The following is a 51,747-nucleotide window of genomic DNA, read 5'->3' on the forward strand; positions in this document are numbered from 1 at the left end:
GGTTCATCCGATGCCTTTCGTCGGGTGGTGCGGGTGGTGGTGCGGGGCCCTCAACGGGCGGCCCGCGGTCCGCGCTCCGCGGGTGCGGTCGCGGCGGCGGTGAGGCCGAGCGGCATCACCCAGGCGTCCGGGTCCGACCGGAATCGGTTCCAGCGGTCCGCGGCGAGGGCGAGTTCGGCCAGTGAGAGGACGCCCCGGGCCACCAGCGGCTCCAGCCGCTGCGGGCCGCCGGCCGCGCGCCGTGCACCACTTCGCCGGCCAGGAGGACGACCGCGACGCGCTCTGGCAGGGCTGGCTCGACGCCGGCTACACCGTGGAGGGCATGTACCACCTCTCCCCCAGCCACGGGCTGCGCGCCGAGCGCGAACTCTCCACCCCGGAGCGGGTCAACATGCCCGCCGCCTACCGGGCCGCCGTGGACCCGTCCTTCTCCGGCCTCGCCGAGAACTTCCGGCGCACCCACGGCCCGGGCGGCTCCTTCGTCGACCCGTCCACGCTGACCGGCGCGTTCGGCGTCATCAACCCGCTGCGGCGCGGCCGCTGACCGGCCCCGGAGCCGCCGCACCCCGCTCCGGTGGCGGGGCGCGGCGGCACCGGGAAGGGTGGGCGGGAGTGTGGCCCCGTGCGGCACGGGGCCGGACCCGCTCCCAGGGAGGCACGATGCCCGAGGTAACCACCCGCTACCGGCCCGGCACCCCCTGCTGGGTCGACCTGATGGCCAAGGACCAGCAGGCCGCCCTCGACTTCTACCGCGACCTGTTCGGCTGGCAGGGCGAGGTCGGCCCGGCCGAGTTCGGCGGCTACGCGATCTGCTCGCTGAACGGCCGCCCGGTGGCCGGGATCGCCCCGCAGATGGCCCCCGAGGGCGAGCCGCTGCCGCCCGTCGTCTGGACGACCTACCTGGCCTCCGACGACGCCGACGCCACCCTCGCCGCGGTCAACGCCGCCGGCGGCACCACCCTGATGCCGGCCGTGGACGTCGGCGACGTCGGCCGGATGCTGGTCGCCAGCGACCCGACCGGCGCCGTCTTCGGGGTCTGGCAGCCCGGCGAGTTCTTCGGCGCCCAGGTGGTCAACGAGCCCGGCGCGCTGACCTGGAACGACCTGCACACCAGCGACGTCGACGCCGCCTCCGCCTTCCTCCGCTCCGCGTTCGGGGTGGAGACCGCCGCGATGGAGGGCATGCCCGGGTACCACGGCATCCACGTCGACGGCCGGGCCGTCGGCGGCGTCGTCGGCCTGCAGGACGACCCGCCCGGCACCCCCTCGCACTGGCGGGTCTGGTTCGCCGTCGACGACACCGACAGCACCGTCGACGCCCTGGTGAAGGCCGGCGGTACGGTCCTCGCCCCGCCGTCCGACGGCCCGGCCGGCCGCTCCGCCCTGGTCGCCGACCCGCAGGGCGCCGCCTTCGCGGTGATCACCGTCCCCTGAGCCGCGCCGACCGCCGACCGCCGGTGTGCCGCCCGCCCGCGCCGTCCCAACACGCCGGGCGCGAATGGGCGGCATATCCGCGACCGCACCGGCAAGACTTGCAGCCATGCTGGGGCTTCCGGACGACATCCACGCCTTCCTGTTCGACCTCGACGGCGTGCTGACGCAGACCGCGACCGTGCACGCCGCCGCCTGGAAGGACATGTTCGACACCTTCCTGCGCGCCGAGGCGGACCGCACCGGCGCACCCTTCGTACCCTTCGACCCGGTCGCCGACTACGACGAGTACGTCGACGGCCGGCCCCGGCTCGACGGCACCCGGGCCTTCCTGGAGTCCCGCGGCGTCCACCTGTCCGAGGGCGACGAGCAGGACGCCCCCGGCACCCGCACCCTCCGGGGCCTCGGCCGGGCCAAGAACGACACCGTGCTGCGGATGATCCGCGAGCAGGGCGTCGAGCCCTACCCCGGCTCCGTCGCCTACCTGCACCGGCTGCGCGACCTCGGCCTGCCGCGCGCCGTGGTCTCCTCAAGCGCCAACTGCCGGGACGTGCTGCGGGCCGCCGGCATCGACGGCCTCTTCGACGTGGTGGTCGACGGCGTCACCGCCCACCGCGACCACCTGGCCGGCAAGCCCGCGCCCGACACCTACCTCGCCGCCGCCCGGGCCCTCGGCACCACACCCGAGCACGCCGCCGTCTTCGAGGACGCGCTGGCCGGCGTCGCCTCCGGCCGGGCCGGCGGTTTCGGCACCGTGGTCGGCGTCGACCGGGTCGGCCAGGCCGGGGAACTGCGCGCGCACGGCGCCGACATCGTCGTCCGCGACCTCGCGGACCTCCTCCCCGACGCGCCCGGGGAGGAGTGGTGACCAGCCAGGACACCTTCACCGTCGACCCGTGGGGCGTGGTCGAGCACGGCCTCGACCTGGCCGGCCTGGCCCGCGCCGAGTCCGTCTTCGCCCTCTCCAACGGCCACATCGGACTGCGCGCCAACCTCGACGAGGGCGAACCGCACGGCCTGCCCGGCACCTACCTCAACGGCGTCTTCGAGCTGCGCCCGCTGCCCTACGCGGAGAGCGGCTACGGCTACCCGGAGTCCGGGCAGAGCGTCATCAACGTCACGAACGGCAAGATCATCCGACTGCTGGTCGACGACGAGCCCTTCGACCTGCGCTACGGCGACCTGCACCAGCACCAGCGCAGCCTCGACTTCCGGGACGGGGTGCTGCACCGCACCGCCGAGTGGACCTCCCCCGCCGGACGGACCGTCAAGGTCTCCTCCGCCCGCCTGGTCTCGCTCACCCAGCGCGCCGTCGCCGCCTTCGACTACACCGTCGAGGCCGTCGACGGTCCCGTCCGGATCGTGCTCCAGTCCGAACTGGTCGCCAACGAGCAGCTGCCGGACGGCGAGCGCGACCCGCGGGCCGCCGCCGTGCTGGAGGCGCCGCTGGTCGCCGAGGCGCACGAGGCGATCGGCACCAAGGCCGTCCTGGTGCACCGCACCCGCTACAGCGGTCTGCGGGTCGCCGCCGGCATGGACCACATCATCGAGGGGCCCAAGCGCTTCGAGGCCACCGCCGAGGCCACCGAGCAGCAGGGCCGGATCAGCGTCACCACCGTCCTGCAGGCCGGCGAGAAGCTGCGGCTGGTCAAGTTCGTCGCGTACGGCTGGTCGGCGACCCGCTCGCTGCCCGCCGTCCGCGACCAGGTGGAGGCCGCGCTGACGGCCGCCCGCTACACCGGCTGGGACGGGCTCGTCGCCGAGCAGAAGGGCTTCCTCGCCGACTTCTGGGGCGGCAGCGACATCGAGGTCGAGGGCGACGTCGAACTGCAGCAGGCCGTCCGCTTCGCCCTGTTCCACGTGCTGCAGGCGGGCGCCCGCAGCGAGGAGCGGGCCATCCCGGCCAAGGGCCTCACCGGCCCCGGCTACGACGGCCACAGCTTCTGGGACACCGAGACCTTCGTCCTGCCGGTGCTCACCTACTGCCTGCCCTCCGCCGTCGACCAGGCGCTGCGCTGGCGGCACACCACCCTGCCGATGGCCCGTGAGCGCGCCGCCCAGCTCGGCCTGGCCGGCGCGGTCTTCCCGTGGCGGACGATCCGCGGCGAGGAGTGCTCCGGCTACTGGCCGGCCGGCACCGCCGCCTTCCACATCGGAGCGGACATCGCCGCCGCGGTGGTCCGCTACGTGCACGCCACCGCCGACGTCGAGTTCGAGCGCACCTGGGGCCTGGAACTGCTCGTCGAGACCGCCCGGATGTGGCGCTCGCTCGGCCACCACGACCCGGCCGGCCGGTTCCGCATCGAGGGCGTCACCGGCCCGGACGAGTACAGCGCCGTCGCCGACAACAACGTCTTCACCAACCTCATGGCGCAGACCAACCTGCGCGCCGCCGCCGAGGCCGCCACCCGGCACCCGCTGGAGGCCGCCGCGCTCGGCGTCGACACCGAGGAGGCGGCCGCATGGCGGGACGCCGCCTCCGCGATGTTCATCCCCTACGACGAGAACCTCGGCGTCCACCCGCAGGCCGACGGCTTCACCGACCACCAGCAGTGGGACTTCGAGAACACCCCGGCCGAGAACTACCCGCTGCTGCTGCACTACCCCTACTTCGACCTGTACCGGAAGCAGGTCGTCAAGCAGGCCGACCTGGTGCTCGCCATGCAGGTCCGCGGCGACGCCTTCACCGACGAGCAGAAGGCCCGCAACTTCGCCTACTACGAGCGCCTCACCGTCCGGGACTCCTCGCTGTCCGCCTGCACCCAGGCGGTCATCGCGGCCGAGGTCGGCCAGCTCGACCTCGCCTACGACTACACCGCCGAAGCCGCCCTGATGGACCTGCACGACCTCGGTGGCAACACCCGCGACGGGCTGCACATGGCCTCCCTCGCCGGGGCCTGCATCGCCCTGGTGGCCGGCTTCGGCGGTCTGCGCGACCGCGGCGGCCGGCTCTTCTTCCGGCCCCGGCTGCCCTCCGGGCTGCGCCGGCTCTCGTTCGCGCTGCGGGTCCGCGACAGCCTGCTGCGGGTCGAGATCACCCACGCCACCACCAGGTACACGCTGAAGCGCGGGCAGAGCATCCAGGTGCAGCACGACGGCGAGGTGCTGGAGGTGAAGTCGGGTTCGCCGGTGCACCGGCCGACCGTCGTCGCCGATCCACCGCCGGAGCGGTGCATCCAGCCGCCCGGCCGCGAACCGGCCCGGCGGCACCCGCAGGCCGGCGTGCACACCCAGCCGATCGAGCACCTGCCCGCGGAGTGACGCCGGGCGGTCACCCGTTCGCCGCCGACCGGGTGCCCGCCGCAGACCGCCGTCGCAGGGTGGTGGCGACCCGTGACCGGCGACGGAAGGGCGGAACCGTGGGCAGTGTGGCCGAACAGATGGTCGAGGTGCTCCGGCAGGCCGGCGTCGAGCGGGTCTACGGCGTGGTCGGCGACAGCCTCAACCCGGTGGTCGACGCGATCCGCCGCGCCGAGGGGATCTCCTGGGTGCACGTCCGCAACGAGGAGGCCGGTGCCTTCGCGGCCGCCGCCGAGGCCGAACTCACCGGCAGGCTCGCGGTCTGCGCCGGCTCCTGCGGCCCCGGCAACACCCACCTCATCCAGGGCCTCTACGACGCCCAGCGCAGCGGTGTGCCGGTGCTGGCCCTCGCCTCGCACATCCCGTCCGGGCAGATCGGCACCGGCTTCTTCCAGGAGACCCACCCCGAGCGGGTGTTCACCGACTGCAGCACCTTCTGCGAGATGGTCTCCACCCCCGGCCAGATGCCGCGGCTGCTGCGGGTCGCCGTCCAGCACGCGCTCGGTGCGCGCGGCGTCGCCGTGCTCGCCTTCCCCGGCGACGTCGCCGCCCTGCCCGCCGCAGGCCCCACCGGCAGCTCGCACTTCCTGACCGAACAGGCCGTCGCCGCACCGCCCTGGGGCCAGGTCCAGGCACTCGCCCTCGCCCTGGAGTCGGCCGCCACCGTCACGCTCTTCTGCGGCGCCGGCACCCGCGACGCGCACGAGGAGGTGATGAAGCTCGCCGACACCCTGCAGGCCCCGGTCGGACACTCGCTGCGCGGCAAGGAGTTCATCCAGTACGACAACCCGTACGACGTCGGCATGAGCGGGCTGCTCGGCTACGGAGCCTGCCACGAGGCGCTGCACGAGGCCGAGTTGGTGCTGCTGCTGGGCACCGACTTCCCGTACGACTCCTTCCTGCCGACCCGCCGGGTGATCCAGGTCGACCACGACGCCACCCGGCTCGGGCGGCGTGTCCCGCTCGAACTCGCCGTGCACGGCGACGTCTCCGCCACGCTGCGGGCCGTCCTGCCGCTGCTCGCCCGGCGCGGCGACCGCGGCTTCCTCGACACCATGCTGGAGCGGCACGCCAAGGCCCTGGAGACCGTCGTCGGCGCCTACACCCGGGACATCGAGAAGCACACCCCGATCCACCCCGAGTACGTGGCATCGGTGCTCGACGACGTCGCCGCCGACGACGCCGTCTTCACCGTCGACACCGGCATGTGCAACGTCTGGGCGGCCCGCTACCTCACCCCCAACGGCCGCCGCCGGGTGATCGGCTCCTTCCTGCACGGCTCCATGGCGAACGCCCTGCCGCACGCCATCGGCGCCCAACTGGCCTTCCCCGGGCGGCAGGTGATCTCGATGTCGGGCGACGGCGGGCTCGGCATGCTGCTCGGTGAACTGCTCACCGTCGCCAAGCACCGGCTGCCGGTCAAGACCGTCGTCTTCAACAACGGCGCGCTCGGCATGATCAAGCTGGAGATGCTGGTCAGCGGCTACCCCGAGTGGGAGATCGACAACGGGGACGTCGACTACGCGGCGATCGCCCGGGCCGCCGGCATCCCCGCCAAGCGGGTCACCGATCCGGCCAAGGTCCGCGAGGTGCTCGCCGAGAGCCTCGAACGCCCCGGCCCCGCACTCGTCGACGTGGTCACCGACCCCAACGCCCTCTCCATGCCGCCGAAGATCACCGCCGCCCAGCTCCGCGGCTTCGCCCTCGCCGCCGGCCGCACCGTGCTCTCCGGCGGCGTCGGCCGGATGATCGACCTCGCCCGGTCGAACCTGCGCAACATCCCGCGGCCGTAGCGCGGTCGGGCGGTCGGCCCGGAGGCACGGACGGGCACCTCGGTGTCAGCCGGCCGCGCGGGCGGCGCGGCCGGCCAGGGTGCGCAGGTGGTCGGCGAGCTCGGGGGGCTCGTGGACCTCGAACTCGCAGCCCAGGGTGATCAGTCGGACGGCCAGCCACTCCAGCGGGTCGGGTCGGCTGTGCAGGCGGCAGCGCTGCTCGTCGAGCGGCTCCAGGGTGCCCGCGGACGGGCCGAGCCGGCGGGCGGCCTCGTCGGCCGGCAGGTGCAGGGTGGCCACCGCGCGGTACGAGCGGGACGGTCCGGCGAGCCGGGCGGCGACGAAGGCGGCGGCGTCCTCGGCCGGCAGCTCGCGCGGGGCGCAGCGCAGCCCGGTCCGCTGCGGGTCGGCGATCCGGTCGACGCGGAACAGCCGCCAGTCGTCCCGGTCGGTGTCGTGGGCGACGAGGTACCAGCGGCGGCCGGCCGAGACCAGGCGGTGCGGTTCGACCCGGCGGCGGGTCCGGGCGCCGTCGCGGGCCCGGTAGTCGAAGCGGACCTGTTCCCGGGCGGCGACGGCGGAGGCGAGGAGGGCCAGGTCCTCGGGGTCGATCCGGGGCCCGTCCCCGGGCAGCATCGGGACGGTCGCGGTGTCGAGCGCGGAGACCCGGTGCCGCAGCCGGGACGGCAGCACCTGGACGAGCTTGGCCAGCGCCCGGACGGACGCCTCCTCGATCCCGTCGACGGCGTGCCCGGCGGCCGTCCGCAGGCCCACCGCGATGGCCACCGCCTCCTCGTCGTCTAGCAGCAGCGGGGGCATCGCGGTGCCGGCGACCAGCCGGTACCCGCCGACCGGCCCGCGGGTGGCCTGCACGGGGTAGCCGAGGTCGCGCAGCCGCTCGATGTCCCGGCGGACGGTGCGCGGGCTGACGTCCAGGCGGTCGGCGAGTTCGCCGCCGGGCCATTCGCGCGGGGTCTGCAGCAGGGAGAGCAGGGCCAGCAGCCGGGCCGGGGTGTCGGTCATGCCCCCGAGTCTGGCGCACATTGCGGACAGGATCCGGCCTAATCGGGCCCTAGCGTCGGAAGCGTTCCCGATGACTCCCGACGACCTCCCCGAGGAGCGGCCATGGCCCCCGAACGTTCCGACCGCAGGCGCTGGATCGCACTGGCCGTGGTGATGACGGCCAGTCTGATGGACCTGGTGGACGTCACCATCGTCAACATCGCCATGCCGAGCATCCGGGAGGAGACCGGCGCCTCGTTCAGCGCGCTGCAGTGGATCAGCGCGGGCTACGCGCTGGCCTTCGCGGTCGGTCTGATCACCGGCGGCCGGCTCGGCGACATCCACGGCCGCAAGCGGCTCTTCCTGCTGGGCATCGCCGGCTTCACCGCCGCCTCGGCCCTCTGCGGCTTCGCGACCGGGTCGGACATGCTGGTCGCCGCGCGGGTGCTGCAGGGCGCGGCGGGTGCGCTGATGGTGCCCCAGGTGCTGGCGATCATCCACGCGGGATTCCCCGCGGAGGAGCGCGGCAAGGTCTTCGGCCTGTTCGGCGCCATGGTGGGCCTCGGTGCGGTGACCGGCCCGCTGCTGGGCGCGCTGCTCACCGAGTGGGACGTCGCGGGCCTCGGCTGGCGGCCGATCTTCCTGGTCAACCTGCCCGTCGGCGTGGCCGGACTGCTGCTCGGCCGGATCTTCATCGACGAGTCGAAGGCGCCGCAGGCGCTCCGGCTGGACCTGGCCGGCGTGGCGCTGGCCAGCGCGGGTCTGCTGATGGTGCTGTACCCGCTGACCCAGGGCCGTGAGCTCGGCTGGCCGCTGTGGGGGTACGCCGTGATGGCGGCCGGGATCGCCGTGCTGGCGCTGTTCGTCCGTCACGAGCGGGCCAAGTCCCGCCGGGACGGCTCGCCGCTGGTCGAGCTCTCGCTCTTCCGGGTGCGCAGCTTCGCCGCCGGGATCGGCGTCCAGCTCGGCCACGGCACCGCCTGCGGCGTGTTCTTCCTGGCCTGGACGCTCTACATGCAGCTCGGCCTCGGCTGGAGCCCGCTGAAGGCCGGGCTCACCGGGCTGCCGTTCTCGCTGGCGGTCTCCACCGCCGCCGGGCTCTCCGTGCAGAAGCTGGTGCCGCGGTACGGCCGCGCGGTGCTGCGGGCGGGCGCGCTGGTCATGGCGGCGGGCACCGGGCTCTACCTCGGCCTCGCCGAGTGGCTCGGCACCGGCATCACCCCCTGGCAGATGGCGGCGCCGCTGGTGGTCATGGGCGCCGGCATGGGCCTGATCGTGGCTCCGCTGACGGACGCGGTGCTCTCCGAGGTGCCGCGCGAGCACGCCGGCTCGGCCTCCGGGCTGATCAACACGGTGAACCAGCTGGGCGTGGCGCTCGGCCTCGGCCTGACCTCGGTGGCGTTCTTCGGCGTGGTCGACGGGGCGGCGCCGGCCGAACTCACCGACGGCCGGGCGTTCACGGCCGCGTTCGCCGCCTCGCTCTGGTGGGTGGCGGGCGGCCTGCTGCTGGTGTTCCTGCTGATGGGGGCGCTGCCGAAGCGCCGCCCGCAGCCCGACGGGCAGGAGAACACCGGGCAGGAGGAGTCCGTGCGGCAGGAGGGCGAGCCGGCCCTGGCAGGCTGAGACCGCCGGCGGTTTGCCTCTGAGGCAAATTTCTTGCCCGGCAGGCACGGCGGGTGTGGACTGGTCGCATGACGGACGACCAGGAGGTCGCGGGCCTCGGCCCGCGACTGCGCGAGCACCGGCTGGCCGGGCGGCTGACCCTGGAGGGCGCGGCCGCCCGAGTCGGCCTCTCCCCAGCCTATCTGTCGCGGCTGGAGACCGGGCGGAGGCAGCCCTCGCTGCCCGTCCTGCTCGGTCTCGCCCGCGCCTACGGCACCTCCGTCTCCGGGCTGCTCGGCGAGCAGCCCGGAGAGCCCGACCCAGTAGTCCGCGGCGGCGCCATCGAGCCCGGCAGGGCCGGCGGCTGGGGCTACCGGCGGGCCGGCGCCCCCGGCCGCGCGATGCAGGCGCTGCGCGTCCAGGTGCCGCCGAGCGTGCAGGACGCCGTCGTCCGGGTGCACCCCGGCGAGGAGTGGCTCTACGTGCTGCGCGGGCGGCTGCGGCTCACGCTCGGCGAGGCGGTCCACCTCCTCGACGAGGGCGACTCGGCGCACTTCGACTCGCTCACCCCGCACTGCATCGCCGCCGACACCCCCGACGGGGTCGAACTGCTCTTCCTGCACACCCTGCTGCAGAGCCCCGGCGGCGAACTCTGCCTCGGCGACGCACCCCGGATCTGACCGACCACACCCACCAGGAGGACGGACATGAGCAAGCCCACCACCACCGACGCCGGCCGCCGCACCGACCGGCGGGTGCTGATCCGCGCCGCGATCTACATGGTCGCCACCCACGTCTTCGCCGGCTTCGTGATCCTGCTCTTCGAGATCGGTTCCCGGAAGAACGGCTGACGACCGGTCAGCCCCTCGGCTCAGAGCCGGATCAGCGTGCAGAGCGCGTCCAGGGCGGGCTCGAAGGCCCGGTCCGGCGGGGTGCCGTAGCCGATCACCAGGGACGGCGGGCGCTCCGGCTCCGGGCCCGCGGACGGGGTCCGACACCAGCCCAGGGTGTTCAGCGCCAGCCCCAGCCAGCCGGCCTGGCGGCGCAGCTCCTCCTCGTCCAGTGAGCCGGGCGGCAGCTCCAGCACCGCGTGGAGCCCGGCCGCGATGCCGGTGACCCGGACCTCCGGCGCCCGTTCCGCGAGCACCGCCACCAGCCGGTCGCGCCGCCGACGGTACTGCAGCCGGCTGCGCCGGACGTGCCGGTCGTAGGCGCCGGAGGTGATCAGTTCGGCGAGGGTCAGCTGGTCCATCACTCCGGACTGGCCGTCCGCCAGTTCCTTCCGGCGGGCCACCGGGCCGACCAGGGCGGCCGGCAGGGCCAGCCAGCCGATCCGCAGCCCCGGCGCCAGGCTCTTGCTCACGGTGCCCGCGTACACCACGCGCTCCGGGTCGAGCGCCTGCATCGCGCCGACCGGCTGCCGGTCGTAGCGGAACTCCCCGTCGTAGTCGTCCTCCACCACCAGCCCGCCGCTCTGCCGTGCCCAGGCGACCGCCGCGGCCCGACGGGCGGCCCGCAGCGGGACCCCGGTGGGGAACTGGTGCGCCGGGGTGAGCACCGCGGCCCCGGCGCCGGTGCCGGACAGCAGGTCGGTCCGGGCGCCGTCGGCGTCCAGCGGCAGGGCCGCGGTGGCCAGGCCCTTGGCGGTCAGCACCTCCAGCTGCGGCGGCAGCCCGTACTCCTCCACCGCGACCGTGCCCACGCCCTGTTCGCGCAGCACCTCGCAGAGCAGGCCGAGGCCCTGGGTGTAGCCGGCGCAGACCAGCAGCCGCTCCGGATCGGTCCGCACGCCGCGGACCCGGGCGAGGTAGCCGGCCAGGGCGCGGCGCAGTTCGATCCGGCCGCGCGGGTCGGTGTAGCCGAAGGCCTCGTGCGGGGCGGTGGCCAGGGCCCGGCGGGCGGCCGCCAGCCAGGCGGACCGCGGGAAGCGCGAGACGTCCGGGCGGCCCGGCATCAGGTCGTGGCGGACGGCGGGCGTGCGCGGCGCGAGGGCCGCGGGGGCGGGCACCGAGGGGGTGCCGCGGTCCGCCACCACCGTCCCCGAGCCCTGCCGGGAGGCCAGCCAGCCCTCGGCGGCGAGCTGGGCGTACGCCTCGGCGACGGTGTTCCGGGCGATGCCCAGGTCCCGGGCGAGCTCGCGGGAGGACGGCAGCCGGGTGCCCCGGGGCAGCCGCCCGGTGCGGACGGCCTCGCGCAGCGCGTCCTCCAGGGCGGCCCGCAGCCCGAGGCCGCGGGAGCGCCCCGCGGTCAGGTCGAGGTGCAGGTCGCCGCCGAAAGTGGCCCAGGATTCCATAACGCCAATGAACCACACTTGCGGGCCACTTCGCTCCTACGGTGGAGCACATGACGACGAACGACACCGCCTACGTCCCCGCCCCCGTCCAGCGGATCTCCCTGCCCGAGCAGGCCGCCGGCTTCTACCGCGCGATGATCGAGCTGGACCGCGCCGCCCGGGCCGGCATCGAGCCCGCGCTGGCCGAGCTGGTCAAGATCCACGCCTCGGCGATCAACGGCTGCGCGTTCTGCCTCGACATGCACACCACCGACGCCCGCAAGGGCGGCGAGCAGGAGCACCGGCTCGCCACCCTGCCGGCCTGGCGCGAGGCCCCCTGGTACACCGCCCGTGAGCGGGCCGCGCTCGCCCTGACGGAGGCGGTCACCCTGGTCAACCAGGGGCACGTGCCGGACGCCGTCTACGACGAGGCCGCCAAGCAGTTCGAGCAGCAGGAGCTCGCCCAGCTGATCGCCCTGATCATCGCGATCAACTCGTGGAACCGGATCGCCATCACCTCCCGGCTGAGCCCGGCCCCGAAGCAGGCCTGAGCCGCCCCCTGCCACCGCCCCTGCCACCGCCCCGGCCGGGCGCCCGGCCCGGCCGCGCGCCCGGCGTTCGTGTCCGAAATCCGCCGGACCGGTGCCCCGACGATCCGACAGGCTGGTTCCCATGACCGACACTCAGCAGCTCAGCAGGGCCGAACGCCTCCGCGACCTCCACCGCCCGGGCGACCCGCTCGTCCTGGCGAACGTCTGGGACGCCGTCGGCGCCCGGCTGGTGGCCGCCGCCGGCGCCCCGGCGATCGCCACCGCCAGTGCCAGCGCCTCCTGGACGCTGGGCGTGCCCGACGGCGAGGGCCTCGCCCGCGAGGACGCGGTGGCCCTGGTCGCCCGGGTGGCCCGGGCGGTCGACCTGCCGGTCACCGCCGACCTGGAGAGCGGCTACGGCGCGACCCCGGCGGAGGTCGGCGAGACCGTCGCGGCCGCTCTCGCGGTCGGCGCGGTCGGCGTGAACCTGGAGGACGGCACCCGTCCGGTGGCCGAGCACGCCGAGCGGGTGGCGGCGGCCCGAGCCGCCGCCGACGCCGCCGGGGTGCCGCTGTGGATCAACGCCCGCACCGACGTGTTCCTGCTCGGCCTCGGCGAGCCCGAGGACCGGCTGGAGGAGGCCGTCCGCCGGGCCAAGGAGTACCTGGCCGCCGGGGCGAGCGGCATCTTCGTCCCCGGGGTGCGCGACCTCGCGGTGGTCGAGGCGCTGGCCGCGGCCGTCCCGGCCCCGCTCAACGTGCTGGCCGGGCCCGGTGCCCCGTCGGTCGCCGAGCTGGCCGCCGCCGGGGTGGCCCGGATCAGCTTCGGTCCGGCGGCCGCGCTGGCCGCGTACGGCACGCTGCGGGACGCCGCCGACGAGCTCTACCGCACCGGCGGCTACGGCGGGTTGGCCACCTCGCTGACCTACGGCGAGGTCAACGGGCTGATGCAGCCCCGGCCGTAAGCCATCTCACAGTCCGTCGGGCCCGGTTCGGCACGGACCGGCCCGACGGCGCCCCTATATTTGAACTGACTGGTCAGTTCAAAAACGGGGGAGGGGCGCCATGGTCGACCGGAACACCACCGGGGCCGCCGTCCGCGCCGAGGCACTGTCACTGCGCGGCGCACGGGGCTGGGTCTATCGGGACGTCGGATTCGAGGCGCCACCCGGCGCCCTGGTCGCGCTGGAGGGCGAGGCCGGCACCGGCCGTACCTCCCTGCTGCTGACCCTCGCCGGCCGGATGCGCCCCACCGGCGGCACCGTCACGGTCGACGGCCTCGACCTGCCCCGGCAGGCCGCCAGGGTCCGCCGGATCGCCGCCCTCGGCCCCGTCCCCGGCGTCAACGAGCCCGACCCGGCGCTCAGCGTCGCCGCCCACCTGCGCGAGCAACTCCACCTGCACGGCCGCCCGTTCGCACCGCTGGTGCGCCGTGGCGCCGACCGGCGGGCCACCGACGCGCTCGCCGCCGCCGGACTCGACCCGGCGGCCCTGCCCGACGGGCTGCACACCCCCGCCCGGGAACTCGGCGCCCTCGACCGGCTCCGGCTCTCCACCGCGCTCGCCCTGATCGGCGCGCCCCGGCTGCTGTGCGCCGACGACATCGACGACCGCCTCGACGACGCCGGCCGCCGCGCCGCCTGGCAGCTGCTGCGCGACATCGCCGACCGCGGCACCACCGTGCTCGCCACCACCACCGACGCCGGACGCGCCGCCGGCCTCGCCGACCTGACCGCGCGCACCGTTCCCGCCGAAAACCCCGCGGAGACCGCCGCGGCACCCGAGGAGGAGGCCGCCGATGCGCGCGCTTAGCCTGGCCCGCCTGGAGTTCGGCCGCTTCTCCCGCGGCCGGCTGCCGCGCGCCGCGATGGCCGCCCTGCTGCTGCTCCCGCTGCTCTACGGCGCGCTCTACCTCTGGTCGTTCTGGGACCCGTACGGCCGTCTCGACAAACTGCCGGTCGCCCTCGTCAACGAGGACCGCGCCGTCACCGTCGAGGGCGGCCGGGTCGACGCCGGACGCGACCTCGCGGCCAAACTCCGGCAGAGCCACACCTTCGGCTGGCAGGACACCACCGCCGCCGACGCCGAGAAGGGCCTCACCACCGGCCGCTACTACCTCACCCTCACCATCCCCGCCGGCTTCAGCGCCGGCATCGCCAGCAGCAACGGCGACCACCCCGAGCGCGGCACCCTGCAGGTGCGCACCAACGACTCCAACAACTACATCGTCGGATCGATCTCCCGGACGGTCTTCAGCGAGGTCCGGGCCGCGGCCAGCGCCAAGGCCTCCGCCGCGTTCTACGACAAGATCTTCCTCGGCTTCTCCGACCTGCACGACCGCACCCGGGAGGCCGCCGACGGCGCCGCCCGCCTCACCGCCGGCGCGAACCAGGCCCACGACGGCTCGGCGCAGCTCGCCGACGGCACCGCCCGCGCCAAGAACGGCACCGAGCAGCTCGCCGCCGGCGGCCGCGACGCCCGCAGCGGCGCCACCGACCTCGCCGCCGGCCTCGACAAGGCCAAGCAGGGCAGCAGCAGCCTCGACGACGGCATCGCCCGGATCGACGACAACCTCGCCAAGCTCACCACCGGAGCCCAGCAGGTCGCCGCCGGCACCCGCCGGCTCACCGACCAGGTCGACCCGCTGGCCCGCAAGATCTCCCCGCTGCTGCACACCTACCCCGAGGAGATCCGCACCGCCGCCCGGCTCACCGCCGACGCCGCCGACAAGCTCTCCACCGACCTGAAGGAGCTGCCCGGCCGCTCCTCGGCCGTCCTCGCCGACGCCCGCACCCTGTCCGCCCGGATCGACGCCTCGTACGCCCGGCACTGCCCGGGCGGCTCGCCCGCCCCCGGCCACGACGCCGCCGACTGCCGGACGGAGGCCGAGCTCTCCGACATCGGCCACCGCCTGGTCACCGCCGCCGAACGCGCCGACGCGCTGGTCCGCGAGGCGACGCCCGCGCTGGACGAACTCGCCACCCACGCCGACGAGGTCGAGAAGCTCGCCCGCAAGCTCGCCGACACCGACCTCGCCGCCGAGTTCGACGCCAAGGTCGCCGACCTCCACCGGCTCGACGACGGCGCCCACCAGGTCGCCGACGGCGCCGCCCGGCTCAAGCAGGGCACCGCGACCGCCCTCACCGGCATCCGCAGCCTCGACAGCGGCCTCGGCCGCCTCGACGACGGCGCCCACCGCCTCTCCGGCGGCATCTACCGGCTCTCCACCGGCATGACCGCCCTGGACAGCGCCACCGGGCAGCTCGCCGACGGCGCCGCCCGGCTCGACGACGGCCTCGGCACCCTCGTCGACGGCAGCAGCCGCCTCACCGCCGGCCTGCAGGACGGCGCCGGCAAGATCCCCGACTACACCGACGGGCAGCGCGCCGCCCGCACCGCCGCGATGAGCGACCCCGTCGCCCTCGCCCGCCAGGAGCTCAACAAGGCGCCCAACTACGGCACCGGCTTCGCCCCGTACTTCATGCCGCTCGCCCTCTGGGTCGGTGCCATGGTCACCTACATGCTGATGCGCCCGCTCGGCCCGCGCGCCCTCGCCGGGAACGCGCCGTCCTGGCGGGTCGCACTGGCCGGCTGGCTGCCCGCCGCCGCGATCGGCCTCGCCCAGGCCGCCGCGCTGCTCGCCGTGCTGCACTGGGGCCTCGGACTGGAGGCCGAGCGGACGGCCGGACTGATCGGCTACCTCGCCCTCACCGTGGTCTGCTTCACCGCCCTGATGCAGTGGATCAACGCCCGCTTCGGCCCGGCCGGCCGGCTGCTGGCGCTCGCCCTGCTGATGCTGCAGCTCACCTCGGCGGGCGGCACCTACCCGGTGGAGTCCAGCCCCGGCTTCTTCAACGCGATCCACCCGTTCCTGCCGATGACCTACGTGGTCGCCGGACTGCGCAGGCTGATCAGCGGCGGCGACCTCACCGCCGTCTGGACGGGCAGCGCCGTGCTCACCGCCTTCTGGGCCGGCGCACTCGCCCTCACCGTGCTGACCGCCCGCCGCCGCCAGGTCTGGACGCTCTCCCGGCTGCACCCCGAGCTCTCGCTCTGACACCGCGGCGAACCCGGTCCGGGCGCGCGGTACGATCCGCGCGCCCGGACCGATTCGTTCCCCACCCACCCTGCCCAGCCGTCGTCCCCCACCCACCCGGAAGCACCGCCATGAGCCAACGCCGCAGCGCGACCCGGCAGAAGCTGTACGAGGCCGCCGTCATCCTCATCGCCGAAAAGGGCTTCTCCGCCACCACCGTCGACGAGATCGCCGAGCGGGCCCAGGTGGCCAAGGGCACCGTCTACTACAACTTCGCCAGCAAGACCGAGCTCTTCGAGGGCCTGCTCAAGCACGGCACCGGGCTGCTCACCGACTCGCTCCGGCAGGCCGCCGAGGGCAGAGCGCCGCTGGAGGGCGTGGACGCGATGATCCGGGCCGGCCTGGTCTTCATCGCCGCCTACCCGTCCTTCGCGCAGCTGTTCGTCGCGGAGACCTGGCGCACCAACCGCGCCTGGCACGAGTCGCTGCGGATGATGCGCGACAGCGCCGTCGCCGTCGTCGCCGGGGTGCTCGACGAGGCCGTCCGGGACGACCTGCTCGCGGAGGACCTGGACACCCAGCTGATCGCGTCGGCGCTCTTCGGGATGGTGCTGGTGGTCGCCCTGGACTGGCTGGCCTTCCAGCCCGAGCGCAGCCTGGACGACGTGCACGCCGCCCTCGTCCGGCTGGTCCACGGCCGGATCACCCCGGCCTGACCGGCGGCCCGGCCCGGTGTCGCACCGGGCCGGGCCGCCGACGCGGCGTCGTCAGCCGATCCGCACCGGCAGCGTCCGGACGCTGTTGGAGACGAAGGACGCGATCGGCTCGGGGGCGGGCCCGTCCGCGGTGGCCAGCGTCGGGTAGCGGCCGAACAGCCCGCGCAGCGCGGTCTCCGCCTCCAGCCGGGCCAGCCCGGCCCCCAGGCAGAAGTGCGGGCCGTGCCCGAACGACAGGAGCCGGGAGGACGCCCGGGTGATGTCGAACCGGTCCGCCTCCGGGTGGTGCCCGCCGTCCCGGCCGGCGGCCGCGTACGAGGCCAGCAGTGCCTCGCCCGCCCGGATCACCACCCCGCCGACCTCGATGTCCTCGGCGGCGTAGCGCAGCGGGAACTGGCCCACCGGCGAGTCGTACCGCAGCGTCTCCTCGACCACCGCCGACCAGGTGGCCCCGCCGTCCAGCACCAGCCGCAGCTGGTCCGGGTGCGCGAGCAGCGCCCGCACCGCGTTGGTGATCAGGTTCAGCGTGGTCTCGTGGCCGGCCACCAGCATCAGCAGCAGGGTGCCGACCAGCTCCTGCTCGGAGAGCCGGTCGCCCTCCTCGCGGGCGGCGATCAGGTCGGAGGTGAGGTCGTCGCCGGGGTTCGCCCGCTTCGCCGCGATCACCGAGCCGAGCAGGGCGAACAGGCCCTGCTGCGCGGCGATCGCGGCCTGCGGGGTCGCGGAGCTGGAGACCAGGGTGTTGGAGAGTTCGTGCAGCTCGTCCTGCTGCCGCACGTCCAGGCCGAGGAGCTCGCCGATCACCTGCATCGGCAGCGGGTAGGCGAAGTGCTCGCGCAGATCGAATTCGCCCTTCAGATCGGCCAGTCCGTCCAGCAGCAGCTCGGTGCGGGCCTCGATCGCCGGGGCGAGCTCGGCGATCCGGCGCGGGGTGAACGCCTGGGTGACCAGGCCGCGCAGCCGCCGGTGGTCCGCGCCGTCCGCGGTGATCATGCCGGGCACCGTCACGAAGTTGAGCAGCGGCCAGCCCTCGGGTAGGCGCCCCTCCCGGAAGGTGGTCCACAGCTGCGCGTTCTTGCCGACCCGGGGGTCGGAGAGCAGCTCCTGCAGGGTGTCGTGGTGGGTTATCGCCCAGACCACCACCCCGCCAGGGAGTTCCACCAGGACCGCCGGGCCGGCTTCCCGGAGCCGGGCGTTCTCGGTGTGCTGGTCGCGTCCGAAGGGGTCGAGTCTGACGGGAGCGGGACGGGCGGCGGTGTCCATGCGGGCCTTTCGGACGCGGCGGCGGGACGGGGCGGGGTGAACGCGCTGTACAGCACGGGCAGATCGACCAGGGCACGCGACCAGGGCGACGGACGCCACGTCAGATCGGCGGCCGGCACCGCGAGCTGGAGGTCGGGCAGTCGGTGCAGCAGGGTCTCGACGGCGGTCTCGACGATCAGCCGGGCCGGGTGCTGGGCGGGGCAGACGTGCCGCCCGGCGCCCCAGGCCAGGTGCGCCCGGTTGCCGCCGATGCCGTCCGGACCGTGCACTCCCGGGTCCGCGTTGGCCCCGGCCAGGCCCAGCACCAGCATGTCGCCGGCGCTGATGTACTGGCCGCCCAGCACGGTGTCGCCGGTCGCCCACCGGCCGGGGAAGTTCTGCGTCGGCGGGTCGCGCCACAGCACCTCGTCCAGCGCGTCGGAGACGCTCAGCCGGCCGCCGGTCAGGGTGGAGCGGAACCGGCGGTCGGTCAGCAGCAGCCGCAGCGCGTTCCCGGTCCAGTTGATGGTGGTCTCGTTGCCCGCGACGAGGATCACCACCAGGTGGTGCACCGCCTCCTCGTCGCTCAGCCCCGCCTGGTGCGCCAGCAGCCAGGAGGTCAGGTCGGCGCCGGGCTGCTCGCGGCGGCGCCGCACCAGGTCGACCAGGATCGCCTGGAACTCGGCGTTCGCCCGTACCGACTTCTCGCTGCTGTCCACGAAGTGGCTGATCAGCTCGATCAGATGGGGGCCGGCCTCGGTGGGCAGGCCGAGCAGCTGGGTGAAGACCAGCAGCGGCAGCCGGCGCGCGTACTGGGCGATCAGGTCGGCGGTGCCGTCCGGGCCCCAGCTGTCGATCAGGGCGTTGGCCGCGGCCTCGGTGGTGGTGCGCAGCTGCCGGTGGTCGATCCGGGCCAGGGTGTCGGCGACCGCGGAGCGCAGCCGCTGGTGCTCGGCGCCGTCCAGGTTGAGCAGGGTGGGCCGCCAGGCGGTCATCGGCAGCAACCGCGAGTCGGCGGCCAGCCGGCCCTCCCGGGCGACCCGCCAGCGCCGCGAGTCCTTGGAGAACAAGGCCTCGTTGCGGGTGAGTTCGAGCAGCTCGGGGTAGCCGAGGACGAGCCAGGCCTCGACGCCCGGCTCCAGCTCGATCGGGGCGACCGGCCCGTGCTGCTCGCGGAGCCGGGCGTACAGGCCGTGCGGGTCGGCGGCGACCGCCGGGCCGTACAGCGCCGCGGGACGGCCGCCGGCCCGGTGCATCGGGCAGCCGGGCGGCGGCCCGGTCTCCGGCAGGGGGGTGGTCATGGCTGGAGCTCCAGTACGGCCGTGGCGTGCAGGTGGGCGACGAAGTCGATCAGCACGTCGTACGCGCCCTGCCGGTCGCGGGCGTCGCAGTGCAGGATCGGTACGTCGGGCAGCAGGTCGAGCGCCGCGCGCAGCTCCTCGTCGGAGTGGCGCACGGTGTCCGGGAAGACGTTGACCGCGACCGCGAACGGGATGCCCTGCTCCTCCAACTGGCCGAGCACGTCGAAGCTCTCGCCGATCCGGCGGGTGTCCACCAGGGCGATCGCACCGAGTGCGCCACGTGAGAGGTCCTCCCACAGCGGCCAGAAGCGCTGCTGGCCGGGGGTGCCGAAGAGGTAGAGCGCGAGCTTCGGGCTGAGCGTGATCCGGCCGAAGTCCAGGGCGACGGTGGTGGTGGTCTTGCCGCTCCGGCCGGTGAGGTCGTCGATGCCGACGCCGGCCGCGGTCATGGTCTCCTCCGTGCGCAGCGGCGCGATCTCGCTGAGCGAGCCGACCAGGGTGGTCTTGCCGACCCCGAACGGCCCGGTGACGAGGACCTTGACGGCGCCCTGCACGGTGGACGGCAGATAGGACGGCTCAGCGGAGTTGGCGGAGGCCAACGAGTACCTCCTCGAGGAGCGCGGTGGGCAGGCGCTCGGCCTGCGGGACGTCCGGCGACCGGTGGACGGCCGTCGCCGGGGGCAGGACCTGGACGGCGCCGAGGTCCCACAGATCGCCGACCAGCACCTTCACCACGCTGAGCGGCAGGCGCAGATGGGCGGCGATCTCGGCGATCGCGAGCAACTGCCCGCAGAGCGCCAGGATGCGCTGGTGTTCCCGGTTGAGCTCGGCCTCGCCGGTGTCGGCCCCGCGCACGGTGGAGACCAGGCTCTCCAGCGCGAGGACGTTCCGGCTGGGCCGGCTCCGGCCGCCCGTGATCACGTACGGCCGGACCGGGCCGCTCACCGCGCGTCCCCGGCCGCCTGCTCGATCCGGGGCGGACTGGTCAGGTGGGTGCCGATCCGCTCGACCAGCACCTGCATCTGGTAGGCCACCAGGCCGGCGTCGACCGCCTCGCCGGTGACCACCGCGAGGTGCGCGCCGGCGCCCGCCGCGACGATGAACAGGTAGCCGCCGCCGTACTCGACGACGATCTGCCGGGTCGCGCTGCCGGGCCCTCCGAAGCCCTGCGCCACGCCTCGGGCCAGTGACTGCAGCCCGGAGCAGGCGGCGGCGAGCCGTTCGGCGTCGTCCCGGCCGATCTTGGCACTGCGGCCGATCTCCAGGCCGTCGTTGGACACCACGACGGCGTGCCGTACCTCCGGCACGGAGACGATGTCCGCGAGAAGCCAGCCGAGGTCAGGGTTGGTGGTCATAGAACTCTCCTGCGCGCAGGGGGTGTTGGGGGGAAGCGGGAAGCGCCCCGGTCGGCCCGGGGGTGGGCGTGGCCGGAGTGCCGTGCTGCTGGTCCTGCTGGTGCTGCGGGTTCTGCGGATCGTGCCGGTCCTGCTGGTCGTGCTGGTCCTGACGGTCACTGCGGGCGAGGCCGGTGGCCGAGCGTCCGCTGGCGGTGCCGGCCTGGAAGAGCGCCATGAAGGCCTGCGCCTCCCGGGCCGAGCGCGGCGGCACGGCGCCGCCGGCACCGGGCTGCCCGGCGGCGTGCCGCCCGGCCGCAGCGGCGGGCCGGCGGCGGTTGGTACGGCGCGGCAGGGTGCCGGGGGCGGGCGCCTCCGGCACCGCCGGTTCGGCCGGGGCAACGGGCCGTTCCTCGGCGGGCGCGACCGCGGCCCGGACGGCCGGTGCGGGCGCGGCCGGGACGGGTGCGGCGGCCGGCGCCGCAGGGACGGCCGCGACCGGCGAGTGCGGCAGCGGCTCGGTGAGCAGCGCGTTGGGCAGCAGGACGACCACCCGCACACCGCCGTACGGCGAGGGCGCCGAACTGAGCGTGACCCGGAAGCCGTACTGCTCGGCCAGCCGCCCGACCGCGGCGAGGCCCAGCTGCGGCACCTCGCCGAGCCGGGACACCTCCAGCCCGCCGCCGCCGCTCAGCGCGGTGGCGGCCTTCTCCACCGCGCCCTCGGGCATGCCGACACCGGCGTCGTCGATCTCGATCACCGCACCGTTGTGCACCGGCATCAGCGTGACGAACACCTGGGTGCTGGGCGGTGAGTAGCGGGTCGCGTTGTCCAGCAGCTCGGCCACCGCGTGGATCAGCGCCTCGGCGGCGGCACCGACCACCGCGGTCTCCAGCCGGCTGCGCACCACCACCCGCTGGAACGGCAGGATGCGCGACTGCGCGCCCCGCACCACGTCCTCCAGCGCGACCGGCTCGGGCCAGTGGCGGCCGGCCCGCGCGCCGCAGAGCACCGCCAGGGTCTGTGCCAGCCTCGCCTGTTGGGCCGCGGCGTGGTCGGCCTTGAGCAGCCCCTCCAGCAGGACGGGGTCGTCGTGGGTGCGCTCCATCTCGTCCAGCCCGGCCTGCTGGTCGTGGGCCATCACCAGGATGCGGCGGGCGACGCTGAGGAAGGCGCGCTGGGTGCCGGCGGTGAGCTCCTGCTCACGCTGGACGGCGGCGCTCTCGGCGGTGCGCCGGGCCAGCTCGCCCGCCAACCGGCCGCGCAGGGAGTCGAGTTCGTGCTGCTGATCGTCGAGCCGGCGGCGCAGGGTGCGGGTGACGGCCCGGTACCTCGCGGCGGTCAGAACCGCGGGGACGGCGAGGACAACGGCTGCCGCTGCGCACCACTGAGACATCGTCACGCGGCGAATTCTAGGATGATGATCCTACGTATGTGTGAACAGATCACCGGATTGATGATTTGAACGCGTCAAAAAGCGGGATTTCGGCATGACGCCGCGTCAATCCGTCACTGGCCGTCCACTTCCCCGTACGGCTCCTGGACCCGCGCCGGCACCGGCCGCAGGGTGCACAGGCCGCGGGCGACCGCGAAGGCCCGGCGCAGCGCGGCGAGCCCGCCGGCCGGCGGTGCGTCGGCGGCCGGAACGACCGGCGGCTCGACCGGCGGGCGCTGCCCGGGGATGAGTCCGGTGGCTGGCGCGGTGCTTCTGGCCGTCTTCGTCATCTCTCCACGTCCTCCGTGTCCCTGCCGGGCGCCGCCGGGCTGCCGCGCACCGTCCTCCACCACCCGGCCTACCCCGTCCGACGGCCTCCGCTGTCCGGATTCGGTGACAGAGCTGTCCCGGAACCCGCCCCGGCCGTCCCCCGCGCCGGCGTTCACCGGGTGTGCTCCACGGCGATCATCGTGCCCTGGAGCAGCGCGACCTCCTTGCCGGGGATGCCACCGCTGACCGAACGGACCTCCGCACCCACGACGGTGATGGTGCGCCCGCTGCGGACGACCGTGCCGGTGGCGCGCAGCCGCTCACCCACCCCGGGGCTCAGCAGGTTGAGCTTGAACTCCACGCTGAGCACGTCCTTGCCCTCGGGCATCAGGGAGAGCGCGGCCGCCCCGGCCGCCGCGTCGGCGAGCGTGGATATCGCGCCGGCGTGCACGAAACCGTTCTGCTGGGTCACCCCGGGCCGCACCGGCAGGTCGAGCACCACCCGGCCGCGGGCCAGCTCGACGATCTCCACCCCCAGGGTCGCCAGCAGCGGCTGGCCGGTGAGATTGCTGCGGAGGCGGTCGGTGACGGTGTCCATGGCGAGGTCCTGGTGCGAGGGGCGGGGTGCCCCAGCACCTTCCGCCGCCGACCCGCCCCGCGTCAACCCCGGTCCCGGCGGCCCCGGACAGCACCGAGGCCCGCGCCGGTCGGCGCGGGCCCGTGGAGGTGGGGGCGGGCGGCGGCGGCCGCCCGGGCTCAGGTGAGGTCGGCGTCCTCGACCGGCAGCTCGGCCGCGGTGTCCGGGAGCTCGGTGCCGGTGACCGTCCGGCCGTCTCCGGTGCGGTGCTGCGACCCGTCGGCGTGGGCGCTCGGAGCGGTCAGCGAGGCGACGACGCCGACGGCGAGCGAGGCAAAGGCGAGCATGCTGCGCTTCTTCATGCCCTGCACAACGCGCGGGACGCCGCCGGGTCACGGTCGTTCAGCGCGGCCAGTCGCGCAGACCCGCCACCAGCACCCCGGTCAGCCGCTGCCGGGTGGTCGCCGGGTCCTCGGCGAGCCGGAAGCCGCCGGCGGTGCTCAGCGAGGCGAAGCCGTGCGCCGCGGCGCGGACCGTCCGGGCCGCGTGGACCAGCTCGGAGCCGGTCAGGCCGTACCCCCGCAGCACCGCCAGGATCACCTCGACCAGCCGGCCGGCCGCCGCGGTCAGCTCCGGGTCGTCCTGCGGGGCCTGCGGCAACGCCGCGTACCGGTGCGGATGGCGCACCGCGTAGTCGACGTAGGCGTCGATCAGCGCGGCGAGCGCCTCGTCCCCGCCGCGGCCGAGCACCGCGCCCGACAACCGCTCGGTCAGCTCGCCGGTCACCCGGACGGCGATCAGCCCGCGCAGCTCGCCCAGCCCGCCGGAGACGTGCTTGTAGAGCGAGGGGGTGGCCACGCCGGCCCGGCCGGCCACGGCGGCCAGGGTGAGGGCCTCCGGGCCCTGCTCGTCGAGCAGCCCGAGCGCGTGGTCGACGACGGCGGCGGGGGTCAGACCGGCCCTGGGCATCAGGTGACCTCGTTCACTTCGGTCAGGAAGGGCAGCAGGGCGTCGGCGGTGGCCTGCGGGTACCCGGCCATCGGGTAGTGGCCGCCGCCCTCGATGATCACCTTACGTCCGCGCAGCGCCTCGGCCTGCCGCTCGGCGAGCGCGGCCGGGTCGGGGAAGTCGGGGTCGCGGCTGCCCATCACGACCAGCGCGGGGCAGGTCACGCCGGCGCCCCAGCCGGTCGGCGCGGATTCGCCGCGGACGTAGCCGCGGATCGCCGCGCGGCGGCCCGGCCGCTTGAGCGAGGCGACCAGCCGGGCCCGGTACTCGTCGAAGTCGGCCGGCCGTGCGGTCGGGAAGTAGAGCTTCTGCGCGGCGCCCCACAGTGCCGGGAACCACGTGACGGCCGGGCCGAGCAGGCCGACCATGGCCCTCTGCAGCAGGGTGGGCGGGAAGTTCTCGAAGAAGGCGTCGATCAGGACGATCCCGGCGACCCGCTCCGGCGCGTCCGCGGCGACCCGCACCACGGTGGCGCCGGTGTACGAGCTGCCGACCAGGACGGCGCGTGCGATGCCCAGGTGGTCGAGCAGGGCGCGGACGTCGCCGGCGATCGCGGTCGGCGAGTAGTCGTCCCACGCGGTCGAGGACTCGCCCATGCCGCGCAGGTCCATGGTGACCACCCGGTGTCCGGCGGCGGTGAGCAGCGGGTGCAGGTGCCGGTAGGCCGCCCGCAGGTCGAGCATCCCGGGCAGCAGGACGACCGGGACGCCGGCACCCCGCTCCGTGTCGTCGTACGCCAGCCGGCCGCCGGGAACGTCCAGGTGACGGGTCTGCGGGGCGTGCTGGGTGTCGTTCACGGCCGGCCTCCTTGGCCTCGCTGACGCGGCTGATTGCCCGTAGCCATAAAGCTAAGGCTAATAGCCATAGCTGTCAAGGAGGTGGATGCGGCCTGCGGTACCGTGCCGCCGGACCGAGACCGGACCGAGAGTCGAGAGACCGGAGGCGTCATGCCCTTCATCACCGTCAAGCAGCTGGCCGGCCGCACCGAGGAGCAGCGCGCCGAGATCGCCCGCGAGCTCACCGCCGCCTACGCCCGGGCCACCGGAATGGACCCGGCCAACGTCTGGGTGGTCGTCGAGGAGGTCCCGGCCGAGAACTGGGCCGCCGGCGGCGAGACCTTCGCCGCCAAGCGGGCCCGCGCCGCCGCCTCCGGCAGCTGACCGCCGCGACCGGTCAGAGGCCCTCCGTCCGGAAGGGGTCGTGCTCGGCCAGCAGCTTCTCCAGCCTGGCCTGGTCGACCCGGGAGACCAGGTCGCCGGCGTCCTGGCGGTCGCGGACCACCTTGGCCAGCGTGAACGACGACGTGATCACGTACAGCAGGGCGACCGCCAGGAAGGCGCGCATCCAGGCGTCCACCGGGAGGCGGACGATCCCGATCGCCAGGGCGGCGGTGGCGAGGGCGAAGGACAGGACGGCCTGCACGTAGTACGCGGCCGTGGTGCGGGGCTGCATCGGTGCGCTCATGCTCTGCAGGGTCCCGGAGCCGCGGCGGGCTTGCATGAGTACGGATACTCACTCCGGAGTGTCCGATCACCCTCCGTCAGGGGCCGTTTCGCAATCCATGGCAAATAGCCCATTTCGCCCGCAGCCCTTACGAATCCACCTCCGCAGACGCTTGGAATCAAGGCGGGCACGGCATTAACGTTTGATAACGCAGCGCGGTCGGCAACGCCGTACCGACACGGCACCGTGCGCGTGTCGCTCAATCCCGCGGTCTGCCTTCGCCGGTGGCCCCGGGAACCGGGGAACCACGTTCCTTGGGGTGAATCGGCAGGGCCGGTGGCCCAGCCGTAGGAGACCTTCCTGCTCCGAACCCGTCAGCTAACCCGGTCGGCGAGAGGGAAGGAAAGGAGTGCGCCCCGTGGCGTCGACGCACTCGGCGGACCCCACCGCCGCAGCCACCCAGCTCCTCGACCACCCCTGGGACCAGGCCGACCAGGCCCGCCACCGGGTACCCCGCCAGACCAGGAGCGGCAGCCCGCTGCTCGGCGTCACCGCCACCATGGCCGCCACCCTCGGCGCCGCCGGCATGACCGCGGCCGCAGCCGGCCCGGCCGCCGCCGCCGAACCCGCGGTGACCGCCCCCGACCAGGCGGCCGACGCCGCCGACCCGGGCCTCGCCCTCGCCGCCCGCATCCAGCAGCAGGCCGACCACCGCACCGCCGCCGACGAGGCCGCCCGCCTCGCCGCCGCCCAGGAGGCCGCGGCGCGCCGCGCCGCCCAGGCCGCGGTGGACGCCACCGCGCTCGCCCTGCCGACCACCGGCTACACCCTCGGCGCGCAGTACGGCCCCACCGGCCACTGGGCCCACCTGCACACCGGCCTCGACTTCCAGGCCGCCACCGGCACCCCGGTCACCGCCGTCGGCAACGGCACCGTCACCTCGGCCGGCTGGGCCGGCTCCTACGGCTACCGGATCGTCGAGACCCTGCCCGACGGCACCGAGATCTGGTACTGCCACCTCAACCGGCTCGCCGTCACCGACGGCCCGGTCGAGCGCGGCACCGTCCTCGGCGCGGTCGGCGCCACCGGCAGCGTCACCACCCCCCGCCTCCACCTGGAGGTCCGCCCCGCCGGCGGCGCCCCCGTCGACCCCCTGAGCTGGCTCCGCTCCCACGGCGTCCAGCCCTAGGCGCTCATCGAAGCGCCCCTACGCGTGGGCGTCCCCTTCCGGTTCCTGGCGGGCCGCGGCGTACGCCTCCAGTTCGGCGGTGCCCGGTTCGGGGGCCAGGTCCGGGTAGTCGGCCACCAGCAGGGCGGGCAACCCCGGGACGGTCCACTGCCCGCACAGCCAGAGCGCGACGTCCGCCACCACCTGCTCGAAGTCCTCGAACTCGCCCCGCAGCTCGTACGGCATCGGCTCGCCGAGCGCGGTCAGCGCCGCCAGGTTGCGGTAGCTGCGCTGCATCAGCCCGTACTCCAGCAGCCGCCGCGCGCCGTCGGTCGCCATCCCGATCGACAGCAGGTGCGCCTCGCCCCAGCCGAGGGCGGCGTCGGCCCCGGACATCGGGTCCAGCGCGCCGGTGTCGACCAGCGCCGCGTACGCCGCCGTCCGGTCCGCGGGCTCCAGCGCGCGGAAGCCGTCCAGCCAGGCCCGGACGGCGTCGGTGTCCGCGGTGTCCACCCCGTCCGCGCGCAGCAGCAGGGTGTAGAGCCGGGGCCAGGTGAGCAGCTGCGGCCGCCGCAGCAGCGTTCCCAGCAGCTCGCCCTGCCAGTCCGCCTCCGCGTGCAGCCGTTCCTGCCGTTTGGCGTTCAGCCGGCGAACCGCCCGCTGGTGGTCGATGAGCAGCCGCACGGCCGCGCCGTACGCGCCGGGGTCGCCGTCCGGCTGCACGTACAGGTGGAGCCGCTCGTGCAGCAGTTGTTCCAGTACCGCCGAGCCCAGTTCGGGCCAGCCGTCGTGCAGTGGCGCGCCGCTCAGCTCCAGCAGCGCCAGCACCTGCCGGGCCGCTTCCTCCGGCACCGTGGGCAGGCCCTGGGCGTCCGCCCAGTCGAGCAGCTCCTCGGCGCGGGTACGGGGGATGAGCTGCAGGTCTTCGTCGTTCACGCCGGTACCGTAACCGGTGCGGGGCCCGCAGCGCGGCATCCGGGGCCCGCGGGGTCAGGCCCGGGGTAGGGTCGGCGGCCATGACACCCGAACAGGTCCGGACGGTGCGCCAGGTCCGGTTGGCCGGGCCGCGCCTGGCGATCCGCGAGTTCCGGCTCGCCCCGGAGGACGTCCACGCCCTGTTCGCCGTGTTCGGCGACCCGGAGGCCGCCCGGTACCTGCCCTTCGAGCCGCGCGACGAGGAGGAGTGCGCCGACCAGATCGAGCTGTACCTCGACGAGGCCGAGCAGGACCCGCGCACCGTCTACCGGCTCGCCGTGACCCTGCGCGAGGAGGGCGACGAGGCCCCGCCGATCGGCAGCGCCGTCCTCGGCCTCGAAGGGCACCGCGCCGCCTCGCTGGGCTGTGCGCTGCGCCGGGACACCTGGGGCAACGGCTACGCCGGCGAGATCACCGCGCTGCTCTGCGGATTCGCCTTCGGGACGCTCGGCCTGCACCGGCTCGCCGCCCGGGTCGACCCGGCGAACACCGCCTCGGCCCGGGTGCTCACCCGGGCCGGCTTCCGGCAGGAGGGCCGGATCCGGCACGACCAGTTGCTGCGCGGCGCCTGGCACGACTCCCTGCTGTTCTCCCTGCTGGAGGACGAGTGGGTACGGCCCGCCGCAGGGGAGGGGTGGGGACAGCCCCACCCCTGACCCGCCGGTGGGCCGGATTACCCCGGGCGTCCGGCTCCGGCACCGTGGAACCGTCACTCCAGACGGACACCGAGGGGCCCCAGATGACCACCGCACCGCTGAACCCGACCACCGCGCCGTACCGGTCCGACGTGCCCGCCGCCCGGCGGCCCGGCTTCCTGCGGGCGCCGTTCGCGGCCGCCACCTACCGCGAGATCGGCTTCGTGCTGACCGGCCTGCCGGTCGCGATCGCCGCCTTCACCGTCGCGGTGACGCTCTTCTCGGCCGGCCTCGGCCTGCTGGTCACCGCGCTCGGCCTGCCGGTGCTGGCCCTGCTGCTGGTGCTGGCGCGCGGCTTCGGCTCGCTGGAGCGCCACCGCGCCCGCGTCCTGCTCGGCACGCCCGTGGCCGCGCCGGAGCCGGTCCGCCCGAAGCGCCCCGGCTTCTGGGGCACCGTCACCGCCCGGCTGGCCGACGGCGCCGGCTGGCGGGCGGTGCTGCACCAGGTGCTGATGTTCCCCTGGGCGGTGCTGAGCTTCGCCCTCACCGTGACCTTCCTGGTCACCGGCTGGGTGGTCGCGCTGTACCCGCTCTACCACTGGGTGTTCGCCCGGTACACCGACTGGCCCGGCTACCGGGTGTTCGAGTTCACCACCGACGCCGGCCGGCACCACGAGTACTACATCACCTCGCCCGCGCAGATCGCCGGCGTCTCGGCGGTGGGCATCGCCCTGGTGCTGCTCACCCCGCTGCTGGTCCGCGGGCTCACCGGGGTCAACCGGCTCGCCGTCCGCGGCCTGCTCGGCGCCCGCTGAGCGGCACCGGACACCCCTCTCCCTCCGGGCGTCCGCGGCCCCGGACGCCCGGATGCGGGCCGTCGCGGGCCGTGGTCCGATGAGCCCGTACCGTGCCCCGGCACCGCCCGTCCGTGAGGGAGCCGCCGTGCTGGTGACGTCCCGTCCGCTCGACGAGTACTGCGCGTTCTTCGGCCTCAGCCGGGCCGCGCTGCGCGACCTGCCCGGCCCGCTGCTGGACTGCCCCGGCGGCGCCGCCGGGCTCGCCGCCGAGGCCCGCGCGCTCGGCTGCCGGGTGGTCGCCGCCGACCCGCTGTACGCCGCCCCGCCGGCCGTGCTCGCCGGCCTCGCCCGCGCCGGGCGGGACGCGATGGCCGCCCAGATGCGCAGCACCCCCGGCCGGTACCCGGCGGCCCGCCACCTGCGGTACGACAAGTACCTGCGCAGCTGGGACCGGGCCCGGGCACTCTTCGCGGCCGACCGCGCCGCCCACCCCGACCGCTACGTGGCGGCCGAGTTACCCCGTCTGCCGTTCGCCGACGGCACCTTCGCACTCACCCTCAGCTCGTACCTGCTGTTCGCCTACCCGGAGCGGTTCGGCCCGGACGAGCAGCTGGCCGCCCTGCTCGAACTCGTGCGGGTGACCGACCCGGCCGGCGAGGTCCGCGTGCACCCGCTGCACGACGGCGCCGGCCGGCGCTGCCCCCACCTCGACGGGCTCCGCGCCGCGCTCGGCCGGCACGGCGTCACCAGCAGGATCACCGTGCTGAGGGCCGAGGGGCTGGACCGCCGGGTGCTGCGGCTGCGGGCCGCCCGCCGCCGTCAGGGGGCGGCCGGCTCCTCCGGCGCCCGCACCTGAGCCGGGATCGGCGGCACCTCGGCGCCCTCCGGACGGGCGTCACCGCCGCCCTCGCCCTCCTGGGCCGGCCCGCCGGGGGCGGGCACCTTGCGCAGCACCTCCTCCGCGACCGCCCGCCGCCGCGAGTAGGGCGGCACGTTCCGGGTGTTGCGGATCTTGTAGGCGACCGCCGCGCGCAGCGCCGCCCGCTGTTCGGCGGTCAGCTCCGGCCGGTCCAGCATCGCCTTGGCGGCGAGCAGGGCCTGCAGGAGCTCGAAGGGCGACAGGTGCCGGTCGATCGCCGAGACGACGAGGTCCAGGTTCTCCGGATCCGGCTTGCCCTGCAGCAGGGCGAGCGCCTGCACCCGCAGGCCCTCGACACCGGTCTCGAAGAGGTCCCGCACCTGCCGCGGGGTGAAGTTCAGTGACTCGGCGGCCAGCACCGTCTGGTTCACCGAGTCGGCGAGGGTCTGCCGGTCGGCGGCGGAGAGCGCCCGGGCGAGCAGCAGCCGGGTCACCAGCCAGCCCGAGAGGAAGCCGAGGACGGTGAAGTACACCGAGAGCGCCGCCGCGAAACCGGCCGCGCCCGGGCCGCCGCCGACCGCGGGGGCGAGGGCCTCGCCGAGCTCGCGCAGCCGCCGCGGCAGGGTGCCGATCTGGGTGAGGCCGGCGCCGAGCAGGATCTTGGTCAGCCAGTCGGAGACCTGCTCCAGGTTGGTGTTGGGCGCGTAGCTCGCGGTGGAGGTCGCCGCCTGGTCGTCCGGGTGGGCCGCCGCGCCGCTGGTCAGCAGCTTGGGGATGCCGAAGAGAAAGCCGAGCAGGCCACCGCCGACCGCGAAGGTCGCCGCGACCACCAGGCCGCCGCCGAGCGCCCGCATCCCGTGCTCGCTCGCCAGCGCGTGCAGCACCAGGCCGACCAGCCCGGCGCCGACCACCCCGGCCAGCCCGATCCGTACCGCCGGCACCGGCTGTCCACCGCGCTCCAGCTCCACCCCGAGCCACCCCCCCACCCCGGTCCCCTGTGGTCCGCAGTGACTGTAGCGGACCGCCCGGTCACTCCGGGAGGTCGCCGCACCGGCCGGGAGGGCGCCCGCACCGGGCCCGGACATGCAGACGGCCCGCGGGCTGCTTCCCCGCCGCCGGTCCGCGAGGGACCGGCGGCCGAGGCACCGGGGACGTACCGGTGAGCCCGCGGGCCGGGTGACTGCTTGGGTCTGCGCCTGCCGCCGGAGGCCGTCAGGCCCCACACACTGCACAGGCAGGGGCGGCTCTAGCGAGCAGCCACCTCACGCATCCTGGTGGTACTCAACTCAGGATCACCTCCTTTCAGTGTGCGGCCACCTTAGGCACGCGCTCCGGAGGAGGGCAACGGATTTTCCGGGTACCGCCAGTACCCGGATCGGCGGCCGGCGGGCCTCGGGCACGACACCGGAAACGGCACCGGACACGACGAAGGCCCGGCAGATGATCTGCCGGGCCTTCGTGCTACTGAGTAGCGGGGACAGGATTTGAACCTGCGACCTCTGGGTTATGAGCCCAGCGAGCTACCGAGCTGCTCCACCCCGCGTCGGTGAACCCAACACTACGTGACGGACGCACGGAAGGGAAATCCATTCCCCGCAGGGGTGCCGGTCACGCCTCCAGCGGTGGGCGGGCCGGCTGTCGGGAGCGCCGGGCGCGGGCCCAGACCGCCAGGCAGACCAGGGTGGCGAAGGCGGGCACCATGACCAGCCCGTAGATCAGCAGGAAGCCGTCCGTCCCCAGCCCGGCGGCCGCGTTCCACACCCCGTGCAGGCCGACCGCCGCGACCATGCCGACCGGCGCGGCGAGCCGGGAGAGCCAGCGGCGCCCGGTGGTCAGGGTGATCGCCACCCCGAGGCCGGTGAGCGCGGTGAACAGCGGGTGGGCGAACGGCGACAGCAGGGCCCGCAGCACGAAGGTGTGCACCGTGGAGTCGAAGTCGCGCAGCGTCGGCGGCTCGCCGAAGCCGATGGAGTCCAGCCGGGACTGCTGGTCGTCGGTGAAGGCGCGGCCCAGGTAGAGGGCGTTCTCGGTGAAGGCGAAGCCGCAGGCGGTGATCGCGCCGAGGACGAGCCCAGCGGCCAGCGTCCGCGGGCTGGACCGGGCCCGGGGGTGGGTCCGGCTGCCGGGGGCGAGCAGGATCGGCGGGCGGAAGTACGGCAGCGGCCGCAGGTGCGGCCGAATCCGGGGCAGCGCGGCCTGCGGCCGGCGCGGGCCGGGGACGGCGGGCGCCGGCCCGCCCTGCCCGGGCGCGTCGGCGAGCAGCGCGCAGCTGTGGTCCTGCCGGCAGCTGGGCCGCCGCCGGACGGGCAGCAGCAGGAGGAGGATCGCGGCGCCCTTGCAGAGCTCCTCGATCAGCGGGGTGGCGACCTCGGCGCCGAGCGTCTCGCCGCGGCTGCTGCCCTGGTGGGCGACCAGGAAGTCGCTGGCCCAGCCGTTGGCGAGCAGGGCCACCGTGGTGGCCGCGCAGGCGCCCCAGGCCAGACAGAACAAGGTGTGCCGCAGCGGTACCCGGGCGGTCTGATTGAGCCAGGCCAGCGAGCCGAGCACGAAGGGCAGCGGCAGCAGGGCGAGCCCCAGCCCGACGAGCAGGCCGGTGGTGCCCGTCTGCCGCTGCACCAGGTGAAGGATCAGCACCCCGCTGCCGGCCAGCGCGAAGGCCGCCAGCGAGGAGGACAGCGCCGGGTAGTGCAACGAGCGGTGCAGGGCCTCCAGCCGCGTCCAGAGCGGCAGCAGGCGGCGGACCGCGCCGGCCCGGGGCCCCGGGATGGTCCGGGTGCCGGCGGGGGTCGCGGGCGGTTCGTCGGCGGCAGTGCGGGCCGTGGTGCGGGGGGACGGGCTGCCGCTGGGCGGACGGCTCACCCGGAAAGCGTAGGCGACGCCTCCGGCGCAGGGGGAGCCCCCGGGACAATCCGTATACCCCGGATCACTCGGGGTGACGGCATGTCAGCTCCCGGTGGCGCAGGGTCGCCACCGGGGTGTGGCGGAGGTCGGCCGATGGCTCAGCGGCGACGGAAGAGCAGGTCGTGCACGACGTGCCCCTTGGCCAGGCCCGCCCGCTCGAACTTCGTGAGCGGCCGCCAGTCCGGCCGGGGCGCGTAGCCGGGCACGCTGCCGGCCGGGCGCTGCGCGGGCTCCAGCCAGCCGCTGCCGTCACCCTCGGGGTGCAGGTTCTCCAGCTCGGGCGAGGCGTCGAGCACGTCCAGCATCTGCTCCGCGTAGTGCTCCCAGTCGGTGGCGCAGTGCACCAGGGCGCCGGGGGCGAGCTTCGGCAGCACCAGCTCCAGGAAGTGCGGCTGGACGAGGCGCCGCTTGTGGTGCTTGGGCTTCGGCCACGGGTCCGCGAAGTAGACCCGCAGGCCGGCCAGCGAGGCGTCCGGCAGCATGTCGCGCAGCAGGATCACCGCGTCGCCGGCGGCGAGCCGGACATTGCTCGAACCGCTGCGCTCCAGCATCTGCAGCAGATTGCCGTGGCCGGGCGTGTGCACGTCCGCGGCGAGGATGCCGGTCGAGGAGTCGGCGGCGGCCATCGCGGCGGTGGTCTCGCCCATGCCGAAGCCGATCTCCAGGGTGACCGGCAGGTCGCCGAAGAGGGCCGTCAGGTCGAGCGGGGTGCCGTCGATCGCCAGGCCGTACTGCTCCCACAGCCGGTCCAGGGCGTCGGCCTGGGCGTTGGTCATCCGGCCGCGGCGCGGCTGGAAGCTGCGGATGCGGCGCTCCCGGTGCTGGGCCTCGGTGGCCTTGTGCGGGTACATCGGCGCCGGGTACGCGGCCGGGGCGGCGGAGAGCCGGGCGGACGGGGACAGCTCGGGGCTGGGGGCGGTGGCAGTCACAATCGCCCCAGTCTACGAGGATCCGTCGGCCGCCCGGCGTGGCCCGCGTCTCACCGCCGCCGCCCCGCACCGTGCCCGGCACCGACCGCTCAGCCGCCGGCCTCCAGCGCGGCGAGCGCCCGGCGGGCCACCTCCCGGCCGATCGGCAGCGAGGCGGTGGCGGCCGGCGAGGGCGCGTTCAGCACGTGGACGGTGCGCCGTGCCGAGGCCGGGTCGTCCGGGTCGAAGCCGGCGAAGGCGAAGTCGTCCAGCAGCGTGCCGTCCCGGGCCACCGCCTGGGCCCGCACCCCGGCCGCCGCGGGCACCAGGTCCTCGGCGGCGACGGCGGGCAGCAGCCGCTGCACCGCGGCGGTGAACGCCTTGCGGGACAGCGAGCGGTGCAGCTCGCCCAGTTCGTACCGCCAGTGCCGGCGGACGATCCGCCACGTGCCGGGGAAGAGCGCCGTCCCGGCGAGGTCGCGCGGCCGGACCGTGCGCCAGTCGTAGCCCTCGCGGGCCAGCGCGGGCACCGCGTTCGGGCCGACGTGCACGTCCCCGTGGATCCCGCGGGTGAGGTGCACGCCCAGGAACGGGAAGGCCGGGTCCGGCACCGGGTAGACCAGTCCGCGGACCAGTCCGCGTCGGTGCTCGGCCAGCTCGTAGTACTCGCCGCGGAACGGGACGATCCGCACCCCCGGGTCGTCCCCGGCCATCCGGGCCACCCGGTCGCCGTGCAGGCCCGCGCAGTTCACCAGCACCCCGCAGCGCAGCTCCCCCGCCGAGGTCTGCACGGTCACGCCGTCGGCACGGCGGGCCACCGCGCGCAGCTCGGTACCGGTGTGCAGCACCGCGCCCTTCTCCTCGGCGAGCCGCGCGTACCGGCGGGCCACCGCCGGGAAGTCGCAGATGCCGGTCGTGCCGACGTGCAGCCCGCCGACGCCGCGCACCTCGGGCTCGTGGTCGGCGATGCCCGCCGCGTCCAGCTCCGCCACCGGGATGCCGTTGGCCCGGCCCCGCTCGGCGAGCGCGGCCAGCCGCGGCAGTTCCTCCGCCGAGGTGGCGACGATCAGCTTGCCGGTGACCTCGTGCGCGATGCCCTGCTCCCGGCAGAACTCCACCATCTCGGCGGCACCGCCGGTCGCGTACCGGGCCTTCAGCGAGCCCGGCCGGTAGTACACGCCGCTGTGGATCACCCCGCTGTTGCGGCCGGTCTGGTGCGCGGCGAGATCCTGCTCCTTCTCCAACACGGCGACCCGCAGCCCGGGCTGCGCCCGGGTCAGCGCGTACGCCGTGGACAGCCCGACGATGCCGCCCCCCACCACCAGTACGTCGACGTCGTAGCGCACCTCGGCCCCTTCGCTCGGCTGCCCCCGCCGCAGCGATCGTGCCACGGCGCGGGCAGCCCGAGGAAGCAGCCGGGGGCGCGTGGAGGCAATTCCCCGGCCTTCGACCGGGACGTGCCCCCGCACGCCCCTCACGGGTTTCCCCGGAGGGCCCTACTGCTGCTCCCACGGCCAGTGGGCGTCGTGGCCGGCCTCCAGCAGGGGGATCAGTCGGAAGGCGGCGTCGGTCAGGCCGCCGAAGGTGTGCCGCCGGGCGGCGCCGGAGGGCGCGTGGCCCGCCCGGTAGCCGGCCAGGTTCCAGGTGTACACCGGGACCTGCGCCGGGACCGCGGCGAGAGGGTCGCCCTGCCAACCGCCGTACGCCTGCTCGTCGGTGACGATCACGACCCGGTCGTGACCGCGGTAGTGCTTCTGCACCGCCTTGGCCGTCTCGGTGCCGCCGAGGCTGCCGAAGCGGTCCAGCACCTTCAGCACCGACTCGCCGCGCCGCAGCGTGATCCGGCGGCTGCCGGTGCCGAACTCGACCAGGTCCGCGTCGGCGGCCCGCAGCGCGAGCGCCGTGCCGAAGACCGCCGCCGAGTCCGCCCGGTTGAGCTGCGTCTGCGCGCTCGGCCGGTCGAACATCGAGCCGGAGCGGTCGACCAGGACGAGCGTGCGGCCGGGCAGCACCGGGACGTTGGCCAGCGAGTGGCCGAGCGCCGTCTCCAGCGCGTGGCCCCAGCGCAGCGAGGGCGCGTGCCGGTACGCGGCCAGGTAGCGGAACGGGAACTGCCGGGAACGCTGCACCTCGCCGGGGTCGGAGATCCGCCGGGCGACCCGCTCGGCCACCGCGTCGGACACCCCCGCCTGGTCGAAGTTGCGCAGGTTGCGCACCAGCGCCATCGGGCCCATCGACGGGACGATCGCCTCCCAGACCGCCGCGTCCAGCGGACCCTGCAGCCAGCCGGCCAGCGCCTCCCAGGTCATGCCGGCCGCGGCCAGCCGCTCGGCGCCGCCCGGGCCGGTCACCACGGCGCGGCGCTGCTCGACCGGCAGCACCGTCAGCTCGCGGTGGGCCGCCAGCAGTGCGTCGCCGGCCGGCGGCACGGCCTCGTCCGGGCGGTGCCGGCGGTCCAGCGCGTACCGGAACAGCTCGCCCTGCCACGGCTTGCCGGGGTGCGGCGCGGGGTGCGTCAGCTCCAGGACGTCACCGAAGCGGAAGCCCTTGGAGGCGGTGTCGTACTTGAGCAGCGCGCGGCCGTTGTACAGCCGGCGCGCGGCGTCGGCGACACCCCGCTTGATCGGCTTCGGCAGCGCGCGCCCGTACCGGGACGTCCAGTACGCGAGCAGTTCGCCGGGCTCGTCGGGGCGCTGCAGCACCGCGTCGACGGCCTGCCGGGAGTACCCGGGCGCCTTCGCGTCGAGCCGGGCGCGGGTGAACTCGGCGGCGCCGACCAGCGAGGCGGTGCGCATCGCGGCGCCGTCCCGCAGCCAGCGCAGCAGGCCGAGCGTCCACTCCGGGTCGCTCACCGCGAGGGAGCGGACCAGGGCGGTGTACCGGTCGTCGCGGGCGCCGCCGCGCTCGTAGTAGGTGTCCTGGCCGACCAGGTTGGCGACGGCGAGCAGGAAGAGCTCGGACTTCTCGTCCCGCACGAAGCCGGCGCCGCCCGCGTGGTTGACGGTGCGCTGCCCGGTCGTGGTCACGGGCGAGGTCGGGACGGTCCGCGCACGGCGGAGGTTGAAGCGAGACATGGTGGATTCCCCCTGCGGGGAGGCATGCCGAGCCAGGGCGTCCGAGATCGTGCCGGCCACGCGAGCCGGCCACGGCGGAGGTGACGATTCAGGTGCTCTACCGGCTGAGCCACCGGCCGCGCTCGCGCACGGCCGTCCGGGACTCGAACCCGGGACCCCCTGATCCCAATGAAGTAACCCCCGCCTGCGCACCGGACGCCCCGGCGCGGTGCCTCCCGAGATCAAAAGTGGGTGCCGGCTCATTTCTTGGAGGAAGTAACCGGTCCTGCGCACCGGGAGGTGGCAGTCGTATGCACATGTAGGTGTCCAGAGAACCGAAGCGGCGGAGGTGACGTGTGCTGCTCTACCGACTGAGCTACACCGGCCCGAAAGCCGATGGCGGGACTCGAACCCGCGACCCGCCCATTAACAGTGGAAGTAACCCCTGCCTGCGCACCTGGACAAGGAAGACGTTAGCCAGCGGGCCACCGGGTGCGCACCCGAATATCCGCGGCGGCGTCAGGGCGAGCCGGCCAGCACCAGCCGCGCCCGCTCGGTCAACTCCCGTACCCGGCGCTCGTCCTGGTAGGGCTCCAGGCGGCGCAGCAGCTCCAGCACGTACTCCCGGCTGCGCTGCGAGGAGATCCGCCCGGCCACCTCCACCGCGCGCTCCCCGACCGCCACCGCCGCGTCCAGGTCGCCCGCCTCCGCCTCGGCCATCGCCGACACCACCAACCGCAGCGCGTGCGAGCGCACATAGCCCTCGGTCGGGCGGGCCAGCGCCTCCCGGGTGAACTGCCGCACCTTGGACGGCATTCCGAGGTCGCGGAAGCACTCCGCGGCGTCCGCCGCCAGCCGGTCGTAGGTGTAGAAGTCGATCCAGGTCGGGTCGGCGTCGCCGGCCCGGGCGCGGTCCAGTGCCCCCTCCGCCGCCACCAGCGCCGTCGCACAGGCCGCCGCATTGCCCGCTCTGGCCTGCGCCCTGGCCTCCACCAGGTGGAAGAAGCTCATCGTCCGGGCCGTCGCCAGCCCCCGGTTGCGCTCCAGCGCGGCCTGCGCGAGGTCCACCGCCTCCTCGGGGAAGTTCCGGTACACCGCCTGCAGGCTCATCGACGCCAGCACGTACCCGCCGAGCGGCACGTCGCCGGCCGCCCGGGCCAGGCGCAGCGCCTGGATGTAGTACCGCTGCGCCGCCTCGTGCTGCCCGGTGTCGAAGGCCATCCACCCGGCCAGCCGGGTCAGTTCGGCCGTCGCGCCGAACAGCGCCCGGCCCACCGCGTCGGTGTACGAGCCGAGCAGCAGCGGCGCCGCCTCCACCCGCAGGCACTCCGGCACCATCGACGAACGCCAGTCCCCGCCGCCGTACTTGGAGTCCCAGCGGCGGGCCTCCTGGGCGGCCTCGCGCAGCTTCGCCGCGTCCGAGTGGCCGACCCGGTGGCCGGAGCGGTCCGGCGCCGCGGCCTCGCGCGCCACCGAGCCGTCCGCCGGCGTGATCAGCCAGCGGGAGACCGGCGTCGCGTACGCGGAGACCGAGAAGGTGCCGGCCAGGCTGTCGCTCCAGCGGCCGCCGCCCGGCCCGCGCCGCAGGTCCAGGTCGACCCGCCACAGCTCGGTGGCGGACCGCACCGCCTCCGGCACCTCGCGCGGGAACTCCAGCCCCAGCTCCGGGGTCGGCTGGGTGTCGCCCAGACCGATCTCCTCCAGCGGCACCGGCCGGCCCAGCTTGCTGCCGAGCGCGGTCGCGATCAGGTGCGGCACCGGCCGCTGCGGCACCATGCCCTTGGTGACCCACCGCGCCACCGAGGTCTTGTCGTAGCGGAGCGTCAGGCCGCGCTGCGCGCCGAGGTCGTTGACCCGGCGGGCCAGGCCCGCGTTGCTGATCTGCGCGAGGGACAGGAGTGCGCCGAGCCGTTCGTTCGGCCCTCGTGAACTGGCGGTCATGGTGGCGGTGGCACCCCCTGGCGAGGTCCTGCGCGGAGGATGGCGCGCGTATTGCGGCCACCCGCTGCACCTAGCGTAGTCGGACGGGTTCCGAGGGTTAAGAGGCCGCATTCCGGATGGCGGGATCGCGCGCCCCAACGGCCTGTCGGCGACGGTCCGGCCGCCCCGGCGGCGGAACCCGCCGCTCCGCCGTGCCCCGTCCCGGACTCCCGTGCTCCGGTCCCGTGCCGATGTGCGCCCGCCCGTGCCCCCTGGCCGCAGCGGCAGGTGGGCGATTCGCTGGACCCCGTGGATCGGCCCGCCGTCGAGGACCCGGCGGGCCGGGGGAGACCGCTGCCGCCATCCCCGCGGGCAGCGGTGGTCCGGGAGGGCATGCGGATGCCCTCCCGGGCAGTGCGACGCCTTTCGGCCATTCGGCGATGTCCATGCCACAAGGCGCCTGGGGGCGGCCCGGGCTGCGGAGGGGGCGGCCCGGTCCGCCCGCGGGGCACCCCACCGCTCGGCCGGCCCGTCCGCCGGCCGAGCGCGCCGATCACCCGGCGTCCGGTACTCGGCACTCGGTCGAGGCCCGCTGCCGTCGGACACCCGCCGCCACGTGAAAGCCCCGCGCCACCGCCGGCCCGGCCGTCGAACGCCCGGCCGTCGAAGGCCATGCAGTCGAAGGCCCGAGCCCGTGCCGCCGTGCCTCCGGCGTGATCCACTGCTGCAACTCGGGTCACACGCCGCACAACCGGTGGCACGATGTCTCCTGCGGCGCACCGCCCTTACGGACACCCCGTGCGCCCGACCCCTCGTCAGGCGGAGGCGCGATGCGGTGGCTCACCGGCTGGAGCGGAGAGCCCCACGGCGTGGGCGGCCCCTCCCCGAACGGCGTCCGCCCGCTGGCCGGCACCCTGCTGTGGAGCGGCCCCAACCCGCTTTGGGCGGTCGGTGACTGGCGGCCCGACGAGATCCGGCTCGTCACCCTGCGCCCCGGCACCGACCCCGTGGTCACGGCCGGCCCGCCCCGGCTCGACCACCCCGAACCCGAGGACACCCCCGCCACCACCCGGCTCGCCGTTGTCGGCCGCTGCGGCGCCACCGACGCCGAACTCGCCGCAGGCCTCGCCGCCGCCCGCGGCGGCGCCGTCCGCCACCTCACCGGCTGGCCCGGCAGCTACACCGCCGTCCTGCGCACCGGCACCCGCTCCACCGTGCTGCTCACCGACCTGGCCGGCGCCCAGCCCGTCTTCCACACCCCCTGGCGCGGCGGCACCGCCTACGCCACCGCGGCCCTCCCGCTCGCCGACCTGATCGGGGCACCGGTGGACACCGGCCACCTCGCCGCCCTGCTCGCCTGCCCCGAGTCCCCCGAGGCCCTCGGCCACGGCACCCCGTACGCCGGCGTGCTGCGCGTCCCGCCCGGCCACTCCCTCGGCATCCGCGGCGGCCGCCCCTACCTCGCCGGGTACGAAGCGGAGCCCGGCCCCGGCCGCCGGGAGGACGCCCCCGCCGTCCGCGAACTCACCCGCGCCCTGCTGGAGGCCGTCCGCTGCCGGGTCCGCATCCCCGCCACCGCGGCCGACCCGCACGGCGAGACCCCGGACCGGCCCCGGCTCGGCGCCGACCTCTCCTACGGCACCGCCTCCGCCACGGTCGCCCTGCTCGCCGCCGCCGTCCCGCTCGCCCCCGGCCCGAGCGCCGGCCGCGCCCCCGTCCGCCCGGCCGCCGCACCCCCGCGCAGCGGCGCCGTCAAGGGCTCCTGGGCCCGCCGGCCCGCGTCCGAATCCGGCGGGGAACCGGGCGAGGCCCTCACCGCCGTCACCCACGGCGACACCGACCGCCTCGCGCTGGCCGTCGACGCCCCGAGGCTGCGCCACATCGTCGTCCCACCCGGGCTCCCCTACAGCGGCCTCGCCGACGACCCGCTCGACGGACCCCTCACCGACGAACCCGGGCCCGCCCTCACGGCCGCGGCCCGGCTCTCCGCCCGCTTCAGCGCCGGCGGCGCCGACCACCTCACCGGCTACGGCGCCCGCCAGGTCCTGGACGGCCACCCCGCCCGCCTCGCCGACCTCGTCCGGGCCGGCCGCGCCCGCGAACTCCTCGCCCCCGTCGCCGCACTGGCCGGTGCCGACCGCGTCACCGCCGGCGCCCTCACCGGCACCGTCCGCACCCCGGTCACCGTGGTCCGCGCCGCCCACCGGCTCGCCCGCGCCGACTATGCGGACGCCCTCGACGACCTCGCGGTCCGCCTGACCGTCCGCCACTTCGCCGAACCGGCCGGCACCGCAGGCGCCAGCTCCGCCGCCGACCTCGCCTGGACCGTCCCCGGCCCCGCAGCCCGCTGGCTCTCCGACGAGGCCCTCACCACCGTCGCCCAGCGGCTGCGGATCGCCGCCCGCGGCCCCGTCCCCGCCGAACACCCCGGCGCCCGCCGCGCCCGGCTCGCCCTGCACCGGCACGCCACCGCCTACCGCACCCTCGTCCAGGCCGCCGAACAACGCGGCCAGCGCCTGCACGCGCCCTTCCTCGACAACCAGGTCGTCCGCGCCGCCCGGCTGCTCCCCGACGACACCCGGCTGCAGCCCGGTGCCCGGCCCGCCCTGCTGCGCTCCGTCCTCACCGGCGCCGGACGCACCGACCTGCCCGCCGACTGGGGCCGCACCCCCCGACCCGACCGCGCCGGCGAGGCCCGCACCGGGCTGCGCCTCGCCGCCGACGGCCTCGCGGAACTCTTCCACCGCCCGCTGCTCGCCGACGCCGGGCTGATCGACCCGGCCGCCGTCCGGCACACCCTCGCCGCCGCCGTAGAACCCGGCCGCGACCTGCCGCCCGACACCCTGGCCGGCCTGGCCGACCTGGTCGCCACCGAACTCTGGCTCCGCCGGGTCGCCGCCCGCCGGCACGGCTCGTGCTGGACCGGCCTGCCGCCGGTCGAACGGAAGGCACTGGCCCGGCCGGCCTGAGCCCCCGGCGAGGCCCCGGATCGCCGGCGCCGGATCGCCGGAGCCGGCGCACCGGAGAGTCCGGCGCGTCCGTCGCGTCCGGAGCGCGGCTGACCCGGCATCATGACCGGGTGGCTGCCGCGATGGTCCCCCTCCCCGTGCTCGACGAGCCGCCCTCGGCGGCCCGGCCCGGCATCCTGGCCGCCTGCGACGGCTCCGACGGCTCGCTCTGGGCGCTGGACCGGGCGATGACCGAGGCCGAGCTGTTCGGCCTGCCGCTCCAGGTGCTGGCCGTCGTCAACCCCTCGCCGGCCGGCTACCCGCCCGGCATGGTCGAACTCGTCCAGCCGAGCATCGAACTGCTGGCCGGCAGCATGGCGGACGGGCTGCGCCGCGCAGTGGACACCGTCCAGGCGGCCCGCACCCGGCCGTACGGCGAGGAACTCTCACTGCACGTGGTACTCGGCAGCGTCATCGAGGTGCTGCTCGCGGCCTCCGCGGGCCGGCACACCCTGGTCATCGGCACCCGCGGCAACGGCGGCTTCACCCGGCTGCTGCTGGGCTCGGTGAGCACCGCCGTCGTCCACCACGCCAACTGCCCGGTGCTGGTGGTGCCCGCTCCGCCGGCGGGCTGAGCGGCTCGTCCCGGGCACGGTCGGCGGCCCGGCTGCCCCGCTGCCGGTTTGTGGAGCCGTGGAGCCGTGGAGCCGTGGCGCGGTGGGGCCGTGGAGCCGCCGGTCCGTGTCAGTCCGTCAGCCGGGCGGCTGCGGCGCGCTGCCGGGCCGTGCTGCCGGTCAGGAAGCGCAGGACGACCTCCAGCTCCTCGGTGCTGAACCCGTCGCAGAGCTCGCCGACCTCGCGCCCCCAGTCCTCGAACAGGGCGGCCAGCCGGCCGAGCGCCTCCGGGCGGTGCTCCACCAGGACGCGGCGCCGGTCGGTCGGGTGCTGCACCCGGCGGACGAAACCCTTGCGCTCCAACCGGTCGATCAGACCCGTGACCGAGGCCGGTGCCAGGCCGGACCGCTCGGCGAGCTCCTTCGCGGTGAGCGGGCCGCTGCGCTGGAGCAGGTCCAGCGTCTTCGACTCGGTGGCACCCAGCCCGGCCTTCTCGGCGATCGCGGAGTGGAACATCACCGTCACCGCGCTCGACTCACGGCCCGCCTCGTAGATCCGGGCCAGCACCACGTCGCGGTCGTGGTCGGCGCCGGGAGCGGGGCGGTCCGTGGAGGTCAGGGGCTGTCGCTCGGCCATGGCTCCAGCCTAGCGGAGTCTTTCGCCGAGACTAATATTTAGTTAGACCGAACGAAATGCTTGTGTGGAGCCTGTCGCTGTGCAAGTCTTTCGTTCGGGCGAACGAAATAACTCGCGCAGGCACCCCGCGCCCCGGCCCTGCGCCCGAACTGCTGGAGGGCAGGAGAGATGACCGCACTGGCACCCACGGCCGACAGCCCGCCGACCGCGCCGCACCCCCGCCGCTGGGCCGCCGCGGCCGTGATGATGACCGCCGCACTGATGGACCTGCTGGACGTGACCATCGTGAACGTCGCGATCCCGTCCGTCGGCCGGGACCTGCACGCCTCCGAGGCCGACCTGCAGTGGCTGGTCTCCGCCTACCTGCTCGGCTTCGCCGCCACCCTGGTGGTGGCCGGCCACCTCGGCGACCGGTACGGGCGGAAGGCGCTCTTCCTGGCCGGCACCGCCGCCTTCGGCCTGGCCAGCCTCGCCTGCGGTCTCGCCCAGGGGCCGGGCCAGCTGATCGCCGCCCGCGCGGTGCAGGGCGTGGCCGCCGCCGTGCTCACCCCGCAGGTGATGGGCTCGTTCCGGACGCTGTTCCACGGCAAGGAGCGCGGCGCCGCCTTCGGCATGTACGGCGCGGTCGCGGGCTTCGCCTCCGGCATCGGCCTGCTGCTGGGCGGCGTGCTGACCGACGCCGACCTGTTCGGCCTGGGCTGGCGGTCCGTCTTCCTGGTGAACGTACCGATCGCCGTGGTCTGCCTCGCCGCGGGCGCCGTCCTGGTGCCCGCCGACCGGGAGCGCTCGGCCGCCCGGCCCGACCTGGCGGGCAGCCTGGTGCTGGCGGGCGGACTGGTCGCCGTGGTGCTGCCGCTGGTCCAGGGACGCAGCAACGGCTGGCCGCTCTGGGGCTGGCTCTGCCTGGCCGCCGGCGTGCTCGCCGTGGCCGGCCCGGCCCTCGCCCAGTCGCGCCGGCGCGGTGGCACCGTGCCGCTGCTGCCCGCCAGGGCGTTCCGGCTGAAGTCGTTCTCGGTCGGCCTGCTGGTGCAGCTGCTGTTCTCGGTCGCCATGCAGGGCTTCTTCCTGGTCTTCGCGATCTGGCTGCAGGGCGGCCAGGGCTACACCCCGATGCAGGCCGGCCTGGTCACCGCCGCCTTCTCGATCGGCGGCTTCCTCACCGCGCCGGTCGCCGACGGCCTCGCCGTCCGGTACGGGAGGCTGGTGCTGCTGGCCGGCGCGGTGCTGATGGCCGCCGGCTGCGCCTGGATCGGGCACGCCGTCTCCGGGGCGGCCGCCGCGCACACCGGCGCCTGGCCGCTCGTGCCGGGGCTGCTGGCGGCCGGTGCGGGCCTGGGCTTCCTGGTGGTGCCGCTGGTCAACGTGGTGCTCTCGGCCGTGCCCGCGGACCTCGCCGGCGGCGCGTCAGGGATCTTCTCCACCGCGCAGCAGTTCGGCGGCGCGCTCGGTGTGGCGACCCTCGCCACGCTCTTCTTCCAGCACGCGGGCGAGGGCCTCGGGCCGGCGATGACGGCGGTGCTGCCCTGGGTGGTCGGGGTGTTCGCGGCCACCGGCGCGCTCTGCCTCGCCCTGCCGCGCACCGCCCTGGCCTCGCACGACGGCTGATCCGCGGGGAATGCGGAGCCGGCGGTTGACCGTTCAACCTGGTGGCCGGGCTCCGCACCCCCCGCCCCGGCCGCCGCCGCACGCCCCCGAACAGGAGCCGCACCCCCATGAAGGTCGAGATCTACTCCGACATCGCCTGCCCCTGGTGCTACATCGGCAAGCGCCGCTTCGAGCAGGCGCTGGACCGCTTCACCGGCAAGGACGGCGTCGAGGTGGTCTACCGGCCCTACCAGCTGGTGCCCGACGCCCCCGAGCAGGCGAGCCCGCACCGTGCCTGGCTCGCCGAGCGCTACGGCCCGCAGTCCGTCGCGATGGACGCCCGGGTCACCGAGCTCGGCCGCGCCGAGGGCATCACCTACGACTTCGACGCCGCCCTGCACGCCAACACCTTCCTCGGCCACCGCCTGCTGCACCTCGCCGAGACCGAGTACGGCGCCGCCGTTCAGGCCGACCTCAAGGAGCAGCTGCTCAAGGCGCACTTCACCGACGGCGTCGACATCGGCGACCGGGCGAGCCTCGTCGGGATCGCCGTCGCCGCCGGCCTGGACGGCGAGCGCGTCACCGCCTACCTGGCCGGCGAGGAGGGCGCCGACGAGGTCCGCGCCCAGCTCGACCGGGCCCGCACGCTCGGCATCACCGCCGTGCCGACCTTCGTCTTCGAGGGCCGCTGGGCCGTCCAGGGCGGCCAGGAGGCCGACACCTTCCTGCGCGTCCTGGAGCAGGTCGCCGAGGAGACCGGCGCCCTCGTCCCCGCCCCCGGCTCCGCGGCCGCCGGTACCGCGGCCGCCGGCGACGCCGAGGCCTGCGCCGACGGCAGCTGCGCCGTCTGAGCACGGCACACCCCCGACGCCCGGCCCGCCGTCAGCAGGTGAGCCGGGCGTCCGCCCAGTCCGCGACGTCGAGCAGCGCCCAGCCGCCGTCGGACCGCTCGGCGACCAGCGTGATCGAGCTCCGGCCCGTCAGCGGCGCGTGCACCCGCACCGGCCGGCTGCCCGCCCGCACCGGGCCGGACCGCCACAGCACCGAGCCGTCCTCGCCCAGCACGGCGAACACCGCACTCCCGCGCCCCACCGTGAGGTCGTCCGGGCCCACCACCGCGTCGAACGCGGTGCAGCTGCGGTTCAGGTCCACCGCCACCCGGGACGGCACGTGCACGGTCAGCGCATGCCGGTACCACTGCCCGGCCATCCACAGCGCCGGGCGCCGCGCCAGCGCCCCGCCGCCGCGCCGGATGCTCGGCCGGCCATCGGCTTGCGCAGACCGCCGCCCCTGACCGGCGAACGGCAGATCGTCCAACCAGAACGGGGTCGGCGCCGGCGGCGCCGTGGGCGTCGGACTCGGCGTCGGCGGCGGCGTGGGCTCCGGCGACGGCGGCTCGGGCGCCGGGCTCGACGGCTCCGGCGTCCGCACCGGGGACGGCGGCTCCGCCGACCGCGACACGGTCGGCGACGGCGGGACGACCGGCGCCGCCGACGGCGACCGGCGCGGCGGCAGCGGCTCCGCCGACGGACTCTCCGACGGGCTCGGCACCGCCGGCGCAGGGAGCGGAGTCCGCGGCGACACCGCGGCCGCCCGGGGCGCCACCTCCGGCACCGGGTCCGCCGGCCCGCTCAACGCCCAGGCCGCCATCGCCGCGGCGGCCAGCGCCACACTCGCCGCGATCCCGACCTTCGCCGCCACCCCCAGCCCCTCACCGGCCGCAGCTCCGACCGCCCCGCCCGAACCGCCCGCCGCAGCGCCGCCCGCCGCCCCGGCCGACGCCGCCCCCGCAGAGGCCGCACCGCCGGCCACCGCCGCACCCGCAGCACCCGCCACGGCGGTACCACCGAGCACCGCACCGGCCGCGGCCGCCTTCGCGAACGCCCCGGTGCCGACCCACAGCAGCACACCGCCGGGCAGCACCGCCCGCAGACTGTGGTTGATGTCCGCCAACTCCACACAGGCAGCCGTGCAGCGGTCGCACCCCTGCACATGGCGGCCCACCTCCGCCGAGGCCCGCTTGCGCAGCGACCCGCGGGCGTACGCGCCGAGCCGGTTCGCGAACGCCGTGCACCCCTGCTCCTGGCTGCCCGACACATGTGCCTGCAGGAACGCCGCGGCCAGCCGGTCCCGCGCCCGGTGCGCCTGCACCGCCGTCGCGTTCGCCGTCTTGCCGAGCATCACCGCGACCGCCTTCGGCGACTCCCGCTCGACCTCGGTGTGCCACAGCACCACCCGGTCGTCCTCCGGGAGCCCGGCGTACGCCCGCATCACCATCCGCTGGTCGGCCAGCGCCATCGCCCAGGCGTCCGCGCCCGGATCCGCCAGGTCGTACTCGATCGACGAACCCGCCGCACCCTGCGTGAACGAACCGAAGTCGTCGACCAGTTGCTCGCGCCGCTCGGTACGCGCCCACGCCGTCGCCACGTTCCGCACCGCCGTCAGCAAGTAGGCGCGGACCGCGAACTCCGGCCCGCGGCCCGCCTTCAGCGCCTGCAGCGTCCGGGCGAACACCTCGCCCGCCAGGTCCTCCGCGGTGAAGCTGTCCCGGCAGCAGCTCCGCGCATACCGACGCACCGCCTCCGCGTGCCGGCGGTAGATCTCCTCGTACGCGGCGTCGTCCCCGGCCCGCACCTGCGCCGTCAACTCGGCGTCCGACGGCGGACGTTCACCGTCCACCGGATCGGCCGGAGCGGGCACCACGGCCCGCACCGGGGGCTCCTCGCCGATGAAGGCCTCCGGTGTCACACCACCCTGGCCGGCCGCGGCCTGACCGGGCACCCGGCCGACCAGCGACTCCCTCAACGGCGCACCCGCCTGGTCCGGCACCTGGCCGGACGGACCGCCCCCGGCCGCCGGCTCCGGGCGCTCCTCGGCGCTCACCGCCGCCCCCGGGCGACCGCCACCGCCGCCGCGCACGACGACATCGGGGGCGCGGCCACGGCACCGGCGATCGCGCGGCCGCAGCGAGCTGCAGGAACGGCGCGCAACGGGACAATGGCTCCAAGCACGGGCAAAGGATTGCATAGCACAGCGCCGGCCGGTAGCCGGACCTGCCGCGACCACTCGTACGAGCAGCCACCGGCACGCCCAGCCACGCCCAACTGCCGTGCTCAGCGCGCCTGTAGACCCTGCAGCAGGATCTGCAGCAGTCGCTGCGCCGGTGCATCGCCGAGTTGACCGTCCGTCGGCTCCTCGTCGCCCGCACCCGCCGTGAGCGCATGCACCGGGACGGCCGCCGTCAGCACCAGCACCACGTCCGAGACCGTCACCCCCGGCCGCAGTTCGCCCGCCGCGGCCGCCCGCGCCACCAGCGCCGCCACCAACTGCAGCAGCAGCCGCGGATCGGCGTCCGCCGCACCCGCCCCGGCGGCACCGGGCAGCTCCGGTTCGGCCTCCGCCCCGCGCTGCTCGGGCACCCGGCCCAGCTCCGCCGCGTATCGGAACGCCTCCGGCGGCAGCAGCCGCCCCGCACCCGAGGCGACCGCCCGGCCCAGGAAGCCGGCCAGCGACTCCCAGGCCGCACCCCCGCCGTACAGCGACTCACGGGCCTGCGCCGTCAGCCAGGCGACCTCCTCCGCGGCGATCCGCCGGACCAGCACCTCCTTGCTGGGGAAGCGCCGGTACACCGTGCCGACACCCACGCCGGCCCGCCGCGCCACCTCCTCCATCGGCGCGTCGTACCCCAGCTCGCCGAACACCTGACGGGCCGCCCGCAGCACGCTCTCCAGATTGCGCCGCGCGTCCACCCGCAACCGTCCGGGCCGCCCGGCCCCCGGCCCTGCCGAGAGCAGCTCCGCCCCGGCAGGACCGCGCTGCTCCGGCACCACGCCGTGGCCCGCCCCGCCCCGTCCGTGCACCGGCGACACCACGCCGCCGGCCAGACGCTCCTGATCCGTCACTTCAACCCTCCCCCGCGGACACCGTCGGTGCCCGCCCGAACCGGCCGCACCCCCCGGTGCGGCCCCAAGCCGTCCGCAGCCACACAGGTGCGGACTAACACTTCCCCACTTCCCCGCCGGCCAGTCGGCCGCCGGGTCGATCGACCCCGACCTTGACGGGACACAATCCGACCATAGTTCAGGCGAGTTCGTGGCAGAAGCGGACCTCTCGCCACCACCGGCCACCCGCCCGACACCGCACCACGCGCCCCATCCGACCACCTCCACCACATCCGACCCACCCGATCCCGTTCGCCCTGTGGACAAACACACCCGCCGCATTGCCTCATTGGAGGGCGTCCCGGCGGGACGTGAATCAGGTCACACGGCCCACGGACGGCAGGGGGTGCCCCATCAGGATTCTCATCGTCGGCGGCGGATGCGCCGGCATGGCCGCGGCTCTCACCCTGCAACAGGCCCTCGCCCCCCGGCTGCGCACCGGGGACGCCGAGATCACCGTGGTCGAGCCCCAGCCGTACCTCACCTACCACCCGCTGCTCGCCGAGGTCGCCGCAGGCAGCATCGACCCGCGCCACGTCGTCGTGCCGCTGCGCCGCGTCCTGCCGCACTGCCGGGTGCTCACCGCACGGATCACCCGGATCGACCACGCCGGCCGGACCGCCCAGGTTGACACCGCCCCCCGCGGCGGCACCGCCCAGCCCGTCGAACTGTCCTACGACCACCTGGTCCTGACCCCCGGCTCGGTCTCCCGCACCGACCCCGTCCCCGGCCTCGCCGACCACGGACTCGGCTTCGCCTCCGTCGGCGAGGCGGTCGCCCTCCGCAACCACGTTCTCGAACAGCTCGACCTCGCCTCCTCCACCCGCGACCCCGAACTCCGCCAGGCCGCCCTCACCTTCCTGTTCGTCGGAGCCGGCTACGCGGGCGTCGGCGCCCTCGCCGAACTCGAGGACATGGCCCGCTACGCCGTCCGCGGCTACCACAACCTCACCTCCGAGGACCTGCGCTGGGTCCTGGCCGAGGCCACCGAGCGGATCCTGCCCCGCGAGAGCGCCGACCTCGCCGCCCACACCCTCGCCGAACTGCGCGAACGCAGCATCGACGTCCGCCTCGGCACCACCCTGGAATCGGCCGCCGACCAGGTGATGGTCCTCTCCGACGGCAGCCGCTTCGCCGCCCGCACCCTCGTCTGGACGGCCGGCGTCCGCCCGGCCCCGCTGCTCCGGGACACCGACCTCCCGCTCGACCTCACCGGGCGGGTCCGCTGCCTGCCCACCCTCCAGGTCCGCGGCCCCGGCGGCGTCCCGCTGGCCGGCGCCTGGGCCGCCGGCGACTGCGCGGCCGTCCCGGACCCGGCGGCCGACGACGCGCTGTGCGCCCCCAACGCCGAGCATGCGCTCGCCCAGGCCCGGCTCCTCGCCGACAACCTGCTCGCCGACCTGGAACGCCGGACCCCCACCCCCTACCGGCCCGAGCGCATCCACTGCTCCACCTCGCTCGGACTCGGCCGCGGTGTCGCGCACACCCGGCGCGGCCGGCTCACCGGCCGCCGCGCCTGGTGGCTGCACCGCGCCCGCCACCTGCGGCGACTGCCCAGTCTCGACCGCCGGGTCCGGGTCTTCACCGACTGGCTGCTCGGCGGGCTCTTCAGCCGCGAGGTCGTCTCCCTCGGCACCGTCGAGCACCCGCGCGCGGAGTTCGAGTCGGGTTTCCCGGAACGCCCCTAGCGCCCCCGCGTACGCCGGTCTGTAGCGAATGCGCCGGACCGGCGATACGACTTCCGAAACGACACCTCCGCCTGACAGGATCTGCCCAGCCGATCATCACGGCCCGTGCTGCCCCGAGCACATCATGTGATGACCACTCAGATAACCGATCAGCCCCCACACCGAGGAAGCGGCCGACGTTGAACCTCATGCGCTGGAGCGCCCGGCTCACCGGAGCCCCGCGGCGCACCGCCCCGTCCTCGACGTCCACCGAACCCCTGCCTCTTCCCGGCCCCCGCGACCCCGCCACCGCGGCCGCCGCCCTCGACCACCGCGAGATCCACGAGCTCTACGACCTCCACGGCGTCCTGGACCGGCTCCCCGCCCCCGTCGCGGTCACCTACGGCCCGCTCCACCAGCTCGGGTACGCCAACGACGCCTACCGCGAGCTCTTCGGCGAGCGGACCGCCGGCCTGCCCGCCGCCGACGGCCTCCCCGAACTCGGCGCCCTCGGCGTCCTCCCCCTCATGGACCAGGCCCTGCGCGGCGGCCGCCCCCGCAGCGTCAAGGCCCGCTGCATCCTCGGCCCCGCCGGTAGCCGCTACTACAACGTCTCCTGCGTCCCGCTCGCCCCCGCCGACCCGCCGCACGGCACCGCCGGCCTCCAGCCCGGACCGCGCCCGCCCGCCGGCCTCCTCATCTACGCAGCCGAGGTCACCGACCAGGTCCAGGCCGCCACCCGGGTCCGCGACGCCGAACGCCGCCAGCGCGAGGCCGCCGTCACCCTCCAGCGCAGCCTCCTCCCGCAGAAGCTCGAACAGCCCGCCGACCTCCGCGTCGCCGCCACCTACCAGCCCGGCGGCGCCGACGCCGCGGTCGGCGGCGACTGGTACGACGTCATCCGCCTCGGCGCCGGCCGCACCGCCCTGGTCATCGGCGACGTCATGGGACGCGGCCTGCGCGCCGCCGCCGTCATGGGCCAGCTGCGCACCGCCGTCCGCGCCTACGCCCGGCTCGACCTGCCCCCGCACGAGGTGATGGGTCTCCTCGACGGCCTCGCCATGGAGATCGACGCCAACCAGATCGCCACCTGCACCTACGCGGTCTGGGACCCGGCACCCGGCACCCTCGAGTACGCCTCCGCCGGCCACCTCCCGCTGCTGCTGCGCTGCCCGGACGGCAGCGTCCTCCAGGGCGAGGAGCAGAACGGCCCGCCGCTCGGGACCGGCGGCGGCAGCCATGTCTCGCACACCCTCAAGCTGCTGCCCGGCACCACCGGCGTCCTCTACACCGACGGATTGGTCGAGCGCCGGGACGAGGACATCGACCACGGCCTGGACCTGCTCGCCCGCACCCTCGCCGGCGCGGTCGGCGGTCCCGAGGTGGTCTGCGCCCGCCTGCTCCGGGCCATGGGCGTCACCGCGGAGCACGACGATGACGTCGCGGTGCTGGCCTTCCAGCTGCCACTTGAACCTGAGGCGTCGGATGTGTAAAGTTCTCCGAGTTGCCTGTCAGGGAGCACCGGACGCGCGGTCTGCACGGACGGTCCCGAGGCAGCCAATCCCTTGAAACACCACTTTCCGGTCCTCACCGGGTCGCGCCTTGTCGCGTCCCTGTGCAGATTCGGCGTGCCTGTTTATAGGAATTGCATTCGGATCGAGGCCGATTCGCTTTTCGGAGCGGGGATCGGCTAAGGTTTGAAACGTCGGACAGGCCGTCAGGTCGGGCCGGCAAAGCGGTGAAGAAAGCAAGTCGGCGAAGAGCACTGACTCGGGTCTGATAAGCTGGAAACACGAAAGAGCGAAACGCCCGGAGGGTCCGCTGGAAGGCGGTCCGAAGGAAGTGTCCGTTCCTTGAGAACTCAACAGCG

General features: G+C 75.3%; 49 protein-coding genes, 1 tRNA gene, 1 pseudogene and 1 riboswitch (1 of these 52 cut by a window edge). Of the genes and pseudogenes, 24 read left to right on the forward strand and 27 right to left on the reverse strand.

What is annotated here, in order from left to right; genetic code table 11:
• Together AB0P35_RS12300 and AB0P35_RS12305 are read right to left on the reverse strand one after the other, a co-directional pair.
• Nucleotides 1-7: the beginning of a hypothetical protein gene (locus tag AB0P35_RS12300; protein WP_363509751.1), read on the reverse strand. Its footprint begins 158 nt before the window's first position; 7 of the gene's 165 nt are visible here — the first part of the coding sequence; it begins with the start codon at nt 5-7; the stop codon falls past the left edge of the window.
• 43 nt (nt 8-50) lie between these two features.
• Complete coding sequence (locus tag AB0P35_RS12305; RefSeq protein ID WP_363509753.1) at nt 51-203, reverse strand: hypothetical protein; 153 nt, start codon at nt 201-203, stop codon at nt 51-53.
• Between the two features lie 38 nt (nt 204-241).
• Here AB0P35_RS12305 and AB0P35_RS12310 point away from each other — a divergent pair, with 38 nt between their 5' ends.
• The 5 genes from AB0P35_RS12310 to AB0P35_RS12330 all read left to right on the forward strand — a co-directional run bounded on the left by AB0P35_RS12310 (nt 242) and on the right by AB0P35_RS12330 (nt 6,524).
• Nucleotides 242-544 (forward strand): hypothetical protein, encoded by a 303-nt coding sequence (locus AB0P35_RS12310; RefSeq protein WP_363509755.1) that lies wholly within the window; start codon nt 242-244, stop codon nt 542-544.
• A gap of 116 nt (nt 545-660) precedes the next feature.
• Nucleotides 661-1,434 carry a VOC family protein gene (locus AB0P35_RS12315; protein ID WP_363509757.1) on the forward strand — a complete coding sequence of 258 codons (774 nt, stop codon included), beginning with the start codon at nt 661-663 and terminating at the stop codon, nt 1,432-1,434.
• 106 nt (nt 1,435-1,540) lie between these two features.
• A complete protein-coding gene (locus tag AB0P35_RS12320) occupies nt 1,541-2,299 on the forward strand; it encodes a beta-phosphoglucomutase family hydrolase (protein ID WP_363509759.1) in 759 nt (252 codons plus the stop codon).
• Complete coding sequence (locus tag AB0P35_RS12325; protein ID WP_363509761.1) at nt 2,296-4,692, forward strand: glycosyl hydrolase family 65 protein; 2,397 nt, start codon at nt 2,296-2,298, stop codon at nt 4,690-4,692. Before AB0P35_RS12320 ends, AB0P35_RS12325 begins: the two co-directional genes overlap by 4 nt.
• Before the next feature lie 98 nt (nt 4,693-4,790).
• Nucleotides 4,791-6,524 (forward strand): pyruvate dehydrogenase, encoded by a 1,734-nt coding sequence (locus AB0P35_RS12330; RefSeq protein WP_363509763.1) that lies wholly within the window; start codon nt 4,791-4,793, stop codon nt 6,522-6,524.
• 45 nt (nt 6,525-6,569) lie between these two features.
• Here the strand turns inward: AB0P35_RS12330 and AB0P35_RS12335 are convergent, their stop codons facing one another.
• Nucleotides 6,570-7,526 (reverse strand): YafY family protein, encoded by a 957-nt coding sequence (locus AB0P35_RS12335; RefSeq protein WP_363509765.1) that lies wholly within the window; start codon nt 7,524-7,526, stop codon nt 6,570-6,572.
• A 102-nt stretch (nt 7,527-7,628) separates the two neighbouring features.
• Between AB0P35_RS12335 and AB0P35_RS12340 the strand changes: the two genes are divergently transcribed.
• From AB0P35_RS12340 to AB0P35_RS12350, 3 genes are all read left to right on the forward strand, one after another.
• On the forward strand, nt 7,629-9,128 hold the full coding sequence (locus AB0P35_RS12340) for an MFS transporter (protein WP_363509767.1): 1,500 nt from the start codon (nt 7,629-7,631) through the stop codon (nt 9,126-9,128).
• Between the two features lie 68 nt (nt 9,129-9,196).
• Nucleotides 9,197-9,787: an XRE family transcriptional regulator gene (locus AB0P35_RS12345; RefSeq protein WP_095873680.1), complete on the forward strand. Its 591-nt coding sequence runs from the start codon at nt 9,197-9,199 to the stop codon at nt 9,785-9,787.
• Between the two features lie 27 nt (nt 9,788-9,814).
• On the forward strand, nt 9,815-9,958 hold the full coding sequence (locus AB0P35_RS12350; protein WP_159401010.1) for a DUF6126 family protein: 144 nt from the start codon (nt 9,815-9,817) through the stop codon (nt 9,956-9,958).
• A gap of 20 nt (nt 9,959-9,978) precedes the next feature.
• On the opposite strand, the gene AB0P35_RS12355 is transcribed toward AB0P35_RS12350, so the two are convergent.
• Nucleotides 9,979-11,400, reverse strand: coding sequence for a PLP-dependent aminotransferase family protein (locus AB0P35_RS12355; RefSeq protein WP_363509770.1), 1,422 nt, complete (start codon nt 11,398-11,400; stop codon nt 9,979-9,981).
• A 50-nt stretch (nt 11,401-11,450) separates the two neighbouring features.
• On the opposite strand from AB0P35_RS12355, the gene AB0P35_RS12360 reads away from it, so the two are divergent.
• The 5 genes from AB0P35_RS12360 (at nt 11,451) to AB0P35_RS12380 (ending at nt 16,660) form a co-directional block, all read left to right on the forward strand.
• A complete protein-coding gene (locus AB0P35_RS12360) occupies nt 11,451-11,930 on the forward strand; it encodes a carboxymuconolactone decarboxylase family protein (RefSeq protein ID WP_363509772.1) in 480 nt (159 codons plus the stop codon).
• A 121-nt stretch (nt 11,931-12,051) separates the two neighbouring features.
• Nucleotides 12,052-12,873: an isocitrate lyase/phosphoenolpyruvate mutase family protein gene (locus tag AB0P35_RS12365; protein ID WP_363509774.1), complete on the forward strand. Its 822-nt coding sequence runs from the start codon at nt 12,052-12,054 to the stop codon at nt 12,871-12,873.
• Between the two features lie 100 nt (nt 12,874-12,973).
• A complete protein-coding gene (locus AB0P35_RS12370) occupies nt 12,974-13,720 on the forward strand; it encodes an ATP-binding cassette domain-containing protein (protein WP_363509776.1) in 747 nt (248 codons plus the stop codon).
• Nucleotides 13,707-15,965: a YhgE/Pip domain-containing protein gene (locus tag AB0P35_RS12375; protein ID WP_363509778.1), complete on the forward strand. Its 2,259-nt coding sequence runs from the start codon at nt 13,707-13,709 to the stop codon at nt 15,963-15,965. The genes AB0P35_RS12370 and AB0P35_RS12375 overlap by 14 nt, the downstream gene beginning before the upstream one ends.
• Before the next feature lie 110 nt (nt 15,966-16,075).
• Complete coding sequence (locus AB0P35_RS12380) at nt 16,076-16,660, forward strand: TetR family transcriptional regulator (RefSeq protein ID WP_095873674.1); 585 nt, start codon at nt 16,076-16,078, stop codon at nt 16,658-16,660.
• A gap of 51 nt (nt 16,661-16,711) precedes the next feature.
• On the opposite strand, the gene AB0P35_RS12385 is transcribed toward AB0P35_RS12380, so the two are convergent.
• From AB0P35_RS12385 to AB0P35_RS12435, 11 genes are all read right to left on the reverse strand, one after another.
• On the reverse strand, nt 16,712-17,821 hold the full coding sequence (locus AB0P35_RS12385; RefSeq protein WP_363509780.1) for a cytochrome P450: 1,110 nt from the start codon (nt 17,819-17,821) through the stop codon (nt 16,712-16,714).
• Nucleotides 17,785-19,203, reverse strand: a complete 1,419-nt coding sequence (locus AB0P35_RS12390; RefSeq protein WP_363509782.1) for a cytochrome P450 — start codon at nt 19,201-19,203, stop codon at nt 17,785-17,787. Before AB0P35_RS12390 ends, AB0P35_RS12385 begins: the two co-directional genes overlap by 37 nt.
• Nucleotides 19,200-19,802 (reverse strand): ATP/GTP-binding protein, encoded by a 603-nt coding sequence (locus AB0P35_RS12395; protein ID WP_363509784.1) that lies wholly within the window; start codon nt 19,800-19,802, stop codon nt 19,200-19,202. The genes AB0P35_RS12390 and AB0P35_RS12395 overlap by 4 nt, the downstream gene beginning before the upstream one ends.
• Nucleotides 19,780-20,148 (reverse strand): DUF742 domain-containing protein, encoded by a 369-nt coding sequence (locus tag AB0P35_RS12400; RefSeq protein WP_095873671.1) that lies wholly within the window; start codon nt 20,146-20,148, stop codon nt 19,780-19,782. The genes AB0P35_RS12395 and AB0P35_RS12400 overlap by 23 nt, the downstream gene beginning before the upstream one ends.
• A complete protein-coding gene (locus tag AB0P35_RS12405) occupies nt 20,145-20,558 on the reverse strand; it encodes a roadblock/LC7 domain-containing protein (protein ID WP_095873670.1) in 414 nt (137 codons plus the stop codon). Before AB0P35_RS12405 ends, AB0P35_RS12400 begins: the two co-directional genes overlap by 4 nt.
• Nucleotides 20,542-21,933 (reverse strand): ATP-binding protein, encoded by a 1,392-nt coding sequence (locus AB0P35_RS12410; protein ID WP_363509834.1) that lies wholly within the window; start codon nt 21,931-21,933, stop codon nt 20,542-20,544. The genes AB0P35_RS12405 and AB0P35_RS12410 overlap by 17 nt, the downstream gene beginning before the upstream one ends.
• 113 nt (nt 21,934-22,046) lie before the next feature.
• On the reverse strand, nt 22,047-22,262 hold the full coding sequence (locus AB0P35_RS12415; protein WP_363509787.1) for a hypothetical protein: 216 nt from the start codon (nt 22,260-22,262) through the stop codon (nt 22,047-22,049).
• Between the two features lie 152 nt (nt 22,263-22,414).
• Nucleotides 22,415-22,840 (reverse strand): PaaI family thioesterase, encoded by a 426-nt coding sequence (locus tag AB0P35_RS12420; RefSeq protein ID WP_363509789.1) that lies wholly within the window; start codon nt 22,838-22,840, stop codon nt 22,415-22,417.
• Nucleotides 22,841-22,998: 158 nt separating this feature from the next.
• Nucleotides 22,999-23,181: a hypothetical protein gene (locus AB0P35_RS12425; protein ID WP_363509791.1), complete on the reverse strand. Its 183-nt coding sequence runs from the start codon at nt 23,179-23,181 to the stop codon at nt 22,999-23,001.
• A 40-nt stretch (nt 23,182-23,221) separates the two neighbouring features.
• On the reverse strand, nt 23,222-23,788 hold the full coding sequence (locus AB0P35_RS12430) for a TetR-like C-terminal domain-containing protein (protein ID WP_095873665.1): 567 nt from the start codon (nt 23,786-23,788) through the stop codon (nt 23,222-23,224).
• On the reverse strand, nt 23,788-24,624 hold the full coding sequence (locus AB0P35_RS12435) for an alpha/beta hydrolase (RefSeq protein WP_363509793.1): 837 nt from the start codon (nt 24,622-24,624) through the stop codon (nt 23,788-23,790). The genes AB0P35_RS12430 and AB0P35_RS12435 overlap by 1 nt, the downstream gene beginning before the upstream one ends.
• Before the next feature lie 150 nt (nt 24,625-24,774).
• Here AB0P35_RS12435 and AB0P35_RS12440 point away from each other — a divergent pair, with 150 nt between their 5' ends.
• Entirely contained in the window at nt 24,775-24,987 is a 213-nt protein-coding gene (locus tag AB0P35_RS12440) for a 4-oxalocrotonate tautomerase family protein (RefSeq protein ID WP_095873663.1), read from the forward strand.
• A gap of 13 nt (nt 24,988-25,000) precedes the next feature.
• Here the strand turns inward: AB0P35_RS12440 and AB0P35_RS12445 are convergent, their stop codons facing one another.
• Nucleotides 25,001-25,291 (reverse strand): YiaA/YiaB family inner membrane protein, encoded by a 291-nt coding sequence (locus AB0P35_RS12445; RefSeq protein WP_095875516.1) that lies wholly within the window; start codon nt 25,289-25,291, stop codon nt 25,001-25,003.
• A 248-nt stretch (nt 25,292-25,539) separates the two neighbouring features.
• A riboswitch (cyclic di-AMP (ydaO/yuaA leader) is annotated at nt 25,540-25,678 on the forward strand.
• 10 nt (nt 25,679-25,688) lie between these two features.
• On the opposite strand from AB0P35_RS12445, the gene AB0P35_RS12450 reads away from it, so the two are divergent.
• The gene (locus AB0P35_RS12450) at nt 25,689-26,459 is read left to right on the forward strand and encodes a M23 family metallopeptidase (RefSeq protein ID WP_144298635.1); all 771 of its coding nucleotides are present in this window, start codon (nt 25,689-25,691) and stop codon (nt 26,457-26,459) included.
• A gap of 18 nt (nt 26,460-26,477) precedes the next feature.
• Here AB0P35_RS12450 and AB0P35_RS12455 read toward each other — a convergent pair whose 3' ends face one another.
• Nucleotides 26,478-27,374 carry a hypothetical protein gene (locus AB0P35_RS12455; RefSeq protein WP_363509796.1) on the reverse strand — a complete coding sequence of 299 codons (897 nt, stop codon included), beginning with the start codon at nt 27,372-27,374 and terminating at the stop codon, nt 26,478-26,480.
• A gap of 80 nt (nt 27,375-27,454) precedes the next feature.
• Between AB0P35_RS12455 and AB0P35_RS12460 the strand changes: the two genes are divergently transcribed.
• From AB0P35_RS12460 to AB0P35_RS12470, 3 genes are all read left to right on the forward strand, one after another.
• On the forward strand, nt 27,455-28,069 hold the full coding sequence (locus AB0P35_RS12460; protein WP_363509798.1) for a GNAT family protein: 615 nt from the start codon (nt 27,455-27,457) through the stop codon (nt 28,067-28,069).
• Nucleotides 28,070-28,152: 83 nt separating this feature from the next.
• Nucleotides 28,153-28,863 (forward strand): sensor domain-containing protein, encoded by a 711-nt coding sequence (locus AB0P35_RS12465; protein ID WP_095873660.1) that lies wholly within the window; start codon nt 28,153-28,155, stop codon nt 28,861-28,863.
• Between the two features lie 133 nt (nt 28,864-28,996).
• Nucleotides 28,997-29,701, forward strand: a complete 705-nt coding sequence (locus AB0P35_RS12470; RefSeq protein ID WP_363509800.1) for a hypothetical protein — start codon at nt 28,997-28,999, stop codon at nt 29,699-29,701.
• Here the strand turns inward: AB0P35_RS12470 and AB0P35_RS12475 are convergent.
• From AB0P35_RS12475 to AB0P35_RS12505, 7 genes are all read right to left on the reverse strand, one after another.
• Nucleotides 29,665-30,690, reverse strand: a complete 1,026-nt coding sequence (locus AB0P35_RS12475; protein WP_363509802.1) for a hypothetical protein — start codon at nt 30,688-30,690, stop codon at nt 29,665-29,667. The genes AB0P35_RS12470 and AB0P35_RS12475 overlap by 37 nt on opposite strands.
• A 483-nt stretch (nt 30,691-31,173) precedes the next feature.
• Nucleotides 31,174-31,247, reverse strand: a tRNA-Met gene (locus tag AB0P35_RS12480).
• A 65-nt stretch (nt 31,248-31,312) separates the two neighbouring features.
• Nucleotides 31,313-32,563 (reverse strand): PrsW family intramembrane metalloprotease, encoded by a 1,251-nt coding sequence (locus tag AB0P35_RS12485; RefSeq protein ID WP_363509804.1) that lies wholly within the window; start codon nt 32,561-32,563, stop codon nt 31,313-31,315.
• Nucleotides 32,564-32,703: 140 nt separating this feature from the next.
• The gene (gene trmB, locus AB0P35_RS12490; protein ID WP_363509806.1) at nt 32,704-33,534 is read right to left on the reverse strand and encodes a tRNA (guanosine(46)-N7)-methyltransferase TrmB; all 831 of its coding nucleotides are present in this window, start codon (nt 33,532-33,534) and stop codon (nt 32,704-32,706) included.
• Nucleotides 33,535-33,623: 89 nt separating this feature from the next.
• Nucleotides 33,624-34,859, reverse strand: coding sequence for an L-2-hydroxyglutarate oxidase (lhgO, locus tag AB0P35_RS12495; RefSeq protein WP_363509808.1), 1,236 nt, complete (start codon nt 34,857-34,859; stop codon nt 33,624-33,626).
• Between the two features lie 150 nt (nt 34,860-35,009).
• A complete protein-coding gene (locus AB0P35_RS12500) occupies nt 35,010-36,587 on the reverse strand; it encodes a TROVE domain-containing protein (protein WP_363509810.1) in 1,578 nt (525 codons plus the stop codon).
• Between the two features lie 498 nt (nt 36,588-37,085).
• Nucleotides 37,086-38,507: an MFS transporter gene (locus AB0P35_RS12505; protein ID WP_095873654.1), complete on the reverse strand. Its 1,422-nt coding sequence runs from the start codon at nt 38,505-38,507 to the stop codon at nt 37,086-37,088.
• Nucleotides 38,508-39,316: 809 nt separating this feature from the next.
• On the opposite strand from AB0P35_RS12505, the gene AB0P35_RS12510 reads away from it, so the two are divergent.
• Both AB0P35_RS12510 and AB0P35_RS12515 read left to right on the forward strand, forming a co-directional pair.
• Nucleotides 39,317-41,455 (forward strand): asparagine synthase-related protein, encoded by a 2,139-nt coding sequence (locus AB0P35_RS12510; RefSeq protein ID WP_363509812.1) that lies wholly within the window; start codon nt 39,317-39,319, stop codon nt 41,453-41,455.
• Between the two features lie 110 nt (nt 41,456-41,565).
• A complete protein-coding gene (locus AB0P35_RS12515) occupies nt 41,566-42,069 on the forward strand; it encodes a universal stress protein (protein ID WP_363509814.1) in 504 nt (167 codons plus the stop codon).
• A gap of 109 nt (nt 42,070-42,178) precedes the next feature.
• On the opposite strand, the gene AB0P35_RS12520 is transcribed toward AB0P35_RS12515, so the two are convergent.
• Nucleotides 42,179-42,685, reverse strand: coding sequence for a MarR family transcriptional regulator (locus AB0P35_RS12520; RefSeq protein WP_363509816.1), 507 nt, complete (start codon nt 42,683-42,685; stop codon nt 42,179-42,181).
• A 168-nt stretch (nt 42,686-42,853) separates the two neighbouring features.
• Here AB0P35_RS12520 and AB0P35_RS12525 point away from each other — a divergent pair, with 168 nt between their 5' ends.
• Nucleotides 42,854-44,290, forward strand: a complete 1,437-nt coding sequence (locus tag AB0P35_RS12525) for an MFS transporter (protein ID WP_363509818.1) — start codon at nt 42,854-42,856, stop codon at nt 44,288-44,290.
• A 107-nt stretch (nt 44,291-44,397) separates the two neighbouring features.
• Nucleotides 44,398-45,120 (forward strand): DsbA family oxidoreductase, encoded by a 723-nt coding sequence (locus tag AB0P35_RS12530; RefSeq protein WP_363509820.1) that lies wholly within the window; start codon nt 44,398-44,400, stop codon nt 45,118-45,120.
• A gap of 31 nt (nt 45,121-45,151) precedes the next feature.
• Here the strand turns inward: AB0P35_RS12530 and AB0P35_RS12535 are convergent, their stop codons facing one another.
• Nucleotides 45,152-47,152: a sigma-70 family RNA polymerase sigma factor gene (locus AB0P35_RS12535; RefSeq protein ID WP_363509822.1), complete on the reverse strand. Its 2,001-nt coding sequence runs from the start codon at nt 47,150-47,152 to the stop codon at nt 45,152-45,154.
• A 230-nt stretch (nt 47,153-47,382) separates the two neighbouring features.
• A complete protein-coding gene (locus AB0P35_RS12540) occupies nt 47,383-48,171 on the reverse strand; it encodes a helix-turn-helix domain-containing protein (RefSeq protein WP_363509824.1) in 789 nt (262 codons plus the stop codon).
• A gap of 350 nt (nt 48,172-48,521) precedes the next feature.
• Between AB0P35_RS12540 and AB0P35_RS12545 the strand changes: the two genes are divergently transcribed.
• Both AB0P35_RS12545 and AB0P35_RS12550 read left to right on the forward strand, forming a co-directional pair.
• Entirely contained in the window at nt 48,522-49,898 is a 1,377-nt protein-coding gene (locus AB0P35_RS12545; RefSeq protein WP_363509826.1) for an FAD-dependent oxidoreductase, read from the forward strand.
• A gap of 179 nt (nt 49,899-50,077) precedes the next feature.
• Nucleotides 50,078-51,328 (forward strand): annotated as a pseudogene (locus AB0P35_RS12550) (SpoIIE family protein phosphatase); the annotation flags it as partial.
• Nucleotides 51,329-51,747 lie beyond the last annotated feature (419 nt).

This window comes from Kitasatospora sp. NPDC085879, assembly GCF_040686255.1.
Classification (GTDB): domain Bacteria; phylum Actinomycetota; class Actinomycetes; order Streptomycetales; family Streptomycetaceae; genus Kitasatospora.

Bases quoted from the DNA above. Each gene is read 5' to 3' on its own strand.
- AB0P35_RS12510 (WP_363509812.1), top strand. From the start codon at position 39,317: ATGCGGTGGCTCACCGGCTGGAGCGGAGAGCCCCACGGCGTGGGCGGC.
- AB0P35_RS12420 (WP_363509789.1), bottom strand. From the start codon at position 22,840: ATGGACACCGTCACCGACCGCCTCCGCAGCAATCTCACCGGCCAGCCG.
- AB0P35_RS12340 (WP_363509767.1), top strand. From the start codon at position 7,629: ATGGCCCCCGAACGTTCCGACCGCAGGCGCTGGATCGCACTGGCCGTG.
- AB0P35_RS12315 (WP_363509757.1), top strand. From the start codon at position 661: ATGCCCGAGGTAACCACCCGCTACCGGCCCGGCACCCCCTGCTGGGTC.
- AB0P35_RS12410 (WP_363509834.1), bottom strand. From the start codon at position 21,933: ATGTCTCAGTGGTGCGCAGCGGCAGCCGTTGTCCTCGCCGTCCCCGCG.
- AB0P35_RS12465 (WP_095873660.1), top strand. From the start codon at position 28,153: ATGACCACCGCACCGCTGAACCCGACCACCGCGCCGTACCGGTCCGAC.
- AB0P35_RS12370 (WP_363509776.1), top strand. From the start codon at position 12,974: ATGGTCGACCGGAACACCACCGGGGCCGCCGTCCGCGCCGAGGCACTG.
- AB0P35_RS12500 (WP_363509810.1), bottom strand. From the start codon at position 36,587: ATGTCTCGCTTCAACCTCCGCCGTGCGCGGACCGTCCCGACCTCGCCC.
- AB0P35_RS12425 (WP_363509791.1), bottom strand. From the start codon at position 23,181: ATGAAGAAGCGCAGCATGCTCGCCTTTGCCTCGCTCGCCGTCGGCGTC.
- AB0P35_RS12350 (WP_159401010.1), top strand. From the start codon at position 9,815: ATGAGCAAGCCCACCACCACCGACGCCGGCCGCCGCACCGACCGGCGG.
- AB0P35_RS12380 (WP_095873674.1), top strand. From the start codon at position 16,076: ATGAGCCAACGCCGCAGCGCGACCCGGCAGAAGCTGTACGAGGCCGCC.
- AB0P35_RS12440 (WP_095873663.1), top strand. From the start codon at position 24,775: ATGCCCTTCATCACCGTCAAGCAGCTGGCCGGCCGCACCGAGGAGCAG.
- AB0P35_RS12320 (WP_363509759.1), top strand. From the start codon at position 1,541: ATGCTGGGGCTTCCGGACGACATCCACGCCTTCCTGTTCGACCTCGAC.
- AB0P35_RS12345 (WP_095873680.1), top strand. From the start codon at position 9,197: ATGACGGACGACCAGGAGGTCGCGGGCCTCGGCCCGCGACTGCGCGAG.
- AB0P35_RS12415 (WP_363509787.1), bottom strand. From the start codon at position 22,262: ATGACGAAGACGGCCAGAAGCACCGCGCCAGCCACCGGACTCATCCCC.
- AB0P35_RS12505 (WP_095873654.1), bottom strand. From the start codon at position 38,507: ATGACCGCCAGTTCACGAGGGCCGAACGAACGGCTCGGCGCACTCCTG.
- AB0P35_RS12530 (WP_363509820.1), top strand. From the start codon at position 44,398: ATGAAGGTCGAGATCTACTCCGACATCGCCTGCCCCTGGTGCTACATC.
- AB0P35_RS12405 (WP_095873670.1), bottom strand. From the start codon at position 20,558: ATGACCACCAACCCTGACCTCGGCTGGCTTCTCGCGGACATCGTCTCC.
- AB0P35_RS12445 (WP_095875516.1), bottom strand. From the start codon at position 25,291: ATGAGCGCACCGATGCAGCCCCGCACCACGGCCGCGTACTACGTGCAG.
- AB0P35_RS12360 (WP_363509772.1), top strand. From the start codon at position 11,451: ATGACGACGAACGACACCGCCTACGTCCCCGCCCCCGTCCAGCGGATC.
- AB0P35_RS12525 (WP_363509818.1), top strand. From the start codon at position 42,854: ATGACCGCACTGGCACCCACGGCCGACAGCCCGCCGACCGCGCCGCAC.
- AB0P35_RS12365 (WP_363509774.1), top strand. From the start codon at position 12,052: ATGACCGACACTCAGCAGCTCAGCAGGGCCGAACGCCTCCGCGACCTC.
- AB0P35_RS12460 (WP_363509798.1), top strand. From the start codon at position 27,455: ATGACACCCGAACAGGTCCGGACGGTGCGCCAGGTCCGGTTGGCCGGG.
- AB0P35_RS12375 (WP_363509778.1), top strand. From the start codon at position 13,707: ATGCGCGCGCTTAGCCTGGCCCGCCTGGAGTTCGGCCGCTTCTCCCGC.
- AB0P35_RS12390 (WP_363509782.1), bottom strand. From the start codon at position 19,203: ATGACCACCCCCCTGCCGGAGACCGGGCCGCCGCCCGGCTGCCCGATG.
- AB0P35_RS12520 (WP_363509816.1), bottom strand. From the start codon at position 42,685: ATGGCCGAGCGACAGCCCCTGACCTCCACGGACCGCCCCGCTCCCGGC.
- AB0P35_RS12355 (WP_363509770.1), bottom strand. From the start codon at position 11,400: ATGGAATCCTGGGCCACTTTCGGCGGCGACCTGCACCTCGACCTGACC.
- AB0P35_RS12335 (WP_363509765.1), bottom strand. From the start codon at position 7,526: ATGACCGACACCCCGGCCCGGCTGCTGGCCCTGCTCTCCCTGCTGCAG.
- AB0P35_RS12430 (WP_095873665.1), bottom strand. From the start codon at position 23,788: ATGCCCAGGGCCGGTCTGACCCCCGCCGCCGTCGTCGACCACGCGCTC.